At 73.0% G+C, this 56150-nt stretch carries 51 protein-coding genes (1 of these 51 cut by a window edge); 22 read left to right on the plus strand and 29 right to left on the minus strand.

Annotation, left to right across the window (positions count from 1 at the left end; all coding sequences use genetic code 11):
• The 4 genes in view from ACFV9T_RS07240 to ACFV9T_RS07255 are tightly spaced (each overlapping or abutting the next) and all read left to right on the plus strand, a layout consistent with a single transcriptional unit that may run on beyond the window.
• Positions 1–508, plus strand: the 3' portion of a protein-coding gene (locus tag ACFV9T_RS07240; RefSeq protein WP_385437297.1) for an ABC transporter permease. The gene continues 482 nt to the left of window position 1, outside the view; 508 of the gene's 990 nt are visible here — the last part of the coding sequence; its start codon lies beyond the left edge, outside the window; it ends in the stop codon at positions 506–508.
• The gene (locus ACFV9T_RS07245; protein WP_385437299.1) at positions 505–1320 is read left to right on the plus strand and encodes an ABC transporter ATP-binding protein; all 816 of its coding nucleotides are present in this window, start codon (positions 505–507) and stop codon (positions 1318–1320) included. The genes ACFV9T_RS07240 and ACFV9T_RS07245 overlap by 4 nt, the downstream gene beginning before the upstream one ends.
• Entirely contained in the window at positions 1317–2378 is a 1062-nt protein-coding gene (locus ACFV9T_RS07250; RefSeq protein ID WP_385437300.1) for an ATP-binding cassette domain-containing protein, read from the plus strand. The genes ACFV9T_RS07245 and ACFV9T_RS07250 overlap by 4 nt, the downstream gene beginning before the upstream one ends.
• Entirely contained in the window at positions 2371–3852 is a 1482-nt protein-coding gene (locus tag ACFV9T_RS07255) for an aminopeptidase P family protein (RefSeq protein WP_385437301.1), read from the plus strand. Before ACFV9T_RS07250 ends, ACFV9T_RS07255 begins: the two co-directional genes overlap by 8 nt.
• On the opposite strand, the gene ACFV9T_RS07260 is transcribed toward ACFV9T_RS07255, so the two are convergent.
• Positions 3849–4493, minus strand: coding sequence for a GntR family transcriptional regulator (locus tag ACFV9T_RS07260; RefSeq protein WP_385437422.1), 645 nt, complete (start codon positions 4491–4493; stop codon positions 3849–3851). The two genes, ACFV9T_RS07255 and ACFV9T_RS07260, sit on opposite strands and share 4 nt — an antisense overlap.
• A 124-nt stretch (positions 4494–4617) precedes the next feature.
• On the opposite strand from ACFV9T_RS07260, the gene ACFV9T_RS07265 reads away from it, so the two are divergent.
• The gene (locus ACFV9T_RS07265) at positions 4618–5442 is read left to right on the plus strand and encodes a hypothetical protein (protein WP_385437302.1); all 825 of its coding nucleotides are present in this window, start codon (positions 4618–4620) and stop codon (positions 5440–5442) included.
• 60 nt (positions 5443–5502) lie between these two features.
• Here the strand turns inward: ACFV9T_RS07265 and ACFV9T_RS07270 are convergent, their stop codons facing one another.
• Positions 5503–6075, minus strand: coding sequence for a DUF2165 domain-containing protein (locus tag ACFV9T_RS07270; protein ID WP_385437304.1), 573 nt, complete (start codon positions 6073–6075; stop codon positions 5503–5505).
• A 169-nt stretch (positions 6076–6244) separates the two neighbouring features.
• Between ACFV9T_RS07270 and ACFV9T_RS07275 the strand changes: the two genes are divergently transcribed.
• A complete protein-coding gene (locus tag ACFV9T_RS07275; protein ID WP_385437423.1) occupies positions 6245–7567 on the plus strand; it encodes a DHA2 family efflux MFS transporter permease subunit in 1323 nt (440 codons plus the stop codon).
• A gap of 156 nt (positions 7568–7723) precedes the next feature.
• On the opposite strand, the gene ACFV9T_RS07280 is transcribed toward ACFV9T_RS07275, so the two are convergent.
• Positions 7724–9274, minus strand: coding sequence for an MFS transporter (locus tag ACFV9T_RS07280; protein WP_385437305.1), 1551 nt, complete (start codon positions 9272–9274; stop codon positions 7724–7726).
• A 100-nt stretch (positions 9275–9374) separates the two neighbouring features.
• On the opposite strand from ACFV9T_RS07280, the gene ACFV9T_RS07285 reads away from it, so the two are divergent.
• Positions 9375–10106, plus strand: a complete 732-nt coding sequence (locus ACFV9T_RS07285) for a TetR/AcrR family transcriptional regulator (RefSeq protein WP_385437306.1) — start codon at positions 9375–9377, stop codon at positions 10104–10106.
• An 18-nt stretch (positions 10107–10124) separates the two neighbouring features.
• Here the strand turns inward: ACFV9T_RS07285 and ACFV9T_RS07290 are convergent, their stop codons facing one another.
• On the minus strand, positions 10125–10787 hold the full coding sequence (locus ACFV9T_RS07290) for a response regulator (protein ID WP_385437308.1): 663 nt from the start codon (positions 10785–10787) through the stop codon (positions 10125–10127).
• Positions 10788–10823: 36 nt separating this feature from the next.
• Positions 10824–12038, minus strand: a complete 1215-nt coding sequence (locus tag ACFV9T_RS07295) for a sensor histidine kinase (RefSeq protein ID WP_385437309.1) — start codon at positions 12036–12038, stop codon at positions 10824–10826.
• 107 nt (positions 12039–12145) lie between these two features.
• On the opposite strand from ACFV9T_RS07295, the gene ACFV9T_RS07300 reads away from it, so the two are divergent.
• The 10 genes from ACFV9T_RS07300 (at position 12146) to ACFV9T_RS07345 (ending at position 25518) form a co-directional block, all read left to right on the plus strand.
• Positions 12146–13075 (plus strand): ABC transporter ATP-binding protein, encoded by a 930-nt coding sequence (locus tag ACFV9T_RS07300; protein ID WP_385437311.1) that lies wholly within the window; start codon positions 12146–12148, stop codon positions 13073–13075.
• A 14-nt stretch (positions 13076–13089) separates the two neighbouring features.
• Positions 13090–13824, plus strand: a complete 735-nt coding sequence (locus ACFV9T_RS07305; RefSeq protein ID WP_385437312.1) for an ABC transporter permease — start codon at positions 13090–13092, stop codon at positions 13822–13824.
• Positions 13825–13979: 155 nt separating this feature from the next.
• Positions 13980–14513, plus strand: a complete 534-nt coding sequence (locus tag ACFV9T_RS07310; protein ID WP_385437313.1) for an EF-hand domain-containing protein — start codon at positions 13980–13982, stop codon at positions 14511–14513.
• Positions 14514–14558: 45 nt separating this feature from the next.
• Positions 14559–16388 carry an acyl-CoA dehydrogenase gene (locus tag ACFV9T_RS07315; RefSeq protein WP_385437315.1) on the plus strand — a complete coding sequence of 610 codons (1830 nt, stop codon included), beginning with the start codon at positions 14559–14561 and terminating at the stop codon, positions 16386–16388.
• The gene (locus ACFV9T_RS07320; RefSeq protein ID WP_385437316.1) at positions 16385–17755 is read left to right on the plus strand and encodes a cytochrome P450; all 1371 of its coding nucleotides are present in this window, start codon (positions 16385–16387) and stop codon (positions 17753–17755) included. The genes ACFV9T_RS07315 and ACFV9T_RS07320 overlap by 4 nt, the downstream gene beginning before the upstream one ends.
• A 56-nt stretch (positions 17756–17811) precedes the next feature.
• Positions 17812–18741 (plus strand): cyclase family protein, encoded by a 930-nt coding sequence (locus tag ACFV9T_RS07325; RefSeq protein ID WP_385437317.1) that lies wholly within the window; start codon positions 17812–17814, stop codon positions 18739–18741.
• A gap of 119 nt (positions 18742–18860) precedes the next feature.
• Positions 18861–21719, plus strand: a complete 2859-nt coding sequence (locus ACFV9T_RS07330; protein ID WP_385437319.1) for a SpoIIE family protein phosphatase — start codon at positions 18861–18863, stop codon at positions 21717–21719.
• A gap of 82 nt (positions 21720–21801) precedes the next feature.
• Positions 21802–23370: a sugar ABC transporter ATP-binding protein gene (locus ACFV9T_RS07335; protein ID WP_385437321.1), complete on the plus strand. Its 1569-nt coding sequence runs from the start codon at positions 21802–21804 to the stop codon at positions 23368–23370.
• Positions 23367–24377 (plus strand): ABC transporter permease, encoded by a 1011-nt coding sequence (locus ACFV9T_RS07340; RefSeq protein ID WP_385437322.1) that lies wholly within the window; start codon positions 23367–23369, stop codon positions 24375–24377. The genes ACFV9T_RS07335 and ACFV9T_RS07340 overlap by 4 nt, the downstream gene beginning before the upstream one ends.
• Positions 24361–25518: a substrate-binding domain-containing protein gene (locus tag ACFV9T_RS07345; RefSeq protein WP_385437324.1), complete on the plus strand. Its 1158-nt coding sequence runs from the start codon at positions 24361–24363 to the stop codon at positions 25516–25518. The genes ACFV9T_RS07340 and ACFV9T_RS07345 overlap by 17 nt, the downstream gene beginning before the upstream one ends.
• Here the strand turns inward: ACFV9T_RS07345 and ACFV9T_RS07350 are convergent.
• The 10 genes from ACFV9T_RS07350 to ACFV9T_RS07395 all read right to left on the minus strand — a co-directional run bounded on the left by ACFV9T_RS07350 (position 25508) and on the right by ACFV9T_RS07395 (position 36340).
• On the minus strand, positions 25508–26389 hold the full coding sequence (locus tag ACFV9T_RS07350; protein WP_385437325.1) for an HpcH/HpaI aldolase/citrate lyase family protein: 882 nt from the start codon (positions 26387–26389) through the stop codon (positions 25508–25510). The two genes, ACFV9T_RS07345 and ACFV9T_RS07350, sit on opposite strands and share 11 nt — an antisense overlap.
• The gene (locus tag ACFV9T_RS07355) at positions 26386–27339 is read right to left on the minus strand and encodes an alpha/beta hydrolase (RefSeq protein WP_385437326.1); all 954 of its coding nucleotides are present in this window, start codon (positions 27337–27339) and stop codon (positions 26386–26388) included. Before ACFV9T_RS07355 ends, ACFV9T_RS07350 begins: the two co-directional genes overlap by 4 nt.
• A gap of 11 nt (positions 27340–27350) precedes the next feature.
• A complete protein-coding gene (locus ACFV9T_RS07360; protein ID WP_385437327.1) occupies positions 27351–28568 on the minus strand; it encodes an NAD(P)/FAD-dependent oxidoreductase in 1218 nt (405 codons plus the stop codon).
• A gap of 12 nt (positions 28569–28580) precedes the next feature.
• Positions 28581–29387, minus strand: a complete 807-nt coding sequence (locus ACFV9T_RS07365; RefSeq protein WP_385437328.1) for an enoyl-CoA hydratase/isomerase family protein — start codon at positions 29385–29387, stop codon at positions 28581–28583.
• Positions 29384–30217 (minus strand): amidohydrolase family protein, encoded by an 834-nt coding sequence (locus tag ACFV9T_RS07370; protein WP_385437330.1) that lies wholly within the window; start codon positions 30215–30217, stop codon positions 29384–29386. The genes ACFV9T_RS07365 and ACFV9T_RS07370 overlap by 4 nt, the downstream gene beginning before the upstream one ends.
• 16 nt (positions 30218–30233) lie before the next feature.
• On the minus strand, positions 30234–30986 hold the full coding sequence (locus ACFV9T_RS07375) for an SDR family NAD(P)-dependent oxidoreductase (RefSeq protein WP_385437332.1): 753 nt from the start codon (positions 30984–30986) through the stop codon (positions 30234–30236).
• Positions 30983–32215 carry a CaiB/BaiF CoA transferase family protein gene (locus ACFV9T_RS07380; protein WP_385437333.1) on the minus strand — a complete coding sequence of 411 codons (1233 nt, stop codon included), beginning with the start codon at positions 32213–32215 and terminating at the stop codon, positions 30983–30985. The genes ACFV9T_RS07375 and ACFV9T_RS07380 overlap by 4 nt, the downstream gene beginning before the upstream one ends.
• Entirely contained in the window at positions 32212–33909 is a 1698-nt protein-coding gene (locus ACFV9T_RS07385) for an AMP-binding protein (RefSeq protein WP_385437335.1), read from the minus strand. Before ACFV9T_RS07385 ends, ACFV9T_RS07380 begins: the two co-directional genes overlap by 4 nt.
• A 76-nt stretch (positions 33910–33985) precedes the next feature.
• Entirely contained in the window at positions 33986–35113 is a 1128-nt protein-coding gene (locus tag ACFV9T_RS07390) for an acyl-CoA dehydrogenase family protein (RefSeq protein WP_385437337.1), read from the minus strand.
• 42 nt (positions 35114–35155) lie between these two features.
• Complete coding sequence (locus tag ACFV9T_RS07395) at positions 35156–36340, minus strand: acyl-CoA dehydrogenase family protein (protein WP_385437338.1); 1185 nt, start codon at positions 36338–36340, stop codon at positions 35156–35158.
• A gap of 65 nt (positions 36341–36405) precedes the next feature.
• Here ACFV9T_RS07395 and ACFV9T_RS07400 point away from each other — a divergent pair, with 65 nt between their 5' ends.
• The 3 genes from ACFV9T_RS07400 to ACFV9T_RS07410 are packed head-to-tail and all read left to right on the plus strand — an operon-like array spanning position 36406 to position 39167.
• Positions 36406–37593 (plus strand): thiolase family protein, encoded by a 1188-nt coding sequence (locus ACFV9T_RS07400; protein WP_385437339.1) that lies wholly within the window; start codon positions 36406–36408, stop codon positions 37591–37593.
• Positions 37594–37641: 48 nt separating this feature from the next.
• Entirely contained in the window at positions 37642–38406 is a 765-nt protein-coding gene (locus ACFV9T_RS07405) for an SDR family NAD(P)-dependent oxidoreductase (RefSeq protein WP_385437341.1), read from the plus strand.
• A complete protein-coding gene (locus tag ACFV9T_RS07410; protein ID WP_385437343.1) occupies positions 38403–39167 on the plus strand; it encodes a crotonase/enoyl-CoA hydratase family protein in 765 nt (254 codons plus the stop codon). Before ACFV9T_RS07405 ends, ACFV9T_RS07410 begins: the two co-directional genes overlap by 4 nt.
• Positions 39168–39190: 23 nt before the next feature.
• Here the strand turns inward: ACFV9T_RS07410 and ACFV9T_RS07415 are convergent, their stop codons facing one another.
• The 5 genes from ACFV9T_RS07415 to ACFV9T_RS07435 are packed head-to-tail and all read right to left on the minus strand — an operon-like array spanning position 39191 to position 45471.
• Positions 39191–39922 (minus strand): FadR/GntR family transcriptional regulator, encoded by a 732-nt coding sequence (locus ACFV9T_RS07415; protein ID WP_199848627.1) that lies wholly within the window; start codon positions 39920–39922, stop codon positions 39191–39193.
• A 55-nt stretch (positions 39923–39977) separates the two neighbouring features.
• On the minus strand, positions 39978–41024 hold the full coding sequence (locus ACFV9T_RS07420; protein WP_385437344.1) for an oligopeptide/dipeptide ABC transporter ATP-binding protein: 1047 nt from the start codon (positions 41022–41024) through the stop codon (positions 39978–39980).
• The gene (locus tag ACFV9T_RS07425) at positions 40999–42984 is read right to left on the minus strand and encodes a dipeptide/oligopeptide/nickel ABC transporter permease/ATP-binding protein (protein ID WP_385437345.1); all 1986 of its coding nucleotides are present in this window, start codon (positions 42982–42984) and stop codon (positions 40999–41001) included. Before ACFV9T_RS07425 ends, ACFV9T_RS07420 begins: the two co-directional genes overlap by 26 nt.
• Positions 42981–43922: an ABC transporter permease gene (locus ACFV9T_RS07430; protein WP_385437347.1), complete on the minus strand. Its 942-nt coding sequence runs from the start codon at positions 43920–43922 to the stop codon at positions 42981–42983. Before ACFV9T_RS07430 ends, ACFV9T_RS07425 begins: the two co-directional genes overlap by 4 nt.
• A 19-nt stretch (positions 43923–43941) precedes the next feature.
• Positions 43942–45471, minus strand: coding sequence for an ABC transporter substrate-binding protein (locus tag ACFV9T_RS07435; RefSeq protein WP_385437348.1), 1530 nt, complete (start codon positions 45469–45471; stop codon positions 43942–43944).
• Between the two features lie 255 nt (positions 45472–45726).
• Between ACFV9T_RS07435 and ACFV9T_RS07440 the strand changes: the two genes are divergently transcribed.
• On the plus strand, positions 45727–47184 hold the full coding sequence (locus ACFV9T_RS07440; RefSeq protein WP_385437349.1) for an aldehyde dehydrogenase: 1458 nt from the start codon (positions 45727–45729) through the stop codon (positions 47182–47184).
• On the opposite strand, the gene ACFV9T_RS07445 is transcribed toward ACFV9T_RS07440, so the two are convergent.
• From ACFV9T_RS07445 to ACFV9T_RS07485, 9 genes are all read right to left on the minus strand, one after another.
• Positions 47172–47570: a Zn-ribbon domain-containing OB-fold protein gene (locus tag ACFV9T_RS07445; protein ID WP_385437350.1), complete on the minus strand. Its 399-nt coding sequence runs from the start codon at positions 47568–47570 to the stop codon at positions 47172–47174. The two genes, ACFV9T_RS07440 and ACFV9T_RS07445, sit on opposite strands and share 13 nt — an antisense overlap.
• A 32-nt stretch (positions 47571–47602) precedes the next feature.
• Positions 47603–48781: a thiolase family protein gene (locus ACFV9T_RS07450; protein WP_385437352.1), complete on the minus strand. Its 1179-nt coding sequence runs from the start codon at positions 48779–48781 to the stop codon at positions 47603–47605.
• 9 nt (positions 48782–48790) lie between these two features.
• Positions 48791–49261, minus strand: coding sequence for an acyl dehydratase (locus ACFV9T_RS07455; RefSeq protein ID WP_385437353.1), 471 nt, complete (start codon positions 49259–49261; stop codon positions 48791–48793).
• Between the two features lie 13 nt (positions 49262–49274).
• Positions 49275–49868, minus strand: coding sequence for a MaoC family dehydratase N-terminal domain-containing protein (locus ACFV9T_RS07460; protein WP_385437355.1), 594 nt, complete (start codon positions 49866–49868; stop codon positions 49275–49277).
• Positions 49865–52354, minus strand: coding sequence for a CoA transferase (locus tag ACFV9T_RS07465; protein WP_385437356.1), 2490 nt, complete (start codon positions 52352–52354; stop codon positions 49865–49867). The genes ACFV9T_RS07460 and ACFV9T_RS07465 overlap by 4 nt, the downstream gene beginning before the upstream one ends.
• Positions 52351–53193 carry an SDR family oxidoreductase gene (locus tag ACFV9T_RS07470; RefSeq protein ID WP_385437357.1) on the minus strand — a complete coding sequence of 281 codons (843 nt, stop codon included), beginning with the start codon at positions 53191–53193 and terminating at the stop codon, positions 52351–52353. The genes ACFV9T_RS07465 and ACFV9T_RS07470 overlap by 4 nt, the downstream gene beginning before the upstream one ends.
• A complete protein-coding gene (locus tag ACFV9T_RS07475) occupies positions 53190–53429 on the minus strand; it encodes a ferredoxin (RefSeq protein WP_385437359.1) in 240 nt (79 codons plus the stop codon). The genes ACFV9T_RS07470 and ACFV9T_RS07475 overlap by 4 nt, the downstream gene beginning before the upstream one ends.
• On the minus strand, positions 53426–54631 hold the full coding sequence (locus tag ACFV9T_RS07480; RefSeq protein WP_385437361.1) for a cytochrome P450: 1206 nt from the start codon (positions 54629–54631) through the stop codon (positions 53426–53428). Before ACFV9T_RS07480 ends, ACFV9T_RS07475 begins: the two co-directional genes overlap by 4 nt.
• A gap of 112 nt (positions 54632–54743) precedes the next feature.
• Positions 54744–55529, minus strand: coding sequence for an SDR family NAD(P)-dependent oxidoreductase (locus tag ACFV9T_RS07485; protein WP_385437363.1), 786 nt, complete (start codon positions 55527–55529; stop codon positions 54744–54746).
• Between the two features lie 91 nt (positions 55530–55620).
• Here ACFV9T_RS07485 and ACFV9T_RS07490 point away from each other — a divergent pair, with 91 nt between their 5' ends.
• Positions 55621–56061, plus strand: a complete 441-nt coding sequence (locus ACFV9T_RS07490) for a nuclear transport factor 2 family protein (protein ID WP_385437365.1) — start codon at positions 55621–55623, stop codon at positions 56059–56061.
• Positions 56062–56150: the final 89 nt, after the last annotated feature.

A 56150-nucleotide genomic window follows, 5' to 3' on the forward strand; every position in this document is an offset into this window, starting at 1 on the left:
GCTGGCCCTGGTGCTTCAGTACGTGCTGGTCGTCAAGCTCGCATGGCTGCCGTTCCCCTCGGCCGTCGCCTTCTCGGACGATCCGGCGCGGTGGTTCCAGTCGTACCTGATGCCGTGGATGGTGCTCGCGGCCGGATACGCCTGTCTGTACGCGCGGCTCACCCGGACCCAGGTGATCGAGACGCTGTCCGAGAACTTCCTGCGCACCGCCCGCGCCAAGGGGCTGAGCAGGCCGCTTGTGCTGCGCCGCCACGCGCTCCGGCCCGCGCTCACTCCCGTCACCACCCTTTTCGGGATGGACTTCGCCGGGCTGCTCGGCGGCGCCCTCATCACCGAGACGGTCTTCGGCCTCGGCGGCATCGGGAAGCTGGCCGCCGACTCCATCGCCAAGAACGACCAGCCGGTGATCATGGCGGTCACGCTGCTGGCGGCCTTCTTCGTGGTGGTCGGCAACGTGGTCGTGGACCTCGTCTACACCGCCCTCGACCCGAGAGTGAGGATCCGATGAGCGCGCCACCGGGGCTCCTCGTAGTGGAAGACCTCACCGTCACCTTGCCCACCACCCGTGGCCCCGTCGACGTCGTCAAGGGCGTCTCCTTCACCGTCGGCAGGAACGACACCCTCGGCATCGTCGGGGAATCGGGCTCCGGCAAGTCCATGACCAGCCTCGCCATCATGGGGCTGCTGCCGCGCGGCGCGAGAACCACCGGCAGCGTCCGCCTCGACGGCGAGGAACTGCTCGGCCGCCCCGACCGCGAGCTGCGCCGGATCCGGGGCGACGGGATCTCCATGGTGTTCCAGGACCCGCTGTCCTCGCTCAACCCCTATTACCCGGTGGGCCTCCAGATCGAGGAGGCCTACCGGGCCCACCGCGGCGGCTCCCGGAAGGCCGCCCGCGCCGTGGCCGCCGAGGCGCTGACGCGGGTGGGCATCGCCGAGCCCGAGCGGCGGGCGGGCCACTACCCGCACCAGTTCTCCGGCGGGCAGCGCCAGCGCGTCATGATCGCCATGGCGCTCGTCTGCTCCCCGTCCCTGCTGATCGCGGACGAGCCGACGACCGCGCTCGACGTCACCGTCCAGGCCCAGATCCTGCGGCTGCTCGCCGGGCTCCAGGAGCGGACCGGCACCGGGATGGTCTTCATCACCCACGACCTGGCCGTCGTCAGCTCCCTCGCGCGGCGGATCCTGGTGATGCGCGAGGGCGACCCGGTCGAGTACGGGGAGGCGGAACGGGTCTTCTCCGACCCCCACCATCCGTATACGCGGGCGCTGCTGGAGAGCGTGCCGCGCATGGACGACGACACGGAGGCCCCGCGATGAACGCGCGACCGGGGGAGCCGCTGCTGCGAGCCCATGAGCTGACCAAGACCTTCACCGGCCGCGGGCCCGGCGGACAGCTCGGCGGTCTCCTCGGCGGGCGGCACGCGTTCACCGCCGTCGACCGGGTCAGCTTCGACATCCGCGCGGGGGAGACCCTCGCCGTCGTCGGCGAGTCCGGCAGCGGGAAGTCCACCACGGCCCGGATGGCGGCGAAGCTGATGGAACCGACGGGCGGCAGCCTGGAGTTCGCGGGCGAGGACGTCACCCGCGCCAAGGGGCCCGCCCTCGCCGCGTTCCGTAAGGACGTACAGGTCGTCTTCCAGGACCCGTACTCCTCGCTCAACCCGCGCCACACCGTGGAACGCATCCTGATGGCGCCGCTGGACTACCAGGGAATCGCCCCCAGGGGCGGCAGGCGCGCGCTCACCAAGGAGCTGATGGAACGGGTCGGCCTCGACCCCGACCACTCCCAGCGCTACCCCGCGCAGTTTTCCGGTGGCCAGGCCCAGCGCATCGGCATCGCCCGCGCGCTCGCCGTGGACCCGAGGCTCGTCATCTGCGACGAGGCCGTCTCCGCCCTGGACGTCTCGGTCCGGGCCCAGGTGCTCGACCTGCTGCGGCGGCTCCAGCGCGAGAGCGGCTACGCGTACCTCTTCATCGCCCACGACCTCGCCGTGGTGCGCCGCATCGCGCACCGGGTGGCGGTGATGAGCGAGGGCCGCATCGTGGAATCGGGCCCCTGCGCACAGGTCTTCGCCGCCCCGAAGGCCCCGTACACCCGCACCCTGCTCTCCGCGATCCCCCGCATCAACCCAGAGTGGGACCGAACCCGCCGCGCCCGGACAGCCGTGCAGCGCGCCCCAACGACGGCCCGGCCGGGCGATGACCGTGAGGCGGGCGGGCCCGGCGACGACCGAGCGGCCGACCGGCCGGGCGATGACCGCGTGGCGGATGGGCCCGGTGACAGCTGTGAGGCGGACCGGCGCCCCAACCACCGCGAGGCGGACCGGACCGGCGACCGCCGCGTGAGCGACCAAGGAGGCACCACCCATGGCTGACCGCGACCGTGACCGTGACCGTGACCGTGACCCGCACCGGACGACCGCCACACCCGGCCGGTCCGGGCCCGTTCCCGCCGAACCAGACCCCCGCCTGCCCCGGCTGGCCGAACTTCCCGGCTTCGCCGCGTACATGGGGCAGGGCTGGGCAACCCCCGACCGTACGCCGCGCACCACCCCCGGCGTGGCCACGGCCGCCGCCGCGCATCGCGAGCGGCTCGGGGCGCTGTTCCCCGGGCGGGCCGTCGTCGTCGCCTCGGGCAGTGCCCCTGTACGCAGCAACGACACCCGCTACGACTTCCGCCCGGACAGCAACTTCGTCTGGCTCACCGGCTGCGCGGCCGAGGACGCCGTCCTCGTCCTGCGGCCATCGGGCGCGGGCCACGACGCGACGCTGTACCTGCCGCCCCCGGCCCAGCCCGGTGAGCCGGGGTTCTTCTCCGACGCCGCCCACGGCGAGCTGTGGGTCGGCGGCGCGCCCGGCTCCGGCGACTGGGCGGACGCGCTGCGGCTGGAGGTGCGTCCGTCCGGCGAGCTGGAGGCCGCGCTGACCGGGCTCGCCGACCCGCTGATCACCAGTGCGCTCGGCACCGGACCCCTCACCGCCGACCGCCACAAGCCCTCGGCCGAACTAAACCGCGCCCTCGCCGAGTTGCGCATGATCAAGGACGACTGGGAGATCGCCCGGCTCCGCGAGGCCGTGGACCACACCGTCTCCGGATTCGCCGCCGTCGTACGGGAGTTCCCCACCGCCCTGGAAGGCCCCGGCGAGCGCTGGCTGCAGGGCACCTTCGAACGCCACGCCCGCACCTACGGCAACGGCCCCGGCTACGCCACGATCGTCGGCAGCGGAGCCCACGCCCCCACCCTGCACTGGGTGCGGTGCGACGGCCCGGTGCGCCCGGACGACGTGGTCCTGCTCGACATGGGCGTCGAGACCCGCGACCTCTACACCGCCGACGTCACCCGCACCCTTCCCGCCTCCGGCCGCTTCTCCGCCGCGCAGACCCAGGTCCACGACCTCGTCGAGAAGGCCCACCGCGCGGCGCTCGCCCAGGTGCGCCCCGGGGCGCGTTTCACCGACTTCCACCACGCCGCGATGGAGGTCATCGCGCACGGCCTCCACGACTGGGGGCTGCTCCCGGTCTCCGTGGACGAGGCGCTTTCGGACCGTGGCCAGCACCACCGCCGCTGGCTGGTCTGCGGCATCGGCCACCACCTCGGCCTCGATGTGCACGACTGCGCCCAGTCCTCGTACGAGGCGTACCAGGGCGCCGAGATGGCCCCCGGCATGGTGCTCACCGTGGAGCCCGGACTCTACTTCCACGCCCACGACCTGATGGCCCCGCCGGAGCTGCGCGGCATCGGGATACGTATCGAGGACGACATCCTGGTGACCCCGGACGGCTCCGAGGTGCTCTCGGCGGACCTGCCGCTGGACGCGGCGGGCCTGGAGCGCTGGATGAGCGGCTAGGGGGTGGGGGTGTCGGTCAGCGCGGCCGCGGTCAGGGTGAGGTGCTGGACGAGCAGCGCGGCCGCGGCGTCGGCGTCGCGGGCCAGCGCCGCCTCCTCCAGCCGCCGGTGGTCGTCGGCGCCGTCCCGGCCGGGGTCGCGGTGGGCCGACCAGCGGCGGGCCAGCTCGCTCGCCGTCCACATCCGGTCGAAGGTCTCCAGCAGCACGGGGTTGCCGCAGCCCTCCAGCAGCGTCCGGTGGAAGACCCGATGGGCCTCGGACCAGGCTTCGCAGTAGTACGTGCCCTGGTCCGGCCGGTACGCCGGGGTGCGGGCCAGCCGGTGGTGGGCGGCCCGTACCCGCGCCTCCCAGTCGACGTCGCCGCGCTCGACGGACAGGCGCAGGACGACCGGCTCGATCGTGCGCCGTGCCTCGGTGATCTCCTGCCAGCACTGATGGGTGAGGGCGGGCACGGCGAAGCCGCGGTTGTGCAGCCGGTCGGCGAGGCCGTCGCCGACCACCCGCACCAGCGCCTCACGCACAACGGCCAGGCTCACGCCTTGCTCCCTGGCCAGGTCCTGCGGCTTGAGGGCCTCGCCGGGGGCGTATTCCCCCCGCATGATCGCGTCCCGCAGGCAGGTGTAGACCTGCTCGGAAAGCATCTTCTCTGGCATGTCTTCCAGCATAGACGGTTCGCCGCGATAATCGATTATTATTGCTAGAGTCGATGACGGCTCGTCAGTATCCACTGACGACACCTCCTCAACTCTCCGGGAGAACAACCGCATGAGCGCCGTTCGCGAGGTCAGCCTCGCCATCAACCGGACCCACGGATTCATCTACTTCGTCCCCGAGGCCGCGGAGGAGGCCGCCACGTTCGGCGTCACCGAGCGCGGACCGGCGTACTTCGCGTTCCGCTCGGCGCCGATGGGCGCGGTTCCGTGGCAGGTCGCCCTCGCGACCTTCTACAACTTCAGCCCGCGGGCGGTCCGTTCCATGATCGGTGTGTGGGACGCGGCATCGCCCGAGCAGTGGCAGGCCGCCCGCTTCGCCAGCGCCGAACGTGCGCTGCGGCGCGTCGGGGCGAAGCTCACGGACGATGAGATCGCGGAGGCGCGGTCGCTGATCGACCCGGTCGTCGCCGGGGCCGACTACGCGGGCAAGACCCTGGCCGCCGCGAACGCGTCGGTCGCGCTCCCGTCCGATCCGCTCACCGCGCTGTGGCAGCAGCTCACGGTGGTGCGCGAATGGCGTGGCGACGCGCATCTCGTCGTGCTCGGCGCCCACCACCTCGGACCGGCCGACTGTACCGTCCTGCAGGCCGCGACGGGCCGCATGCCGACGGCGCTCGGGCGGGCGACCCGCCAGTGGGACGACGAGGAGTGGGACGCGGCGACGGCGCGTCTCGTCGCGCGCGGCTGGATCGGGACCGACGGTGCCGTGACCGACGAGGGCACCGCGGCGCGCGAGCGGATCGAGGTCGAGACCGACGAGCTGTGCGCCGCGCTCTGGGCGCCGATCGTCGACGAGGGCGCCCGCCGCCTCGCCTCGCTCATCACGCCGATCAACGACGCGTTCACCGCGGCCGGGACGTTCGACCAACTCCGCTGAATCCGCGGCACCCTGGGCGGCGGCGGGCGTTCTCCCGCCGCCGCGCCCCGGTCACTCCGGTCAGCCCTCGGAGCCCGGTTCCGGCCGCTCGGCGGCGGAGGGCAGGTGCGTGAGCACCAGGACCAGGCCGGAGAGCAGGAAGACGCGCGTGGCGGCGTCCAGCCCGTTCCACGACTTCGACTGCCACATGGAGAACCACTCACCGCCGATCGCGATGAACCCGGCACCGAACAGCAGCATCAGCATCAACAGCCCCACCGTGCCCGCGCGGCGGGCGCGGCGGACGACCTCTCCGCCCGCCCGCAGGCTCATGCACCACAGGGCCGTCGCGGCGATGAGGACGGCGGCGGCCAGGGTCTCCCACACGATGATGGCGATGTAGGCGGCGTCCTGAAGCGCGGTGGACTCGATCGCCCGCCACATCAGGTCCTCGTCCTTGAACGTCGTGTCCATCGCCAGGACATGCCGCACGAACTGCTGGTTGGTGCCGAAGTCGGTGATGTTGCCGAACGCCACGAGCGCGATGTACAGCGCCATCGTCCCCGTGAGCACCGCCGAGGCGACGGCGAGGGTGCGGGGCGAACGCACCCCGCCCGTTCGTTCGCTCACCACTCGTTCTCTGACCACGGCCATGTCCTCCCCCTGGATCCCCCTGGACCCTGCTTGATCCCGCTGATCGAGGTGGATCATCCACCATGTACGGGAAAAAGGTCCAGCGCCGGTACGTTTTTCCGGCTGCCGCTTCCGGCTACCACCCACCGGAACCCGCGCGAAGCCGCCCGCGGGCCAGCGCCTGGCCGACATCCGGGCCGGGCTGGGCTTCTCGGCGGCCGCGCTGCCGTGGGTGGTCAACGCGTACACCCTCGCGTTCGCAGGATTCCTGCTGCTCGGTGGCCGGTTGTCCGACGTCTTCGGGCAGCGGAGGGTCTTCGTGGCGGGCATGGGACTGTTCACGGCGGCGCGGCTGGCGGGCGGGTTCGCCGGGTCGGCCGAACTGCTGCTGGTGGCACGCGCGGTGCAGGGTTTCGGTGGTGCGCTGCTGCTGCCGGTGACGCTGTCGCTGCTGACCACGACGTTCACCCATCCGCAGCACCGCGCCCGCGCGCTGGGCACGTGGAGTGCCGTCGGCGCGGTGGGCGCGGCGGTCGGGCCGGTGATCGGCGGGGTGCTGACGCAGGGAGCGGGCTGGCGCTGGGTGTTCTTCGTCAGCGTGCCGATCGGAGTGGCGGCCATCGCCGGAGCCGTGGTCGTCCTGCCGCCGCGCACCCGCCCGGCCGTACGCGCCCGGCTGGACGTGGCGGGCGCCGGGATGTCCACTGCCGGGCTGGTCGGCGTCGTGTACGCGGTGATGCGCTCGTCCGCCGTCGGCTGGACCGGGCCGGAGGTGCTCGGGTCGCTGGGCGGCGGGCTCGCGCTGCTCGTGGTGTTCGTGCTGCACCAGGCGCGGTGGGCGGACGCGCCCCTGGTGGCGCTCGGCGTGCTGCGGCTGCGTACGGTCAGCAGCGGCAACGTCGTGATGCTGCTGCTCGGCCTGGGCTTCTACACCAGCTCGGTACTGCTGTCGCTGTACCTCCAGGACGTGCACGGCTATCCGCCGCTGCGTGCCGGGTTGGGGTATCTGCCGGTGGGGCTCGCGATGTTCGCCGGGGCGCAGGTGGCGGGGCCGCTGACGATACGGCTGGGCGCCCGCCGGGCGACGGTGCTGTGCTGTCCGGTGGGCGCGGCGGGCTGCGTCGCGATGGCGGCGCTGATCGGTGCGGACAGCCCGTATCTGGTGTCGGTGGTGCTGCCGGGGGCGGTGTTCGGGTTCGGTACGGCGGCCTCGTTCACCCCGATCACGGTCGTCGCGACGGGTGAAGTTTCCCGGGAGCAGGGCGGGTTGGCCGCCGGACTGCTCAACACGGCGCGCCAGACGAGCGGCGCGATCGGGCTCGCCCTCCTCACGACGGTGGCGGCCGCGGCGGCGACGATGCCACGGTCGCTGTCGGTCAGGACGCGGACGAGGCCTCCGGGGTGCGGCGGCCCGGGATGTCCGCTTGCGCACGGAAATACGGGCACCGCTCCAGGGCGGCGGGTTGTCGACAGTCCGTGTCCCTGGGGGACCAGGCGGTTACGGAAGCATTAACAAGGCTCCACAGGTATCGACGTCGTACCGTATGTTGATCGAGTGAGCTCACAAGACCCGGAACCCCGACATCCGTTCACCGCGGTCCGCAAGACGGACAGAGTACTGGCGATACTGATCATCATCGGTATCGCCTTCGGAGTGTTCTGGTTGGTCTCAAGCCTCGCCTCGTCCTACATAGGGTTCTTCACCTGAGCCCTCCGGCCCGGCCGCCGCCACCCTGGAGCCGCCACGATCGGTGCGGCCCGGCAGGGCGAAGAAGGCCACGGCCGCGGCCGTCAGAGCGGTCGCCATCCCGATGGTCATGGTGAGGGACAGGGCATCGGCGAAGGCCGAACGGGCCGACGCGGCCAGATCGCTTCCACCTGCGCGGCCACCGGCGTACGACAGCGTGGCCCCGAGCGAGGACATCGCGTGGTCGGGCAGGCCGCCGGGAAGCCCGGCCCGGTAGGCGGTGGCGAGCAGACTGCCCAGCCCGGCCACCCCCAGCGCGATGCCGAGTTGCTGGTGGGTGTCGTTGAGCGCGGAACCCATGCCGGCCCGCTCCGGGGGGACCGCGCCGAGCACGGTGCTGGTGGCCGAGGGGCCCGCGACACCGGATCCCATCCCGGTCAGTGCCAGCCCGCCGGACACCGCCACGTAGCCGCCGCCCTCGGACAGCGAGGCCAGCGCCGCGAAACCGGCCGCGGTGACGGCGAATCCCGCCACGACGCAGGCCCGCGCCCCGAACCTGGCCGGTGCCCGGCCGCCCACGGCCGAGCCCGCGACGACCCCCACCGCGAGCGGTACGGCCGCCAGCCCGGTCTCGAACGCGCTGTAGCCCAGCACCAGTTGCAGATGCTGGCTCAGGATGAACAGCGTGCTGCCCGTCGCGACCGTCATCATCGCCACCGCGAAGCTCGCCCCGGAAAACCTCCGGTCCCGGTACAGCCGCAGATCGACCATCGGCGCCGGGGAACGGGCCTGCCGTACGCCGAAGCCGGCGAGCGCCGCCACCGCCACCAGTGCCCCGGTCAGTGCGGCGGCGGAGGCGTACCCGTGCGCCGGGGCTTCGATCAGGGTCCACACCAGGCCGGTCATCCCCGCGGTGACCAGCACGGTGCCGGGCAGGTCCAGCCGCCGCCCGTCCCCGGCCCGCGTCTCGGGCACCAGCCGTACGATCCCCGCCAGGGCCACCGCCACGACGGGAACGTTGATCAGGAAAACCCCCGCCCAGCTCCACGCGTCGACCAGCGCCCCACCGAGCAGGGGCCCGGCGGCCATGCCCACGGACGCGACCGCGCTCCACACCGCGAAGGCCCGCGGGCGCTCCGCCGCGGGGAACACCGCGACGAGCACCGCGAGCGTCGCGGGCATCACCAGCGCCGCGCCGACGCCCATGAGGGCCCGCATCGCGATGAGCCACCCCACCGTGGGGGCCGCCGCCGCGAGCGCCGACGCCAGGCCGAAGACCAGCAGCCCCACGACGACGGTGCGCCCCCTGCCGTAGCGGTCGGAGAGCACCCCCGCGGTGATGAGGAGCCCGGCGAAGACCACGACATAGGCGTCGATCACCGCTTGTAACTGCCCCGTTGAGGCCCCGAAGGCGTCGCCGATGGCGGGCACCGCGACATGCAGAACCGTGTTGTCGACGACGATCACGAGAAGGGCGGCGCACAGCGCCACCAGGATCGCCCACCGGCGCGGATGGCCTTCTTCGTTGCTCATGTTCCTCCCTCGTCCCTGTTGTTCTCCTACAGTGTTGGATTGCGTCCATCACTGTAGGGGAGCGAGGAGGTGTGATGGCGGCGAGATAGGCTGCGGCCTCGTGAGCGCGAAGCCGAAGAACGGGAACAAGGGAAAGAAGACGCCGGAGAACGCACCGGGATCGGTCTGGTTCCGGGCGGAAAAGGCCTCCCGCACACGGCCTCAGCTGTCGCACGAGCGGATCATCGCCACCGCCGTGGAGCTACTGGACCGTGACGGCGTGCACAAACTGAGCATGCGTCGGCTCGCGGAGCGGCTCGGTGCCCATGCGACCAGCCTCTACTGGCACGTGGCCACCAAGGACGACGTCCTCGACCTGGCTCTCGACGCGGTCTTCGCCGAACTCGACCTCCCCGAGGAGCACGGCGCCTCCTGGCTGGCGGACGTCGAGGCGTTCATGACCGGGCTGCGTTCCGTCCTGCTGCGGCACCCCTGGGCCGCCGCCCTGGCCAGCTCCCGGCCTCTCATGGGCCCCCACGCCCTGCGCTGCTCGGAGTTCGCCTACACCGCGCTCGCCACCGGCGGCTTCGAGGGGGTGCACCTCTCGTCCGCCGCGGCCACGATCACCCACTATGTGATCGGCTCCGCCTCCTCCGAGGCGGTGTGGCGCGAGCGCACCGACGAGGCGGCCACCCGCTCGGCCGTGGACGCCCACCTCCGCGCCCGTATCGGCGCGTACCCCACCCTCGCAGGCCACTTCCCGCTCCTCGACAAGGACGACTGGGACGCCCACTTCCACCGCGGCAAGCGGCTGTTGCTGGCCGGTCTCACCTCGCCCGAGGCCCGCGGCTAGTCGGCCCCGGCCGCCGGGTCATCGGCCCGGGGAGACGAAGCCCGATTCGTACGCGGCGATGACCGCCTGGGTGCGGTCCCGCGCGCCGAGTTTCGCCAGGACGGAACTCATATGCGACTTGACCGTCTCGGTGCCCACCACCAGGCGCGCCGCGATCTCCGCGTTCGACAGGCCGCGGGCCACGAGGCGCAGCACGTCCCCCTCCCGGTCGGTCAGCGCGGCGCGCTCCAGGGTGGCCCGGGCCTCGGCGGTGCCGTGGGTTTCGCCGTACGCGGCGGCCAGCTGGCGCACCGCCGCCGGGAACAGCAGGGAGTCGCCCTCGGCCACCAGCCGTATGGCGTGCACGATCTCCGCCGGGCGGGCCCGCTTGAGCAGGAACCCGTCGGCGCCCGCGCGCAGCGCCCCGTACACGTACTCGTCGTTCTCGAAGGTCGTCACCACGACGATCTTCGGCGGGTCCGGGACCGTGCGCAGGACGGTGCGGGTGGCCTCGATGCCGTCCATCAGCGGCATGCGTACGTCCATGGCGATGACATCGGGGCGCAGTTGGCGTACCAAGGGGATCACGGCGGCTCCGTCGGCCGCCTCGCCCACCACCTCGATGTCCGGCTGCGCCTCCAGTACGGCGCGCAGGCCCGCCCTCACCAGAGGTTCGTCGTCGACCAGGAGAACGGTGAGCATCCGGTCAGCATAGGGGGTGCCCGGAGGGCGTCTTGATCACCGCACCGGCAGATCGACGTGGACCAGCCACTGGCCGCCGTCCCGCTCCGTGCGCGCCTCGCCGCCGAGCAGCGCCGCGCGCTCGCGGATGCCGCGCAGCCCGCTGCCACGGCCCGTGACGGCCGCCGCTGCCTCCGCGCTCAGCGGATTGCGCACCTCCAGCCGCAGCCGCGCCTCGTCCACGGCGATGCGGACGCGGACGGGTACGGGGCCCGCGTGCCGCAGGACGTTGGTCAGCGCCTCCTGCAGGATCCGGTAGCCCTCGCGGGACACCGGGCCCGGTACCCGCTCCAGCGGACCGGTCACCTCGGCGTCGATCCGCGCCCCCGAGGACCGGGCCGACTCCAGCAGACGGTCCGCATCGCCGAGTGCGGGCCGGGCGCCGGGCGGGGGCGCGGTTTCGCGCAGGACCATCAGGACGCGTTCCAGATCCTCCAGCGCGGCCCGGCCCGACTCCTCGATGGTCTCCAGCGCCCGGTCGGTGAACTCCGGGTCGCGGGCCGCCCGGGCGGCGCCCGCCTGGACCACGGCCAAGGTGAGGGCGTGGCCGAGGGAGTCGTGCAACTCCCGGGCGATGCGGTTGCGTTCGAGCAGCCGCTCGGTACGTTCCTCCAGCTCGGCCAGGCGCTCCCTGGCCGACGGGCCGAGCAGCCGTGGGGCGGCCGCCGCCATGAGGGCGCCCGCCCCGGCGGCCAGCGCGACCAGCACCAGCGGGGGCACCGGCACCAGCAGGGCGTACGCCCAGCCCGTACCCGACCCCAGCAACGCCGAGTCGCTCACCTCGGGATCCCCGGCCGCCGCCCCCACGAGCGACAGGGTCAGGGCCATCAACTGACCCGTCACCAGCGCCACGGCGAGGCCCGCCTCCAGCCGCAGCACCAGCCACACACCGGTTCTGGCCCGGTCGCTCCACGAGGCGGACGGAGCGGCGGAGACCCCCGGGTCCCCGTCGCCGCGCACCCGTGCGTGCGGCCCGGGAAACAGCATCATCCGCGCCTGCAGCCCCTCCGCGCGGCGCGTCACGGGCACCATCGCCGCCGCCAGGACCAGGGGGACCGGCAGGACCGCGATCAGCGCCCAGTCGGACGGCGACGGACGGACCAGCCCCGGATAGATCATGGCGCAGACGAACGGCACGATCGACCCCACCAGCAGGTGAAGCCAGCGGGTGTACGTGACCGCACACGTCAGCGGCAGCAGGAGGCCTGGCATGCCGTCATCGTGGCAGAGCGGGCGGCGCGGCGGCTCCCCCGCGCGGGGGAGCCGGTCTCCTCCGGCGGGGGATGCCCGCGCCCGGGCCGTACGGCCAGGCTGAAGCCATGACCAGCATCGACGTACATGACCTGACGAAGGAGTACGGCAGCACCCGGGCCGTCGACCGGCTCACGCTGAGCGTCGAACCGGGCCGGGTCACCGGGTTCCTCGGCCCCAACGGCGCGGGCAAGTCCAGCACCATGCGCCTCATCCTCGGCCTCGACCACCCCACCTCCGGCACCGCCGTCATCGGCGGCCGCCCGTACGCGACCCTGCGCGAACCGCTGCGCACGGCCGGGGCCCTGCTCGACGCACAGGCGGCCCACGGCTCCCGGACCGCCCGCGATCATCTGCGCTGCCTCGCCGTCAGCAACCGCCTCCCGGTCCGCCGCGTGGACGAGGTGCTGGAGGAGACCGGTCTCGCCACCGTGGCGGGCCGCCGTATCAAGACCTTCTCGCTGGGCATGCGCCAGCGCCTCGGCATCGCCACCGCGCTCCTCGGCGACCCGCCCGTACTCCTGCTGGACGAGCCCGCCAACGGCCTCGACCCGGAAGGGATCGTCTGGATCCGCCAGTTGCTGCGCCGACTCGCCGAGGAGGGCCGCACGGTCCTGGTCTCCAGCCATCTGATGAACGAGACCGCGACGTATGCCGATCACCTCGTCGTCCTCGCCCGGGGGCGGCTCCTGGCCGATGTGTCCATGCGCGACTTCATCGAGCAGCACAGCCATCCCCGCGTACGGGTGCGCACCAGCGACCCGATCCGGCTGAGAGCCACGCTGGTGGCGCGCGGACACACCATGCTGGAAGGCGAGGACGGCGGCTGGGTGGTCGACGGCGCCAAGGCCGAGGAGATCGGGGCCGTCGCCGCCCGCGAGGGCATCCCGGTGTTCCAACTCGCCGATGAGCGCGCCTCGTTGGAACAGGCCTATCTCGCCCTCACCGCCGACGAGGCGGAGTTCACCGCCGCCGTTCCCGCTTCCCCGACCACCTGACAGGAGACCCGACCATGTCCGTCACAGCGGTGCTGCACTCCGAGTGGATCAAGATCAGATCCATCCGGGCGAGCTTCGGCTCACTCATCGCGGTCTTCGCCGCCACACTGGCCATCACCGTCCTGGCCTTCGCCACCGTCGGCCGGGCAGAGCTGGACGACTCCGAGGACCGTGTCTTCGACGCGTTCTACGCGATCAACTTCGCGCAGATCGCCGCCATCGCCTTCGGCGCCACCGCCGTCTCCTCCGAATACGCGAACGGCGCCCTGCGGATCTCCCTGTGGGCCGTACCGCGCCGGGGCCTCTTCTACGCGGCCAGGACGGCGGCCGTGGCGGGCGCCGGGCTCGCCGTGGGGCTCGTCACCGCCTTCGCCAGCTTCTTCGCGGGCCAGGTGTTCCTGGGCGAGGACGCCATCGGCCTCGGTGAACCGGGAGCGCTGCGGGCCTGCGTCGGCGCGGGCGTGTATCTCGCCCTGATCGCCCTGTTCGCCGCGGGGCTGACCTTCCTGCTGCGCAGCGCCACCGCGGTGCTGAGCCTGCTCATCCCGTTCATCCTGATCGTGGGCTTCGTGGTCGGGGACATCGCCGGGGGAGTCGCCGACTATCTGCCGGACCGCGCCGGACAGCAGGTGCTGTACCAGGACCCGATGGGAGACCTCGGCCCCTGGGCGGGTCTCGCGGTGATGGCGCTGTGGGTGGCCGCCGCGCTCCTCGCGGGCTGGTGGGCGGTGCGCCGCCGCGACGCCTGACGCCACGTCGCGTTACGTCACGCCTGAGGCGCGCTTTTCACTCGAAAGAGAATACACAACGGTCTCATCCTCCTGGCCGTTCTCGGTAATCTTTCCTGCGCTTCGGAAAATATTCGAGGCACGGCGAAGTGTCGGCACTGGAGGGTGGGGACCTTATGGGCGCGCTACTGGACCAGAAGTACGAAAAGCTGTTCGCCTTGCTGGATGTCAATGGGGATGGCGTGATCGCCGAAGACGACTTCGAGCTGATGGGCGCCCGCGTGCTGGCCGCTGTCGGCGAGAAGCGCACGGCGCCCAAGGGCAAGGAATACGCCGACGCGCTGATGACGTACTGGCGGGCACTGCGCGAGACCGCCGACGCCGATGGTGACGGCCGTATCGACAAGGGCGAGTTCAGCCAGGCCCTGAGCCAGGTGAGCGACCACTTCGACATGTTGATCGCCCCGCTCTACCGGGCCGGTTTCCGCCTCGGCGACCGGGATGACGACGGTCTGGTCGGCAAGGGCGACTTCGTCGCGGTCATCGCCGCCATCGGCGTCCCCGAGGAGGAGGCCGGGGCGGCCTTCGACCGGCTGGCCGAGGGCGGTGGGCAGCTGACGCAGGACCAGCTGATGACCGCTGCCGCGCAGTTCTACCGTGACGAGGACCCGGTCAACTCGGCGAGCCATCTGCTCTTCGGCGCACTCTGAGCCGAGTTCACGGCGCGGCGGGGGGATACGGGGGAGAGGGCGGAGATGGGCACTGCCGTTCTGGCGGGCCGGGCACAGGTGTCGCAGCTGACCGAGGTGCTTTTCGACGGGCGATTCGACGATCTGCACAGACCCTGGACGGAGCATTTCCGGCGGGACATTTTCCGTTACCGCGACGGATTGTCGGTGTCGGAGCGTTCGGAACTGGCTTATGAGCGTTTGCGGATCGTCAATGAAGGAATCGAATCCGTCGAGGGCTTGGTCACGGCGACGGACCGGCTGGTGTCGCTGCACGAGTGGCTGGGAGCGGTCGACGGATCGCTGACCACGCTGGCGACCATCCACTACAACCTGTTTCTCGGCAGCCTCCTCCGCCTCGACCCCCGTCGCACCGTGGACCTTTCACCGTTCACCCGGCTCCACCGGTACGGCACCGTTCTGATCACCGAGCTGGGCTACGGGAACAACGCCGCCGAGCTGGAGACCACGGCGGTTCACCAGCCGGAGGCCGACACCTTCGTCCTGCACACTCCATCGGCCGGTGCCCAGAAGTTCATGCCCAACACCGGCCCCGCCGGGGGCCGCAAGAGCGGTCTGGTCGCGGCCAGGCTGATCGTCCGCGACCAGGACTGCGGCGTGTTCCTGTTCCTCGTGCCGCTGCGCGATGAGCACGGCCCGCTGCCCGGCATCCGGATACGGCCCCTATCGGAGACGCCCGGTTCGGCCGTCGACCACGCCATCACCTCGTTCGACCAGGTCGTCCTGGAGCGTACGGCGCTGCTGGCCGGGGACCACGCGGACCTGACCGCCGAAGGCGCCTTCCGCAGCGCGCTCGGCAGTCGGCGCCGCCGGTTCCTGCGGTCCATCCAGCGCGTCACCACCGGCAAGCTCTGCCTGGCCGCGGCGGCGCTGGGCGGGGCCAGGGCGGGCCTCACCGTCGCCATGCGGTACGCCCATCGGCGGCACACCTTCGCCCCGGCCAGCCGCACCGGTGTCCCGCTCTTCGCCTACCGCTGCCACCAGACCCGACTGCTCGGGGCGGCGGCCCGCGCCTACGCGGCGACGTTCCTGCTGCGCGAAGCCACCCGCGGCTGTACGGGCCCGGGCGACCCCGAGTCGGCCGAGGCGGAGGTGCTCGTCGCGGCGGCGAAGGGCTGGATCACTTGGCAGGCCAGGGAGATCGCGATCGAGTGCCGGGAGCGCTGCGGCGCCCAGGGGCTGTTGTCGGCCAACCGCATCGTCGACCTCATCACGCCGATCGAGTCCACCATCACGGCCGAAGGCGACAACCTGGTCATCTGGACGAAGGCCGCCGCCGACATGCTGACCGGGCGCGGCTACAGCCCGCCCCCGGCCCCCGCCGCCCCGTCCAGCCAGTTGACCAGCCCACTGACCGACCGCGCCGTGCTGCTGGACCTGCTCGTACGGCACGAGCTGCGCTGCCTCCAGCACGCCCGCAACCGGCTCACCCGGTCCAGCGACGGCCCGTTGGACCGCTGGAACCAGGCGGTGAACCCGGCCCTGGACCTCGTCGACGCCTACGCCGCCCGGCGCGCCGCCCAGGCGTTCCTGGCCGCCGTCGACCGCGTCGCCGACGACGCCACGCGGAGCCTGCTGGAGCGGCTCTTCCAGCTCTTCGCCCTGCAGCGCCTCGCCCCGCACACGGGGCTGCTGCTGGCGGACGGGCACCTCACCGCCGACGCGGTCCGCGACCTCGCCGACGACGCCGTCGACCGCGTCGCCGCCGGGCTGGCACCCCACGCGCCCGCCCTCGTGGAGGCGTTCGCCGTCCCGGACCACATCCTCCAGGCGCCCATCGCCACCGAGGGATACACCGCCGCCTACGACGACCCCACCGGGCCCTGGCAGCCATGAGCGACGCGTTCACCCGCGAGCCGCCGTGGGACCCCCGCCTCTTCCCACCGGCCGCCCGCGCGCCACGGCCCGTACAGACGGCGCGGATGCTCCGGGATCCGCAGGGCTACACCCGCACCCTGCGCCGGAAGTTCGGGCCGGTCTTCTCGCTCCGCGTCTTCCCGTACCGGGGTGCCCTGGTCTGCGCGGCCGACGCCGCGGCCAACCGGGCCGTGCTGACCGACCACCAGCGGTTCACCGGCGGAGACGCCGCCGCCCTGCTGGCGCCCGCGATCGGAGCCGGATCGCTGATCTGCACACCGCCACCCCTGCACCTCACCCACCGCAAGCTGCTGCTGCCCCCCTTCCACGGGGAGCGGATCACCGGCTGGGCGCAGCGGGTGCGGGAGTTGGTGCACACCGGGCTGCCCGAACTGCTGGGCGGCGACGGCGTGCCCGTGCGGCCATGGGCACAGCGGCTCACGCTCGATGTCATCCTGCGCGTCGTCTTCGGCCTGACGGACCCGGCCCGGATCGCCGCCTTCCGCCACGCGCTGAACGCGTTCGTCGACATGGGCAACCTCGCCGTCCTGTTCCTGCCGGGGCCGCTGCGGCGCGATCTCGGGCCGCTCTCGCCGGGCGGGCGCTTCCACCGGCTCCGCGCCGCCGTCCGGGACCTGACCCGCGAGGAGATCGCCGCGCGCCGGGCCGCGCCCGACCGCGCCGACCGCGACGACGTGCTGTCCATGCTGCTGGACGCCCGCGACGACCACGGGGCCGGGCTGGACGACGCCCAGCTCCTGGACGAGCTGACCGGCCTCGTCCTGGCCGGTTACGAGACCACGGCCACCACGATCGCCTGGACGCTGCATCTGCTCGCCCACCACCCCGCCGCCCGCGACGACCTGATCGCCGACCTCGACGCGGGCTCGGACCGACTGCTCAAGGCCACCGTCAAGGAGTCCGGCCGACTGCGCCCCGCCGTCTACAACGCCATGCGCACCGCGGCCCACGACACACAGCTCGGCGGCCACCCGGTGCCCCGGCACGCGTTCGTCGCGGCGCTGTTCCCGCTCACCCACCTCGACCCCGGGCTCTGGCCGCGACCGGACGCCTTCCGGCCGGAGCGCCACCTCGGCGCGGACCCGGCGCCGTACGCGCTGACGCCGTTCGGCGGCGGTCTGCGGCGCTGCATCGGGGTGTCGCTGGCCCAGCTGGAGATCGAGACCGTCCTGCGGGAGATCCTCGCGGCCGCCGTCCCCGAGCCCGCCGGGCCGCTGGAACCGGCGCGGCTCGTGGCGGTGACCATCGTCCCCGCCCGGGGCGGCCGGGTCCGTCTGCGCGCACGCCGGTCGCCCCGGGCCGCCGCACGCATCTGGAACTTCTAGACTTCTTACAGAGGCCGCACCCCATACCGTTCCGAACCCCATCGGGGTGAGCACGGATGACGAGCAGCAACGGACCCGCCGTCTCCCGCGAGGAGTTCGACGCGCTCTTCGAGGCGGTCCAGGCGTGGGGGCGCTGGACCCCAGCCGACCGGGGCGCCTGGAACCGGGTGACCCCGGAGCACATGCGGCGCGCCGCCGCCCGCGTACGGTCCGGGGCGGCCGTCCCGCTGGCCCGCCCCTGGGACACGGAGCCCGCGCCGGACAACCCCAGGCCCGCGCTGCACCACATGACGGACCTGGGCGACGTGGAGCCACCGGAGCCCGCCGTGCACAAGGACTTCCTCGCCGCCGACTACCACGGCAAGGGCCTCAGCCATCTCGACGCGCTGAGCCACGCCGCCTACCGGGGGCGGCTCTACGGCGGCCGGGCCGCGCACGAGGTGATCGACGCCGCGGGCGCCCACTACGGCGCGGTCGGCGCGCTCGGACCGCTCGTCACGACGGGTGTCCTGCTCGACCTCCCCGCCGTCCTGGGGACCGCCTGGCTGGAGCCGGGACAGGCGGTGCACGCCGAGGACATCGCTGCCGCCGAAGAGGCCCTGCGGGTGACGATCGGCGAGGGGGACGCGGTGCTGCTGCGCTCCGGGAGCCTTCGCCGCCGGGCGGAACGCGGCGCCTGGGACACCGGCGCGGCGAGCGCGGGGCTCCATGTGGACGCCGTCCCCTGGCTGGCCGAGCGCGGTATCGCGCTGCTCGGCGGGGACGGTGACAACGACGTACGGCCCTCGCCGGTCGACGGGGTGCACTCTCCGGTCCATGTGCTCGCCCTGACCGCGATGGGGGTGCCGCTGCTGGACAACCTCGATCTCGAAGCGCTCTCCGCCGCCACGGCCGAGGCGGGGCGTCACACGTTCCTGCTGGTCGTGGCGCCGTTGAACGTTCCAAGGGGGACGGGCTCACCCGTCACTCCGGTCGCGGTGCTGTGACGGCCGCTCGCGGCCGGTCACCGCATGTGACGCGTCGAACACATGCTCCCTTCCGCTCGCCGCGGTGGCGTATGTACCCGTTATGGTCGAAGAGTGGCCTTTGGGGCCAATGGCGGCGCATGGCTAGGAGAGGCGTGAATCGGGCCGGTGAGGCAGCGATCCTGGCGGGGCTCGTGACAGGCGGTATCGGGCCCGCGCGTTCGCGTGAGCAGTTCCTCCAGGGGGAGGCCGTGCAGGAGGACGTACGGACCCTGATCCTGAACTCGTGGCTGCGCTGCCGCTCCCTGGGCCTGCCGCTGGGCGGCTTCGACCTTCCGTACCGGCAGTTCGATCCCGAGGACCGGCTGGTCCGCGCCGCCGGTCCGGTGCTCGACCGGCTGCGGTCCCGGTTCCTGGGCAGCCCGATGAACATCGCGCTCGCCGACGGAAGCGGGACCGTGCTCCAGCGCCGCTTCGGCGACGATTCGTGGGCCAGGACCCTCCCGCCGATCCAGCAGGTGCCGGGGTTCGTCTTCGCCGAGCAGTTCGCCGGTACGAACGGCATCGGACTCGCCCTGGCGGAGCGGCGGCTGATCCAGGTCTACGGCGCCGAGCACTTCGCCGAGCGCGGCCTGTCGAACGGCTGCAGCGCGATCCCCGTCCGCGATCCGCTCAGCGGGCGCATCGACGGCATCCTGTGCCTGGCCTTTCCCCGTGGCTCCGGGCATCCGATGCTGGACGCCGTGCTGCGCAGGGCGACCCAGGCCATCGAACGGGGGCTGCTGGCGCAGAGTTCGACGCGGGAGCGCGGGCTGCTGCGCGCGTACCTGGACGCGGGCGGCGCGTCGCGGACCGGCGAGGGCGGCGAGCACGCCATGGGGGTGGACGCCTTCGTACAGGGGCTGCACCGCGGCGACCAGATGATGATCAAGGAGAGGGCGGCCGAGCTGCTCTCGCACGGGCAGCGGGCCGCCGTCGAGGTGTGCCTGTCCGACGGGCGCCGGGTCACCCTCGTGAGCCGTCCGATGACGAGTGCGGCCGGGGTGGAGGGCATGGTCGTCGAGGCCCTGTTCCCCGACCGCCCCTTCGCCGACCACGCGCCGCGGCCGCCCCTCTCCCTGCCGTCGCACCTCGCCCCGCGCCGCTCCGGCGGCGTGCCCGAACAGGGAACCCCGGCGCGCGAGACCCCGGCAGACAGGACCCCGGCCGACAAGACGCCAGCGGCCAAGACGCCAGCGGCCAAGACCCCGGAAAGCGAGACGCCGGACGCCACCACCGACGGACTGGCCGGGCTGGTGCTGGTCGGCGAGCCGGAGGTGGGGAAGTACGCCCTGGCGGCGCGGCGCCGCATGGAGCTGCTGTCCGAGGCCAGCGCGCGCATCGGCACCACCCTGGACGTGCGCCGCACCGCCGAGGAACTCGCCGAGACGGCCGTCCCGGGGCTGGCCGACTTCGTCACCATCGACCTGCCCGACGCCGTACTGCGCGGCGACGAACCCCTCGACCCCCGCTACGACCTGCGCCGCGCGGTGGTCCACGGCATCCACGACGACTGCCCCTTCTACCCGATCGGCAAGCGCGTCGACTTCCACCCGGCCACGCCCCAGGTGCGCTGTGTGAACACCGGGCAGGCGGTGCTGGAACCGGACCTGAAGACCGCCGCGGGCTGGCTCATCCAGGACCCCGAGCACACCGCTCGGGTGCTGTCCCACGTCCGCTCGCTCATCGCCGTCCCCCTGGTCGCACGCGGCACCGTGCTGGGCATCGTCAGCTTCTACCGCGCGCTCGACCCCGCGCCGTTCGGCGACGACGACCGTTCACTGGCCCAGGAACTGGCCACCCGCGCCGCCCTGTCCATGGACAACGCCCGGCGCTACACCCGCGAACACACCATGGTCCTGGCCCTGCAGCACAGCCTGCTCCCGCACGGCGTGCCCGGTCAGGACGCCGTCGAGGTCGCCCACCGCTATCTGCCCGCCGAGTCGCGGGTGGGCGGGGACTGGTACGACATCATCCCGCTGCCCGGTTCCCGCGTCGGTCTCGTCGTCGGCGACGTCGTCGGCCACGGCATGCACTCCGCCGCCACCATGGGACGGCTGCGCACCGCCGCGCGCAGCTACGCCGAACTCGACTTCCCCCCGGACGAGGTGCTGACCCACCTCGACAACCTGGTGCTGCGCCTGGACCGGGAGGAGAGCAGCGAGGGCTCCTCCGGCGGGGTCGGCATCATCGGCGCGACCTGTCTGTACGTCATCTACGACCCGACCTCGCAGCGCTGCGCCATGGCCCGCGCCGGTCACCCCCCGCCCGCGCTGGTCCGCCCCGACGGCGCCGTGTCGTTTCCCGAACTGCCCGCCGGGCCCCCGCTGGGCCTGGGCGGCCTGCCGTTCGAGACCGCCGACATCGACGTACCCGAGGGCAGTCGGCTGGTGCTCTACACCGATGGGCTCATCGAGGACCGGTACCGGGGCATCGACGTGGCCCTCAACCGGCTGCGCGAGGTGCTGGCCCACTCGGACCGCACCCCCGAGGACACCTGTCAGGCGGTCCTGGACGAGGTGGCCCCCGTCCACCCGTGCGACGACATCGCCGTGCTCGTCGCCCGCACCCACTCCCTCACCCCCGACCGCATCGCCACCTGGGAACTGCCCGCCGACCCGGCCGTCGTGCGCGAGATCCGGGCCGACGCCGTCCGGCAGCTGGCCGACTGGGGGCGGGAGGAGCTGTCGTTCGTGACGGAGCTGCTGCTCAGCGAGCTGGTCACCAACGCGCTGCGGCACGGCAGCGGGCCCATCCGGGTCCGGCTGCTGCACGGCCGCACCCTGATCTGCGAGGTCTCCGACACCAGCAGCACCTCCCCGCATCTGCGCCGGGCGGCCATCACCGACGAGGACGGCCGCGGGCTGTTCCTCGTCGCCCAGCTGGCCCTGGCCTGGGGCACCCGCCACACCCCGGACGGCAAGGTCATCTGGGCCGAATGCCCGCTCGACGCCCCGTGAGACTGGCCCGTTGGAGTAACGGAGCCCGTGAGAGCCGCCGCAATCGGTAAATGCCATGATCGGTCCCGCTAAGGTCTCGGATGTGAGGTGGGAAGGCGAACCGCTCGAACCGCTCGTCCGTATTCGGGGTCTCAGCAAGCGATTCGGCGGGACGCTCGCGCTGGACCGCGTCGACCTCGACATCCACCGGGGCAGTGTGCTCGCCCTGCTCGGCCCCAACGGCGCCGGGAAGTCCACCCTCATCAAGGTGCTCGCGGGATATCACCCCGCCGACGGCGGGACGGTGACGGTGGCCGGGCATCCGCTCGGGACCGAGGCCGCCGCCCGGAACATGGCCTTCACTCATCAGGACCTCGGCCTCGTGGAGTGGATGACGGCCGCCGAGAACATCGCCCTGACCACCGGGTATCCGCGCCGTGGCGGGCTGATCTCCTGGCGGCGGACCCGGGAGCGCGGTACGGAGGTCCTGCGGACCGTCGCCGGACACCTCCCGGCCCACGCCCGGATCGCCGACCTCGCCCCCGCCGAACGCTCCCTGGTCGCCATCGCCCGCGCCCTCGCCGTACGGGCGCGGCTCATCGTCCTCGACGAGCCGACCGCCAGCCTCCCCGCCGCCGACTGCGCCCGGCTCTTCGACGTCCTGCACACCCTGCGCGACCAGGGCCACGCCATCCTCTACGTCAGCCATCGCCTGGACGAGGTGTACGAGGTCGCCGACGCCTTCGCGGTGCTGCGCGACGGCCGCCTCGTCAGCCAGGGTTCGCTGGCGGAACACGGCGCCAGCCGCCTGGTGCGGGACATCGTGGGCGACGAACCGACCGGCTACCGGCCCGGTACGGCCCCCACCGGAGGCCCGGCCGTCCTGACCCTCGACGGCGTCCGGACCGCCGGGGCCGGGCCCGTCTCCCTCGAACTGCGGGCCGGGGAAGTCCTCGGCCTGGTGGGGCTCACCGGCGCCGGGCATAGGGAGCTGGGCCGGGCCCTCGCGGGCGCCCGGCCGGTCACCGCCGGGCGGGCGCTCCTGGACGGGCGGCCGTACCGCCCCCGTACGGTCGCCGCCGCCGTCGCCTCCGGGGTCGGCCTGGTGACCGGCAATCGGGTGGAGGAGGGCTGCGCCGCCGAACTGACCGTACGGGAGAACCTGCTGGCCAACCCGCGCGCGGGCGACCGGCCGACGCGGCGCTGGATCAGCCCGCGCCGGGAGCGGGCCGAAGCCCTCGCCCTGCTCGAACGGTTCTCGGTGCGCCCCCGCGACAGCGAGGTCCCCATCGCCACCCTGTCCGGCGGCAACCAGCAGAAGGTCATGCTCGGCCGGTGGCTCCGGGGCGGCCTACGCGTACTGATCCTGGAGGAGCCGACCGCGAGCGTGGACATCGGCGCCAAGGCCGCGCTCCACCGCCTGCTCGACGACGCGCTGGCGGACGGTCTCGCGGCCGTGCTCATCTCCAGCGACTTCGAGGAGGTCGCGGGGGTGTGCCGACGTGCCCTGGTGTTCGTCCGGGGCGCGGTGACGGCCGAGCTGAGCGGCGCGTCGCTCACCGTCGCGGGGCTCACCCGGGCGGCGTCGGCACTGCCCGACCCGGGAACGCCGCCCGGAACGACGCCGGGAACATCACCGGGAAGCCCGCCCGGAACGCCCCCCGGACCATGACGAACCGCGCCCGCCCGGGCGGGCACCTCATCGGCACGTACGGCCTGCTGGCCCTCACCGCCCTGCTGTTCCTGGTCTTCTCCGTGACCCTGCCGCGCACCTTTCCGACCCTGGACAACATCTCCTCGATCCTGGCCAACCAGTCGATCCCGGCCCTCCTCGCGCTCGGCGCGACGGTCCCCATCGTGACCGGCAACTTCGACCTCTCCATCGGATACGGCCTGGGCCTGGCGCATGTGCTGGTGATGCAGCTCATCGTCCACGCCGGGTGGCCCTGGCCGCTGGCCTGCCTGACCGTGATCGTCGGCGGGGCTGCGGTCGGCGTGCTCAACGGCGTCATCACCGAGTTCGGCCAGATCGACTCGTTCATCGCCACCCTCGGCACCGGCAGCATGCTCTACGCCATCACCGGCTGGATCACCGGCGGAGGCAGGATCGTCCCCGGCCCGGACGGACTGCCCGCCGCCTTCACCGACCTCTACGACTCCACCTTCCTCGGCCTCCCGGTCCCCGCCTTCTACGTACTCGCCCTGGCGGTCGCCCTCTGGGTGCTGCTGGAGCGGCTGCCGCTCGGCCGGTATCTGTACGTCGTCGGCTCCAACCGCCGCGCCGCCGACCTCGTCGGCATCCCCACCCGCCGGTACTCCGTCTGTGCCTTCGCCGTATCGGGCCTGGTCGTCGGCTGCGCCGGGGTGCTCCTCGCGGCGCAGCAGCAGCTCGGCAACCCGAGCGTCGGCCTCGACTATCTGCTGCCCGCCTTCGCCGGTGCCCTGCTCGGCTCCACCGCCATCAAGCCCGGCCGCGCCAACGCCATGGGCACCCTCGTCGCGGTGGCGGTCCTCGCCATCGGGCTCTCCGGCATCGGCCAGCTCGGCGCCCAGTTCTGGGTGACCCCGCTGTTCAACGGCGGCACCCTGCTCATCGTCGTCGGCCTGGCCGGCTACTCCGCGCGACGGCGGCTGCGGACCGGCATCACCGCGAGGAGTTCGCGTGTCCGCCGGTCGTAAGGCCGCCACCGCCGCGCTGCTGGTGGCGGCCGTCCTCGCCGGGTGCGAGCGCGGTTCGTCGGCCGGGGGAGGGGACGCCACCTCGGGGCCGCGCGGCTGCCCCGCCGTCCTCGCCCGGGCCAAAGCCGCCGTCGAGCGGGCCGAGCGGACGAACGTCCCCTGGAACGGTCCGACCCGCGGCCCCTCGGCGGTGTCCGGCAAGACCATCGTCTACGTCGCGCAGACCATGACCAACCCCGGTGTCGCGGGCACCGCGCAGGGCGTCCGGGACGCGGCGAAGGCCATCGGCTGGCGCGTGCGGGTGATCGACGGCGGCGGCACCCCCGCGGGCATCCAGGCCGCGCTGAGCGAGGCCGTCGCCCTGCGGCCCTCGGGCATCGTCATCGGCGGCTTCGACCCCCACTCGACCGCGCGGCAGGTCGCGCAGGCCCAGGCGGCGGGCATCCCGCTCGTCGGCTGGCACGCGGTCGCGTCGCCCGGCCCCAGCAGGAAGCCGAGGCTGTTCACCAACGTCACCACCAGGGTCGAGGAGACGGCCAGGATCAGCGCGGACTGGGTGATCGCGCGATCCAACGGGCGGGCGGGCGTCGTCGTCTTCACCGACGCCTCGATCCCGTTCGCCAGGAACAAGTCCGAGCTGATCCGGAAGGAGCTGACGGCCTGCCGGGACGTCAGGCTGCTGGCGTACCAGAACATCCCGATCCCGGACGCGGGCAGCCGCACCCCCCAGGAGGTCTCCTCCCTCGTCTCCCGCTTCCGCGACGAGTGGACCTACTCCGTCGCCATCAACGACCTGTACTTCGCGGACGCGGCCCCCGCCCTCCGGGCGGCCGGGAAGCGGGGCTCAGGACCGCCCTTCAACATCGGCGCGGGCGACGGCGACCCCTCCGCCTTCCAGCGCGTCAACCACCGGCAGTACCAGGCCGCCACCGTCCCCGAGCCGCTGACCCAGCAGGGCTGGCAGATCATCGACGAGTTCAACCGGGCGTTCTCCGGCCGGGGCCCCAGCCGCTACAGCGCCCCGGTCCACATCGCCACCGCCGCCAACAGCGCGGGGGCCACGAGCTGGAACCCCCGGGGCTACCGGCAGGCGTACCGGAAGATCTGGGGCGCATCCGGCCACGCCGCGCTCACCCCGTGAGCCGCCCCTGCCAGGTCGCCAGCCACTGGACGGCCTTGTCGTAGTGCGCCCTGTCGATGTGCAGGCCCCGGTAGCGCACCGCGCCGCTGCCGTCGGCGGCCGCCCGCTCGTAGGCGCGGACGAGTCCGGAGTAGAAGGCGGTCTCCTCCGGGGTGGCCGAGAACACCTCGTTGAGGACCGGCACATGGGACGGGTGGATCGCGACCATGCCCCGGAAGCCGAGCGCCCGGCCGCGCCGGGCGAAGGTACGGAGGCCGTCGAGGTCGTCGACGCGCTCCCACAGGCCGGTGAGGGCGTGCAGCCCCGCCTCGCGGCACGCGAGGAGCACCCGGCTGCGCAGGTACAGCGTCTCCTCGCCGCCCGGCGACCACTCGAAGCCGACCTCGCGTGCGATGTCGGCGTGCTCGGCGGTCGGGCCGATCATCGCGGCGACGCGCGGCGACGCGGCCGCCACGTCGCGGCAGTTGTGGATGGCCCGGACCGTCTCGACGGGGACGATGTACTCAAGTCCCGTCACACCGCCCCGCAGTTCGAAGTGGTCGAGCAGGGCGTCGTAGCGCAGCACGTCGGTGGCCTGCTCGATCTTCGGCGCGAAGATGCCGGAAAGACCCGGGACGACGACCGCTTCGAGGTCGGCGCCGGTGAGCCGGGTGGCGAGGCCGTTGACCCGCACCAGCAGGCCCACCGCCGGATCGAGGGCGCGCAGCCGGGTGACGGAGTCGGCGGCCTGGGCCCGGGCCGCCGCCTTCAGCTCGTCGGGCACCGAGTCCTCCAGATCGAGGACGATGGCGTCCGGCCCCGCCGCCAGCGCCTTCTCGGCCCAGGCCGGTTTGTGGGCGGGCACGAACAGGATCGACCGGTACGGGTTCACGGGTGGCTCCGAGGCAGGTCCAGGAGGTGGTCGAGCCGGTCGGCCACATAGCCGAGGGCATCGGCACTGGCGACCGGCAGCAGGTCCAGCAGGGTGACAAAGCCGTGGATCAGGCCCTCGAAGCGCCGGTGTTCCACCGGCACCCCCGCCGCGCGCAGCCGGTCCGCGTACGCCTCGCCCTCGTCGCGCAGCACATCGTGCCCGGCGGTGACGACGACGGCCGGTGGGAGCCCAGTGAGGTCGGCGGCGCGCAGCGGGGAGGCGCTGGGGCGGCGCCTGACGGAGACGTCGGGGGCGTAGTGGTCCCAGTACCAGAGCATGGTGGCGCGGGTGAGGAGGAGCTGGTTCGCCGGGTCGGTGTACGAGGCGGTGTCCGGGTCGCAGTCGGTCACCGGGCAGAGGAGCACCTGCGCCGCGACGGCCGGACCGCCCTCGGCCCGGGCCCGTTGGGCGACCACCGCCGCGAGGTTGCCGCCCGCGCTGTCCCCCGCGACGATCAGCGGCGCCGCCGGGCCAGCGACGCGGGCCCGGCACTCGTCCGCCCAGCGCAGCGCGGTCCAGGCGTCGGCCGCCGCGGCGGGGTAGCGGTGTTCCGGGGCGAGCCGGTAGCCGGGCAGGACCACGGCGCAGCCGGTCCGCAGCGCGAGCCTGCGGCCCAGAGTGTCGAACTCGTCCGGCGTCCCGACGACCCATCCGCCGCCATGCAAGTAGAGGATCACCCCACGCGGTGCGCCGTCCGGGACGAGCAGTCTGACCGGTACGGCGGCGCCGCCGTCGGCGGCGGGGGCGGTGGTCTCCTCCACGCTCGCCATGGCGGGCCCCGCGCCGAACTGGCGGCTCATCGCGGCGAAGCGGTCCCTGGCCTGTCGCGGCGTCAGTTCGTGCAGGGGCGGGGCCCCGCTGGCGGCCGCGCGGGCGAGGAATTCCGACGTCGCTCGGTCGAGTGTCATCGCCGTCCCCCTCACCCGCCCGCGCGCGCGGCGCGCCGCTCTTCGGCGAGCGCCAGCGCCTGGTGCCAGCCGCCCCCGGCCTCCAGCAGTTTCCGGAAGGGGGCGAGTTCACGCGCCATGCCGAACCCGACGACCGCCCGCAGTGTGCCCGCGCTGCCCGCGATCGCCGCGAAGTCGCCCTCGTCCGGATCCCCCGCGACGATCCGGACCTCGTCTCCCGCGCCGACCCGGCCGTGGATCCGCAACCGGCCGCCGAGCTGGTCGGACCACACGTACGGCACCGCGTCGCAGACCAGGGGCGCCCCGGTGAGGTTGGCGGCTACGACGGAGGCCTGGTCGACGGCGTTCGTCCAGTGCTCCACGCGCAGGTCCGCGCCGTAGCGGGGGTGGTGCCAGCGGGCGATGTCCCCGGCCGCGTACACGTCCGCCGCCCCCAGCGCGCCCAGGTGCCGATCGCATACGACGCCGTCCCGCAGGGCCAGCCCGGACCCTTCGAGCCACCGGGTGGCGGGCCGGGAACCGACGCCCAGCACCACCAGATCGGCCGGGACGAGCCCGCCGTCCCCGAGCGTGACGCCCCGGAGCCCGCCCCGGCCGTCGTCCTCGACGCCCGCCACCGTGGCCCCGAGCCGCACTTCGGTGCCGTGCCGGACGTGGCGTCCGGTGAGGGCCTTGCCGAGCACCGGCCCGAGACCGCGCGTCATCAGCGCGGGCTGCGGTTCGACGATGGTGACCGCGCAGCCCAGCGACCGGGCGGTGGATGCCACTTCGGCGCCGACGAAGCCTCCGCCGACGACCACCAGCCGGGCCCCCGCCCGGCATCCCGCCCGGATGGCCGCCGCGTCCTCCGCCGTACGCAGCACCCGCACACCGGGGCGCGGCCCAAGCCCCGGGAGGGTACGGGGTACGGAGCCGGTGGCGATCACCAGGGCGTCGTACGGCAGGGGCGGCGCGCCGCGCAGCGCGACGGTGCGGCCCGTGGGGTCCAGGCCGGTCGCCGTCGTGCCGAGGAGCGGTTCGACGCCGAGCGCGGCGAGTTCCGCCGCCGACAGCAGCGGCGGGGCCTCGGCGCCGGGGTCGGCGAGATAGCTCTTGGACAGCGGCGGCCGGTCGCACGCGACCGTGGGCTCGGCCCCGACGAGGGTGATCCGGGCGTCGCTGCCCCTGCGGCGCAGCAGCTGTACGGTGCGGACGCCCGCGAGGGAGGCGCCGACCACGACGATGTGCATGGCGTGCCTCCGTCAGGCGTCGGGTCCGGGGAAGCGGGGGCGGCGCTTGTCGAGGAACGCCTGCGCGCCCTCGGCCATGTCGGGGCTGCCGATCGACTGCACGAGCATGCCGAGGCCGCTGCTGAAGGAGTCGCGGGCCGCGTTCCACCACACATTGGAGCTGATCTTGGTGATTTCCAGGTAGCGCGGGCTGAGTCGGGCGAGTTCGGCGATCCACGACTCGACGGTCGGCTCCAGCTCGGCGTCGGGCACCACGGCGTTGACCAGCCCCAGTTCCAGCGCCTGCGCGGCGGAGTAGCGGCGGCAGAGCATGGCCATCTCCTTGGCGCGCTTCTCGCCGATCTGCACCCCCATCACATTGGTGGCGCCGGTGACGGGGGAGCTGCCGACCCGGGGGCCGGTCTGTCCGAAGGTCGCCGACTCGGCGGCGATGGCGAGGTCGCAGGCGACGACGAGTTCGTTGCCGCCCCCGGCCGCCGCGCCGCCCACGGCGGCGATGACCGGGCGCGGACAGTTCCGTACGGCGTCGAAGAGCCGCAGGGAGGCCCGGTAGAGGCCGCGCATCGCGGTCACATCGGGCTGGCTGAGGCCGGTGAGGGCGCCCCCGGCGCAGAAGCTGCCCGGCACGCCGGTGATGACGACCGCGCGGGAGCGGTTGGCCGCGTCGAGGGCGGCCGCCACCGCTTCGGCCATGGCCGGGTCGTAGGCGTTGCGGCGGTCGGGGCGGTTGAGGGTGATCCACGTGGCGTCGCCGCGCCGCTCCACGAGGACGTCGTCGCCGCCGCTCCCGGCCGACCCGTTTCCGGGCCGCCCGGTCACGGCTGACCTGCCCGGTCGTGGCGGCCCGGAGGCGCGCCCGCCGGGGGGCCGAGCCCCAGGAGGCGGGCGGCGTTGCCGCCGAGAATGCCCGCCGTGGCCTCCTCGGACAGGCCGAGGGCCCGGATGGCCGAGATCTCCGCGCCGGGGTCGGCCATCGGCCAGTCGGAGCCGAAGACCACCCGGTTCGCGCCGTGTCTGCCGATGATCGCGCGCACCCGCTCGGGCGCGAGCCGGGCCATGGTCGGCGGCCACGAGGTCTCCAGCAGGACGTCCTCGCCGAGCAGCTGCTCCTCCGCCTCCTCCAGCCGGTGGTAGCCGCCGAAATGACAGGCGATCAGCCGCAGGTCGGGGAAGCGCCGCACGATGGCGCGGATCATCGCGGGCGTGGCCCGCTCGTTGCTCTGCCGGTCGCCGCCCGCGCCGACGTGCGCGATGACGGCGATCCGCGAGCCGAACGCCTCCAGCAGGTCCCACACTCTCGGGTCGTCGTACGCGAATCCCTGGAAGAGGGAGTGGAGTTTGACCCCCGCGATGCCGTGCCGGCGCAGGCTCGCGAGGTTGTCCTCCAGCGGCAGGTCCGGGTGGACGGTGCCGAAGGGCACCAGGTCCGGCCCGCGTTGGGCGGCGACGAAGCGGTTGACCGCGTCGACGTGCCGGGCGGTGTCGGCGATGCCGAGGAGTACGCCCTTGTCGACGCCGGAGCGGGCCAGCACCCGGTGCAGGGTGGAGATCTTGCCGTCGCCGTGCCGTTCCAGCTGGGGCACCCGGCCGCCGAGGGCGCGCTCCGCGAGGGCGTCGGGCCAGGCGTGGCAGTGCACATCGATGATCACTTCGGACCCGCTCCCTTCACGGCTGACCGCCGTCTACGGCGATGACCGAGCCGGTGGTGTACGAGGACAGTTCGCCGGAGGCCAGATACAGCGCCGTGCCGACGATTTCGGCGGGCCGCCCGCCCCGGCGCAGCGCGAAGCCCGCCGCGCGGGCGGCGAAGGCGTCCATGTCCCAGGCGGCGGTCACGTCGGTGTGGAAGGTCCCGGGCATGATGGCGTTGACCCGTACGGTGGGGCCGAAGGCATGGGCGAGGCCCGCGGTGAGGGCGTTGAGCCCGGCCTTGGCGGCGGCGTAGGGGAGGACGTCGGCGCGGGGGCGTACGGCAGCGGTGCTGCTGATGTTGATGATGCTTCCGCCCCGATCGGCGGCCATCCGGGTGCCCGCGAGCGCCGCCAGCCGGAAGGGGCCCTTCAGGTTGACCCCGATCACCTTGTCGAAGAGGACCTCGCCGATGTCCGCGACCGTGTCGTAACGCGGCGACATGCCCGCGTTGTTGACGAGGACATCGAGCCGCCCGAACTCGGCGTACGCGGCGTCGACCAGGGCGTCGAGCCCGTCCCACCGCCCGACGTGGCAGGCGTACGGCAGGGCGCGCCGCCCGGTGGCCCGGCGCACCTCGGCGGCGACCTCGGCGCAGCGCTCCAGGGTGCGGCTGGCGATCACGACGTCGGCCCCGGCGGCGGCCAGGCCGAGCACGATCTCCCGGCCGAGGCCACGGCTGCCGCCGGTCACCAGCGCCACCCGGCCCGACAGATCGACGGCCGTCATGGCACGCGGGTCCGGTCCGGGGCCACGGCCGAGGACCCGGCCAGTTCGGCCAGTTCCCCGGGGGTGAGGCCGAGCAGTTCGGTGAGCGCGGGCACGGTGTGCTCGCCGATGCCGGGCACCCCCTCGTACAGCGGGCCCGGGTAGCTGTCCAGGTGGACGACCGGGCCCGGCACCAGCACCGGACCCAGGGCGGTACCGGCCAGTTCGACCAGGGTGCGCATCCGGAAGTGCGGGTCCTCGACGATGTCCCTGGCGTCGTTGACGGGCGCGGCGACCACCTCGTGCGCCTCCAGGTCGGCGAGCACCTCGGCGCGCGGCCGCTGGCCCACCCAGGCGCCGACCAGGCGCTGCAGTTCCTCGTTGTGCTCCATCCGCGCCGGGTTGGTGGCGAACCGGGGATCGTCGCCGAACTCGGGGCGGCCCATGGCGGTGAACAGGCGCAGCGCGATGGACTGCGAGGACGCGGCGATGGACAGCCAGTTGCCGTCCGCCGCCTGGTAGATGCCGCGCGGTGACGCGGAGCCGGAGCCGTTCCCGACCCGCTGCTGTATCTCACCGCTGCTGGTGTAACGCAGGATGCTGTCGCCGAGGATGAACATCAGCGGTTCGTAGAGGGCCACGTCAACGGCGTCGCCCCGGCCGGTGCGGGACCGGGCCAGCAGCGCCGTGACCGTGCCGAAGGCGGCCGAGAGCCCGGCGATGGAGTCGGCGAAGCCGAACGGCGGGGAGGTGGGCGGACTGTCGGGCCAGCCGTTGGTGAACGCGTAACCGCTCGCGGTCTCCGCCACCGTGCCGAATCCCGGGCGGCCCCGGTACGGCCCGGTCTGACCGAAGCCGGAGACGCGGGTGAGCACCAGGCCGGGGTTGTCGGCGGTCAGCACGTCGTAACCGAGCCCCCACTCCTCCAGCCTGCCGGGCCGGAAGGACTCCAGCACCACGTCCACCCGCGCGGCGAGCCTGCGCACCAGGTCGCGGCCCTCGGGTCGGCGCAGGTCGATGCCGATGGACTCCTTGCCCGCGTTGAGCCGGGCGAAGCCGAGTGCGAGGCCGTTGTGGCGCGGCAGCCATTGCCGGGCGAAGTCCCCGGTCGCCGGGTCCTCGACCTTGATGACGCGGGCGCCGAAGTCGCGCAGCATCCGTCCCGCGGTGGGGGCCGCGTACATGGTGCCGAGTTCGAGCACGGTGATCCCGGCGAGCGGCCCGGGGCAGCTGCCCCGCTCCCCGCTCACGCGGTGCGCTCCGGAACCGGGGCGGCGGTGCCGCGCGGGGTTCGCGCATCGCGCGGGGCGAGGCGGTCGTGGGTGCCGGGGGTGACGCCGTCGGCGCGCAGCTGGGTTTTGCGCACCCGCTCCGAGGGGGTCTTCGGGAGCCGGTCGACGAAGCGGACGAAGCGGGGCACGGCGAACGCGGGGACGCGTCCCTCGCACCACTCCCACAGCTCGGCGGGGTCGGTGTCCCGCGCGGCGACGACACAGGCCAGCACCTCGTCCTCGCCCGCCTCGACCCCGGCGGGGACGCCGATCACGGCGCACTCCAGGACGGCTTCGCAGGAGAGCAGGGCCTGCTCGATCTCGTACGAGCTGATGTTCTCGCCCCGGCGGCGCAGCGCGTCCTTGTAGCGGTCCACGAAGTAGTACCAGCCGTCCGCGTCCTGGCGCAGAGCGTCGCCGGTGTGGAACCAGAGGTTCCGCCAGGCTTCGGTGGTGCGCTCGGGCATGCCGTAGTAGCCCATGCTGCACGTCCAGGGGTGTTTCGGACGGACGACCAGCTCGCCGATCTCGCCGGTCGCCACCTCCACGTCGGTGTCGGGGTCGACCAGCCGGATGTCGAACCAGTCGGCGGCCTGCAGCCCGGCGGCACCCGCCGGGCGCTCCTCGCCGTAGGGGCTGAGGATCGGCGCGCTGGTCTCGGTGAGCCCGAAGACCTCGACGAACGAGCCGATGCCGTAGCGCTCGCGGAATCCCGCCAGGATGGATCCGGCGGTGGGCGCCGCGAAGACCGAGCGCAGCCGGTTGTCGGCGTCGTCGGGCCGGGGCTCCTGCTTCCAGATGAAGTCCATCATCACGCCGATGAGGTTGGTGACCGTGACGCCGGAGGCGCGCAGCTGGCCGACCCACCGGCTGGCGCTGAAGCGCGGCCGCACCACCAGCCGCGCCCCGGCGATGAGCGCCGGATACGCGGCCATGAACTGGGCGTTGCCGTGGAAGAGCGGAGTGCAGGTGAAGTACACGTCGTCGGCGGTCAGCCGCTGGAGGCTGACCACCTCCTCGCCGAAGAAATGCATCTGGGCGTGTGGCATCGCCACGCCCTTGGAGGGGCCCGTGGTGCCCGAGGTGAAGAAGATGGACGCGAGTGATGAGGGGGCGGGGGCGGGGGCCGGTGGGCGCGCCCCCGGCCGCGCGCCGCGCGCCAGCTCCTCCCAGGACTCCGCCCGCCACCCGGCGTCGCGCAGCGCGCGCAGGGCGCTGTCGCGGGAACCGGTGTCGATGACCCAGAAGCATTCGATGGCGCGGGCGTCGTCGGCGATGGCGAGGAACCGGGCAGCGAGTACGTCGTCCACCACCGCCCAGCGCGGCCCCGCGGTCACCAGCTGGTGGCTGAGGAACACGCCCTCGTACGCGGTGTTGACGGGCACCTCGACGTAGCCGCCGAGCGCCACCCCGAGCCAGGTGCGCACGAACTGCGAGGAGTTGGCCGCCATCACGAGCACCCGGTCGCCGGGGTCGGCACCGGCCAGGGCCAGCGCGTCGGCGACGGATTCGGCCTGCTCCAGGCTCTGCGCGTAGCTGAAGGTGCGGTGCTCCTCCGGTACGTCGAGGAAGACCGCCTCGGGGCGGACGTCCGCCTGGTGGCGCAGCACGGTCGCCAGGGTCCAGTCGCGCTGGTCCGGAAAGACCGGCACCAGGTCCGTGTAGGTCCTCATCTCACCCCTTGTCCGTGCGGCGGCGATGACTCGAACAGAACTGATATAACCATAGTCATGGTTTTGGAGCCAGGGTTCAGCCCCGGCCTCGCGTGAGCGTCTTGGCGAGCTGGCCGGTCAGCACCTCGTTGCCGCCCTCGTAGATGCGCATCGGCCGGGCGTTGCGGTAGAGCCGTTCGATGGTGGAACCCGTGACGAGGCCGAAGCGGCCCATCATCTGCACACAGCGGTCCACCACCCGGCCCGCGGTCTCGGTCGCCGCGACCTTCGCCATCGACGACCAGGGGAGCGCCGCCGCCGGGTCCTCGGCCGCCCTGGACGCCGCCGTGTAGGTCAGGGCGCGCGCGGACTCGATCTCCATCCACGAGGTGCCCAGCAGATGGGGGAGGGGGCCGAGCCGGGCGAGCGGCTCGCCGAACTGTTCGCGCGAGGTGGTGTGCCGTACGGCCTCGTCCAGCGCGGCCTGGGCGAGGCCGACGGCCGAACCCGCCACCGAGACGCGGAAGGTGGACAGGGTCCGCAGCACCAGCGGGAACGCGCCGCCCGGTTCGCCGATCCGATGGTCCGGGGGGACCCTCACGTCGTCCAGGAACACCGTGCCGAGGATGTGCGGGGCGATGATCTCCGGGCCGCTCTCCACCCGCACGCCGGGGGCGTCGGCGGGGACGAGCACCAGGCTGTGGCCGTCGCCCTCCCGGCACAGCACGGTGTAGAAGTCGGCCGCACCGGCGTTGGTGATCCAGGACTTGCGGCCGCTGACGACGAGCCCGCCGTCGCCCTCGGTCACGCGGGTGGCGACCGACCGCAAATCGGAGCCGATCTCGGGCTCGGTGAGCGCCAGCGCGGCGATCGCGTCCAGCGCGGCGACCCGGGGCAGCCAGGCGTCCCGTATCCGAGGGGCGGCCGCGGACAGCGCGAAGCCGCCGATGCCCTGCATGGCGAACAGCGAGTCCAGATGCGCGGAGACGGCCATCAGCGCCTCGCGCACCACCGTGACGGCGAGGGGGTCCACCCGCTCGTCCTCCCCGCCGTGCGCGGCGGGGACGGTGAGCCGGACCAGACCGCTTTCGCGCAGCGCGTCCCGCGTCGCCGGGTCGATGCCGGTGGCGGCGTCGGCGCGGTCGGCGCCGGGGCGCAGCCGCTCGGCGAGTTCGGTGGCGCGCTCGCGCAGATCCAGGTGGCGCGGGGGCAGTTCGAACGGCATGGGCGGTCTCCTTCGCGTTCGTGTCCCCACGGGTCCAGGGGGTCAGCGACGCTGGTCGAAGCTCCGGCCGAGCAGCTCGGAGACGATGCGCGTGCGCTGCATGGTGGGGGTGCCGCCCGCCAGCGCCCAGCCGTGGGCGTCGCGGTGCAGCCGCTCGATGCCGTATTCCTCGGTGTAGCCATTGCCGCCGTGCAGCTGGATGGCCAGATCGGTGACGCGCTTGGCGGTCTCGTTGGCCGCGCACTTGGCCAGCGAGACCTCCAGCGGTGAGGGCAGCCCCCGCCCGGCGCCCCGCGCCGCGCGGTAGACCAGCAGCCGCGCCGCCTCGACCTGCAGCACCATGTCGGCGAGGGTCAGCTGGGTGGCCTGGAACTCGATCAGGGGCTTGCCGAAGGCCGTACGGGCCCGCACATAGTCCACGGTGCGGTCCACGGCGGCCTGGGCGAGGGCCAGGCTCATGGTCGCGTTGCCGAGCCGCTCCAGGGAGAAGCCGGTGAACAGCTCGCGGAAGCGGCCGGCGTCCACCAGCAGGTTGGCGGCAGGGACCCGTACGTCGTCGAAGTGGATGTCGCAGGACGGGATGCCGCGGAAGCCCATCAGCTTCTCCTGCGCGCCGTACGAGATGCCCGGGGTGTCGGCGTCGACCACCAGCGCGCCGATTCCGCGTGCGCCGGGCACATCGGCGAGCCGCGCGTAGAGCAGGTACTGATCGGCGTGACCGCCGCCCGATATCCATCGCTTCGATCCGCTGACCCGGTAGAAGGCGCCGTCCCGGACCGCGCGGGTGGTCATGTCGGTGGCGGCGGAGCCCGCGTCGGGCTCGGAGATCGCCACCGCCATCGTCGCCTCGCCACGGATGATCGGGGGAAGGCAGCGGGCGCGCAGATCGTCGCTGCCGAGCAGATTGACGACGGTGGCCGGGCCGGTGTTGCACTCGAACACCTGGAACGCCGCGGGGCGGCACTCCTTCGCCAGCTCCTCGATCACTACGAGCGCGTCGAGCACCGGGGCACCGGAACCGCCGAACTCCTCGGGCAGCGTGATGCCGAGCAGCCCCAGGTCGCCGAGCCTGCGGCGCTCCTCGTGCGGAAGCGGTACGCGCTCCGCGTCCCATCGCGCGGCCAGCGGCGCGTAGTGCTCCCGGGCCAGTGCCCGCGCCATGCGGCGCACTTCGAGCTGCTGCTCGGAGAGGCCGTCCGCGGGTTCGTTCACCATGGTTCCGGACACGAATCCATGGTAAAGGTATGCATAGTTTTTGTGTCAAGGGAACGCCGAGGATCTGGGGGAACGCCATGCCCGCAGCCGTCATCGTCGATGCCGTGCGCTCTCCCATGGGCCGGGGAAAGCCCGGTGGCGCGCTCTCCGGCGTCCACCCGGTCGATCTGCTGGCGGCGGTCCTCCTCGCGCTCCTGGACCGCACCGGCATCGATCCCGGCACCGTCGACGACGTCCTGGTCGGCTGCGCCGGCCAGGCCGGTGAGCAGTCCGCGACCCCCGGGCGGCAGGCCTGGCTGGCCGCCGGACTCCCCGAGCACGTGCCCTCGGTGACCATCGAGCGCAAGTGCGGCTCCGGTCAGCAGGCGCTGGACTTCGCCGTGCAGGGAGTGGTCGCCGGGGCGTACGAGACCGTGATCGCGGCCGGAGTGGAGTCGATGAGCCGCGTGCCGATGGGGTCGGCCCGCATGGGCGCCGACCCCTTCGGCGCGGGAGTGGCCCGCCGGTACGCCCCCGGACTGCTGCCGCAGGGCATCGCGGCGGAACTCGTCGCCCAGAAGTGGCGGCTGAGCCGCGAAGCACTCGACGCCTACGCCGCGCGCAGCCACGAGCGCGCCGCCAAGGCCGTGGCCGACGGCGCGTTCGCCCGCGAGACCGCGCCCGTCGCCACCCCGGACGGCGTCGTCTCCGCCGACGAGACGATCCGCCCCGGTGCGACCCCCGAGAGGCTGGCCGAACTCCCGGCGGCCTTCGCCGCATCCGGCTACCACCGCCGCTTCCCGGACCTCGACTTCAAGATCACCGCGGGCAACGCCTCCCAGCTCACCGACGGCGCGGCGGCGCTCCTGGTGATGTCCGAGGAGCGCGCGGCCGCCCTCGGACTCACCCCACGGGGCCGGATCGTGGCCTCCGCCGTATGCGGCGACGATCCGCTGCTGATGCTCACCGGCCCCCTCCCCGCCACCCGGCGCGTGCTGCACCGCTCAGGGCTGGCCCTGGACGACATCGCCGCCGCCGAGGTCAACGAGGCGTTCGCGAGCGTGCCGCTCGCCTGGCAGGCCGAGTTCGGGTTCCCCGACGACCGGCTCAACCCCCGGGGCGGTGCCATCGCGCTGGGCCACCCGCTCGGCGCCTCCGGCGCCCGGCTGACCACCACGCTGCTCGGCCACCTGGAGGACACCGGTGGCCGCTATGGACTCCAGACCATGTGCGAGGCGGGCGGCATGGCCAACGCCCTCATCCTGGAGAACCTCGGCGCGCCCTGAACCCGCACCCGCACCACCTCACTCACCAAGCCAAGGAGGCGACCAGCCATGGACGTCACATCAGGGTCCGCCGTGGTGACCGGCGGGGCCTCCGGTCTGGGACTGGCCACCGCCCGGCGGCTGGTCGCCGCCGGAGTGCCGACCGTCCTGCTCGACCTGCCCGCCTCCGACGGCAAGGCCGTGGCCGCCGACCTCGGCGCAGGCGCCCACTTCGCGCCCGCCGACGTCACCGACCCCGACGCCGTCGCCGAAGCCGTCGCGGCCGCCGAAGCCCTCGGCCCGCTGCGCACGCTCGTGCACTGTGCGGGCCGGGGCGGGGCGATGCGCGTCGTGGAACGCGACGGCGAACCCGGCTCCCTCGACCTCTACGAGTCCGTCGTACGCGTCAACCTGATCGGCACCTTCAACGTGCTGCGCCTCGCCGCCGCCCGGATGGCCCGGAACGAACCGGTCGACGGCGAGCGCGGGGTCTGCGTGCTCACCGCCTCCGTCGCCGCCTGGGAAGGACAGATCGGCCAACTCCCGTACGCCTCGGCCAAGGCGGGCATCGTCGGACTCACCCTCGTGGCCGCCCGCGACCTGGCGGGCAAGCTGATACGGGTGTGCACCATCGCCCCCGGCCTCTTCGACACCCCCATCCTGGCCCGGCTGCCCCAGCGGGTGCGCGACTCGCTCTCCACCATGGCGCCCCACCCACGCCGCTTCGGCGTCCCCGACGAGTACGCCCGGCTGGCGCTGCACATCATCGACAACCCCATGCTCAACGGCGAGACGATCCGCCTCGACGGCGCGATCCGGATGCAGGCGCGATGAGCCCCGAGGCCACCGTCGAGACGCGGGGCGCCGTCCTCGTCGTCACCATCGACCGGCCGGAGGTCCGCAACGCGGTGAACACCGCCACCGCGCGGGCGATCGGCGCCGCGATGGAACGGCTCGACACCGACGACACGGTGCGCGTGGGCGTGCTGACCGGCGCCGGAGGCACGTTCAGCGCCGGAATGGACCTCAAGGCGTTCCTCGCGGGCGAACGCCCCTCGGTGCCGGGCCGTGGTTTCGCCGGTCTGGTGGAGGCGCCCCCGGCGAAGCCGCTCATAGCGGCCGTCGAAGGCTTCGCACTGGCCGGAGGCTTCGAGATCGCGCTCGCCTGCGATCTGATCGTGGCCGCCGAGAACGCCTGGTTCGGGCTCCCCGAGGTGCGCCGCGGACTGATGGCCGGGGGCGGCGGCCTGCTGCGGCTGCCGCGCCGGGTGCCGCTGGGCACGGCAGCCGAGTGGGCGCTGACGGGGGACCGTATCGACGCCGCGCGGGCGCACGCGGCGGGCCTGGTCAACCGGCTCACGCCGCCCGGCGGCGCCCTCGCCGTGGCCCTGTCACTGGCGAGCCGGATCGCGGAGAACGGCCCCCTGGCCGTACGGGCCACCAAGCGGGTCCTGGGCGAGGGCGGGCAGTGGCCCGCGGAGGAGGCCTTCGCCCGGCAGAACGCGATCTACGAGCCGGTCCGCTCCTCCGAGGACGCCCGCGAGGGAGCCTCGGCGTTCACCGAGAAACGCGACCCCGTCTGGCGCGGCCGCTGACCGTCTGGACAACGGCCCTGAGATCAGCGCCAGTTGACGACCTGGTCGACGAGGGAGGGGTGGCGCCTGCGCACATAGTCCGCGTACTCCTGCATGTGCTGCCGCATCAGCCGCTCCGCCGTCGCGGCCTGCCCCTTGGCGATGGCCCGCGCGATGGCCTTGTGCGTCGCCTGCACGTCCTCGCGCCGGTCGGGCGGGAAGAGGAAGCCGCTGACCTGGTCGTGGAAGATGTCCTCCAGCGACATGCTCACCAGGTTGAGAATCGGATTCCCCGACATGGACGACACCTTGCGGTGGAAGTCGTGGGTGGCGGCGAAGTACAGATCGTCGTCCTCCACCACGGACTTCTCGCACGACTCGGCCAGTTGCTCACCCAGCTCCGGCGCGTTGCGCTCGGCGGCGAGCCGGGCCATCGTCGCCTCCATCACCAGCCGCGCCTCCAGCAGTTCGCTGAACGTGACGCCGCCGAGGTGGTAGAAGAGCGTCGACATCCGGCCGTAGTCACGGGTGCGCACCTCGATGACCATCGGGCCGCCGTTGCGCCCCGGCTTCATCGTGATGAGCCCGTGGACTTCGAGGATCCGCAGCGCTTCGCGGAGCGAACCGCGCCCCACGCCGTAGTCCTCGATCATCTGCGCCTCGGACGGCAGCAGCGTGCCCGGCGGCAGCTTGCGCTTCACGATGTCGTGGACGATTTCCTGCGCCAGCGCCTCGGCGACCTTGGCTCCGCGTTTCAGTGTCTTCGTCGGCGCCATTTCCTCACCTGATAGCCAAGGTCCCTCCATGGGACGGAGTATACCGGAACCCTTATCAGGGTTGGCGCCCATGTCCGTTTTCCGTCAGGGAGAGGCCGGGAAGCGGCGCGCCCGCGTCGGGGTGGCCCGAGTCCGGATCGTACCGGTGGCAGCTCAACTCCACCTGGCCCACCGTGGTGCGGGCGGGCCTCGCCGACCAGCACACCTGAGCCGTGTGCGGGCAGCGGGGCGCGAAGGGGCACCCCGTCCCGTCCACGGCCCCGGCCGCCGCCGTCGAGGTCGACACCGAGGCCCGCCGCACCTGGCGGCGCTTGCGCTGCAGCGCCGGATCCGGCACCGGGGCCGCCGCCACCAGCGCGCGGGTGTACGGATGGCTCGGCCGCAGACACACCTCGCCGGTCGGCCCCGACTCCATGACCCGGCCCCGGTAGAGGACGACGACGCGGTGCGAGATGTGCCGTACGACCGCGATGTCATGGGCGATGAACAGATACGCCACCCCCAGCTCCGCCTGGAGCGCGGCCAGCAGATTGATCACCTGGGCCTGGGTGGACACGTCCAGCGCGCTGACCGGCTCGTCGCAGACGACGAGACGGGGCGAGACCGCCAGCGCCCGGGCGATGGCGACGCGCTGCCGCTGACCGCCCGAGAACCGCGCCGGATGCCGGTCCGCCGCGTCGTCGGGCAGCCCGACGGCCGACAGCAGCCGCCGGATCTCCGCACCCGCCTGCTCCCGGCCCGTCCCCTTCCGCCGCAGCAGCGGCTCGGCGAGCGTCTTGCCCACCGGATGGCTCGGGTTGAGGGAACTGTACGGATCCTGGAAGACGACCTGCAGATCGGACGCGAGCGCGCGGCGGGCGCGCGCGGACGCGTGCGTGATGTCCGCGCCGTCGAACGAGATCCGCCCCTCGGCGGCCCGGGTGAGGCCGAGGACGGCCCGGCCGATGGTCGACTTGCCCGAGCCGGACTCACCGACCAGGCCGACGGTTTCGCCCGGTTCGACGCGCAGGCTCACCCCGTCCACCGCGCGCAGCGGCGCGGAACGCCGTCCGGGCGCCGGGTAGGTGACCGCGAGATCAGACAGCTCCAGCAGCGCGCTCATGGTCCACCGCCTTCCAGGAGTCGGCACGGATACAACGGGCCGCGCGCGGGCCGCCGGACGCGGGGTCGCGCACCAGCATCGGCACGGGCGCCGCCGAACAGGCCTCGGTCGCGAACGCGCAGCGCGCGGCGAACCGGCACCCGGCCGGCCAGTCGCGCGGCTGCGGCACCGTCCCCTCGATGGCGGGCAGCGGGCCCGCCGTCTCCTCGCGCTCCGGCGTGGAGCGCAGCAGGGCACGGGTGTAGGGGTGCAGGGCGGCCGTGAAGATCTGATCGACGGTGCCCTCCTCGACCACCTGCCCGGCGTACATCACCACCGCCCGGTCGCAGATGTCGGCGACCACCCCGAGGTCGTGGGTCACCAGGATCATCGCCATGCCCAGCTCCGCCTGGAGCGAGCGCAGCAGATCGAGGATCTCGGCCTGCACGGTGACGTCGAGGGCGGTGGTCGGCTCGTCCGCGATCAGCAGATCGGGCTCGCCGGTCAGGGCGAGCGCGATCGCCGCGCGCTGCGCCATGCCGCCGGAGAGCTGGTGCGGATACGAACGGCAGATCTGCTCCGGGCGCGGGATGCCGACCAGGCTCAGCAGTTCGACGGCGCGTGCCCGGGCCTGGGCCTTGTCCAGCCCGCGGTGTCGCCGCAGCGGTTCGACGAGCTGGGATCCGATGGTGAAGCACGGGTCGAGCGCGGTCATCGGCTCCTGCGCGATGTAGCCGATCCGCTGTCCCCGGTACGCCGCGAGCCGCTTCTCCGGCATCCGGGCGAGGTCCGCCCCGTCGAACAGGATCTGCCCCTCCCCGAGGTGTCCCGCGCCCGGGACGAGGCCGAGGACGGACAGCGCGGTGACGGTCTTTCCGCAGCCCGACTCGCCCACCAGGCCGACGGTTTCGCCCGGCCGGACGTCGAAGCCGACACCGTCGACCACGGGTTGGTCGCCCCCGTCCGCTTCGGGGAAGGACACCACAAGATCCCGGACCCGGAGCAGCACGCCGTCGTCGGCGCGCTCCGTCGTACCGGAATCCCCGGGGAGGGGGCGGCGGCCGAAGAAGCGTCCGGTGGCCGCCGGTCCCCGGCCCGAGGGGGCCGCGTCACGCAGCGCGTCGCCGAGGAAGTTGAAGGCCAGGACGGTGAGGACCAGCACGCCCCCGGTCGGGACCATCAGCCAGGCGTCCTGGTTGATGGCGGTGGCGGCCTCGGCGATGCCCGCTCCCCAGTTGGGCGCGGGCGGCTGCGGGCCGAGGCCGAGGAAGCCCAGGCCGGACTGGATCAGCAGGGCGGTGCCCAGGGTCAGCGAACTCTGGATGAGCACCGGCGCGATGACGTTGGGCAGCACGTGCCGTACGACGATCCGGGGCGCCCGCAGCCCCGAGACGCGGGCGGCGTCGACGTACAGCTCGCCGCGCACGGCCGTCGTCGTCGCCCGCACCAGCCGGATGATGGCGGCGGAGAAGATGACCCCGAGGGCCCCCATGGACACCGCGAATCCGCGCCCGTACACCGCGACCACCGCGAGCAGGATGATGATCACGGGCAGGGCCATCAGCGCCTCGGCGATCCGGCTGATGACGGCGTCGGCCCAGCCACCCCGGTAGCCGGCCAGCAGCCCGAACGGGATGCCGATGAGGAGCGCGACCAGGACGGCTTCGCCGGAGCCCAGCAGGCTGAGGGCCCCGCCGTGCATCAGCCTGCTGAGCACGTCGCGGCCGAGGGAGTCGGTGCCGAGCCAGTACGTGCCGGACGGGCCCTGGTAGACGCGGCTCAGATCCTGGTCGAGCGGGTCGTGCGGGGCCAGCGCGGAGGCGAAGAGGCTGCCGAGGACGACCACGGTGATCCACCCCAGGCTCAGCCAGGTCCCGGGGCGGCGCAGCACGCCGCGCGCGCGGCCCGCGCCCTTCTCGCCCGCACGCCGGTGGCGCCCCGGCCCGGCCGCCACGGCCTCGGTGTTCACGCCGACGCTCATGCCCGCCTCGCCTTCGGGTTGAGCCAGGCGTTGGCGACGTCCACGAGGAGGTTCGCGGCCAGCACGATGCTGGTCGTGAACAGGACGACGGTGAGCACCACGGGGAAGTCCTTTCCGTTCACCGCCGAAAGGGTCAGTGCCCCGAGGCCGTTCAGCGCGAAGACCTGCTCGACGATGACGGTGCTGCCGAGCAGACCGATGAACTGGAAGCCGACGCTGGTCACGATGGGAATGGAGGCGTTGCGCAGCGCGTGCCGGAAGATCAGCGAACGGTTGGAGACGCCGGTGGCGCGCAGCGTCCGGATGTAGTCCTTGCTGAGAACGTCCAGCATCGCGCCCCGGGTCTGCCGGGCGACGGTGGCGATGCCCACCGCCGCCACGGACAGACACGGCAGGGTGATCGAGGCGAGCCAGCGGCCGGGGGACTGGGCGAAGGGCACATAGCCGGTGGCGGGCAGCCAGCCCAGCCGGATGGACAGCAGGAAGACCAGCAGCACGCCCAGCCAGAAGCTGGGGACGGCCATGAAGAAGCTGAGCACGCTCTGCCCCGCGCGGTCCAGCCGCCGCCCGCCGATCGCGCTCACCACGCCGACGGCCACCCCGACGACGACCGTCAGCAGCACGGCACCGGTGACGACGGAGAGTGTGATGGGCAGCCGGGCGCCCACATCGGCCGTCGTCGGCCTGCTGGTGAGCAGCGAAGTGCCGAAGTCGCCGCGCAGCACATGCGAGAGCCATGACCAGTACTGGGCGGCGAGCGGCCGGTCGTAGCCCATCTTCCGGTCCAGCGCGGCGACCTGCTCGGCGGTGGCGCCGTCGCCCAGGATGGTGCGCGCCGGGGATCCGGGGATCAGGTTGACCAGGCAGAACGCCACCGTGGCGATGCCCCATAGCATCGGGACGACGACCAGGAGCCGTCGGAGGACTGTCCTGAGCACAGCACTTGCTCCTCAAGGCTCAGGAGGCGGGCTCCAGGCCCCTGACGAACGGCAGCGACTCCAGCGGCACGTAGCTCATCTCCTTGACCTTCTTCGGGTTGTAGAAGTAGTAGGTCTTGCCGATGTTGGTGACGACGAAGAGCGCCTGGTCGACGACCTCTTTGGAGATCTCCTCGTACGTCGCCCGCTGCCGCGCCCCGGTCTCGGCCGCGGCCTTGTCGATCAGCTTGTCCAGCTTCGGGTTGTCGACTCGGTACGGGTTGTACTGGCCGTTCCGGCGCAGCAGCCGGTTGGCGTCGATGGGCGTGCCGATCCAGTTGTAGAACCAGGCGTAGAGCGGGTTCTTGTCGGAGAGGCGCAGCGCCTGGTACTCCGGCAGTGACACGTTGTGGATCTTGATGCGGATGCCCGACTTCTTCAACTGCTGGGCGAGCGCCTGCCCGTAGCGGTCGAAGAAGAGCACGGCGGTGTTGGTGACCGTGAGGTCGATGCCGTTCGGGTAGCCCGCCTCGGCGAGCAGCTTCTTCGCCTTCGCCGGGCTGTACGGATACGCCTTGTCCAGCGCCTTGACGTACCCGGGCTGGCCCGGCGGGAAGATCTGGGTGGTGGGCTGGCCCTCGCCCGCGGTCGCCTGGAGCGCCTTGCGGTCGACGGCGTAGTTCAGCGCCCTGCGGACCCGTACATCGCCGAGCGCCTTGACCTGGCGGCCGCTGCGGTCGTTGACGTTGAGCGCGGTGAAGTAGCTCAGTGAGGAGGAGACGGAGAGGCCCGCGGCCTTGGCGGCCGGGACGTCGTCGAGGGTGCCGATGGCGCCGTCGATCTGCCCCGAGCGCAGGGCGTTCAGGGACGCGGTGGAGTCCTGGATGATCGGGAACACCAGCTTGTCGAACTTCACCGACTTCGCGTCCCAGTACTTCGGGTTCTTGACGAAGGTGTACTTGTCGCCGGGTGTGGTGGCGGCCGTGTCCAGGGTGTACGGCCCGGCGCCGACCGGCTTCTTCTTCAGCAGCGCCGGGTCCTTGAGCGCCTTCGGGCTCGCCATCTGGCCGAGCACGGCGGAGAAGACGAGCGGCAGCGAGGGGTCCGGCCGGGACAGCTTGATCCGCACCTGGTCCGGCGCGGTGACCGTCACCTTGCTGATGGCGGCGATCTCGTCGGTCCGGGGGCCCTGGACGGTCTTGCCGTGGTCGAGGTTGGCCTTCACCGCGGCGGCGTCCAGCTTGGCGCCGTCGGAGAAGGTCACGCCGTGGCGGATCGTCATGTCGAAGGTCGAGGGGTCGGCGTAACTCCACTTCGTCGCGAGCCCCGGCGCGAACGACCCGTCCGGGTTGCGGTGGACCAGGCTGTCGTACGCGGCCTGCTGAGGCTGGAGGAAGGGGCCCCAGTCGTTCTTGAAGGGGTCCCACTGCGAGACGACGGTGGTCGTGCCGAGGGTGAGGGTGCGGTTTCCGCCCCCCGATGAGTCGCCGGAGGAGGAAGAGCCGCACGCGGTGAGGCCGCCCGCGGCCATCACCGTCACCAGCCCGACCGCCGTGAGTTGTACCCGCATAACGCCTCCTTGGGCCCGCTGGGCTGTCCACACGATTGCCCCAGGTGTTCTGACCCGTCAAGGCTTTCTATGCGATTCCTGCGCATAGATTCGGGGACATGGCTCACGGTAAGCCCGTCGCTGCCCGGATGGCCAGATCCGTGCACCGCCTGTTCAGAAGGGTGTGCGCGAGGGCTCCTCCCAAGGTGGGTGATCTCGACTACAGTGCAATCCATAGTCATGGTTTATGGAGACGCCCGGCTGAAGGAGACGCCCATGGTCGCCACCGCCCCCGTGGACCGGCAGCGGATGTATCTGGGCGGGGCCTGGACCGCGTCCCGGGGCGGCACCCCGCTCGACATCCGCAACCCCGCCAACCAGGATCTCGTCGGCCGTACCGTCCTCGCCGCCCCGGAGGACGTGGAGCGGGCCGTCGCCGCCGCGCGCGCCTCGTTCGACTCCGGTGTCTGGCGACAGACGCCGCGAGGGGACCGCGCCCAGGTGCTGGAGCGGGCGGCCGACCTCCTCCAGGAGCGGTCCGGGTACCTGGTCGACCTGCTCACCAGCGAACTGGGCTGCCCCCGCTGGTTCAGCGCCGCGGCCCATGTGCCCAACCCCATCCGGCACCTGCGCTACTACGCCGGTCTGGTGCGCTCCACCGACCCGGACGAGCAGCGCACCGACGACGCGGGCAACATCAGCCTCGTCACCCAGGAGCCGGTCGGCGTCGTCGCCGCGATCACCCCGTGGAACGGGCCGCTCAGCTCGCCCATGCTCAAGATCGCCCCGGCGCTCGCGGCGGGCTGCTCGGTGATCGCCAAGCCCGCCCCGGAGGCCCCGCTCACCCTCTTCGAGCTGGCCGAGGCGCTGGCCGAGGCCGGGCTTCCGCCGGGCGTCTTCAACCTCGTCCCCGGCGACCGGGACGCCGGGGCCCACCTCGTGGCCCACGAGGGCGTCGACAAGGTGGCGTTCACCGGATCGAGCGCCGCCGGGAAGCGGATCATGGCCGTCTGCGCCGAGCGCGTCGCCCGCGTCACGCTGGAGCTGGGCGGCAAGTCGGCGGCGATCGTGCTCCCCGACGCCGACCTGGAAGCGTTCGCCCGGAAGATCCTGCCCATGGCGCTGATGGTCAACGGCCAGGCGTGCATCGCCCAGACCCGGATCCTGGCCCCCGCCACCCGGCACGACGCCCTCGTCGAGGCGCTGGCCGCCGCCTTCCGCGAGGTCCCCGTGGGCGACCCGCTCGCGGCCGGGACCGTCGTCGGCCCGCTGATCAGCGAGCGCCAACGGGACCGCGTGGAGGGCTATCTGGCCACCGGCCGCACCGAGGGAGCCCGGGTCGTGGCCGGGGGAGGGCGCCCCGAGGGCCTCGACGCGGGCTGGTACGTCGAGCCGACGCTCTTCGACGGTGTGCACAACGGCATGCGGATCGCCCGCGAGGAGATCTTCGGCCCGGTCGTCGCGGTCATCCCGTACCGGGACACCGACGAGGCCGTGGCGATCGCCGACGACTCCCCGTACGGCCTCTCCGGCTCGGTGTGGACCGCCGACCCGGAGGCGGGACTCGCGGTGGCGCGGCGGCTGCGCACCGGCATGGTCAGCGTGAACGGCCACCCGCAGGCGTACGGGAGCCCGTTCGGCGGATTCAAGGAGTCCGGCATCGGGCGCGAGATGGGCCCCGAGGGCCTGCGGGCCTACCAGGAGACCAAGTCGATCGCGGTTCAGCCGGGCTGAACGGCGACCGGGACGGCATCGCCGCCCTCGGGGGTCTCGAAGCCGATGCGCACCGGGTGGCCCGCCCGCAGCGTGGCCGGGTCGATGCCCCGTACCCGCACGGTGATCCACGGCCCCTCCGCCAGCTCGACGTACGCCACCACCGTGGGCGGCACCGCCGCCGCGTCCGGGCCGCGCGCGGGGATGACCGTCCAGGTGACGACCTCGCCGAGGCCCGACGACTCCCGCCACTCCAGCGGCGCGAGCGGAGCACAAGGGCAGACCGTCGCGGCTGGCGGGAGGTAGCCGCCGCACTCCTTCGACCAGCGCAGCAGCAGGACGCCCCGGGCGGCGGCGTCGAAGAACTCCGCGGAGTGTTCGTCACGGGTGAGTGGGAAAACGCTCACTGGCCCAGTCCTTCCGGATTCCTCGCGGGTGATCAGGGGTGCGGATGCGGGCCGAGGATCAGCGTCGCGTGGTGGTCGAGCACCCCGCCGTTGCCGCTGACCAGGACCGCGTCGGCGCCCGCGACCTGCCGTGGGCCGCCGTCGCCCCGCGCCTGGATGACGCCTTCCGACAGCGGCGTCATGCCCCACATGTAGTACGAGGACAGCTGGCCGCCCCCGGTGTTCGTGGGATGGCTGCCGCCCGGCGCGAGGGCCCCCGAGGCCACGAACGCGCCGCCCTCGCCCTTGGCGCAGAATCCGTAGTCCTCCAGGGACACCAGCGTCGTGAAGGTGAAACAGTCGTAGATCTCGCGGACGCCGATGTCGGACAGCGAAAGACCGGCCATGGCGAGCGCGGCCGGACCGGACGTGGCGGCCCCCGTGACCAGCCCGAAGCCGCTGCCGCGCGCCATCGGGTGCCCGGGGTGGCCCTGGCCCCAGCCGAGCACGTACACCGGCGGCCGGGCCAGGCTCCGGGCCCGCTCGGCGCTCGTGACGACGACGGCGATCCCGCCGTTGCTCACCAGACAGCAGTCGAACAGCCGCAGCGGGTCGGCCACCACACGGGACGCCTGGTGGTCCTCCAGCGTCAGCTTCCGGTCCCTCATCTGCGCCCGCTCGTTGAGCGCCGCCCACTGCCGGGCCGCGACGGCCACCGCGCCCAGCTGCTCGCTCGTCGTCCCGTAGCGCTCCATGTGACGGCGGGCGGCGAGCGCGTACTTCGCGGCGGCGCTGTCAAGACCCGCGGCACGCACCAGCCCGTCCAGGGCGGACGCCTGCCGGGCGGCGCCGGTGTACGCCGCGCCGCTGCCCGCGCCCTGGCGCAGCGGCGCGTCCGCGTACACGCAGGCGACCGCCTCCGCCTGCCCCGCACTGATCGCGAGGGAGGCGTACTGCACCATGGCGCACGCGGAGGAGCCGAACCCCTGCACCGTGGAGAGCAGCCGCAGCTCCCCGATGCCCAGCGCCGCCTGGAGCGGCAGCCCGATGTCGCCGCCGACGCCCGGGTTGATGAGCAGCCCGTCGAGTTCGGCGAGCCCGATTCCGGCGTCCTCGGCGGCCAGGGCGACGGCGCGCACCGCGAAATCCGTCGCCGTACGCCCGTACACCTTGCCCATCTCGGTGATGCCGAGACCGGCGATGGCGGTCCTCCCGGACAGCTCGTGGGACATCCGGCCTCCTCAGCCCGTGCCGTACGCGCTGTCCGCGCGCAGCGGCAGCGTCGCCCGGACCGTGCCGGGGCCGACGGTGACGCCCGAGGCGTTCTCGCAGCGGACCTCGATGTCGACGGTCCCCGGCCCGTCCTCGGTGGTCACCGACACCACCCGGGCGTGCACCCAGGTGGTGTCGCCGACGACGTTGAACGCCCGCATCCGGAAGCCCCTGATGCCGCGGATGGTCCCGGCCGGACCGATCCAGTCGCGGACGATCCGCTCCCACATCCCCAGCAGCAGGGAGGTGTTGGCGTACATCTCGGCCGCGCCGGTGGCCCGCGCGTAGTCGGTGTTGTGGTGGATGGAGTTGAAGTCGCGGTTGGCACCGGCGGCCATGACGAGGCGGTAGACGGGCAGCGGATACGCGACGCTCGGCAGCTCCTCTCCCTCGCGCACGTCCTCGAATCGGCGCTGTCCCGCCGCGTGGCTCGCGGTCATCGTCCGGCTCCCTTCATCGTCCGGATCCCTTCGGGGTCGGCTCGTAGGCGTAGGTGCTGGTGCGGATCCGGGCGACGACCTCTCCGGCCTCTTCGGTGACGATGTCGCTCTCCCAGGTCAGGAACGCGCCACGGCCCACCGAGGTCTCCTTCGGCACGCAGTCGACCAGCCGTCTGCCGCTGCGCCCCACCCGTTCACCGGCCACCACCGGGCGCAGGAAGTCGAGTTCGATGCCGGTGGCGAAGAAGCCCGTGGTGGGCGGGCCGAGCGGCATGTCCTGGTTGTTGATCGGGCTGTTCACGGGCTGCGCGTCCCGCTCGGCGGAGTCGAACAGCGTCTGCCCCGGCTCCCACATCGGCGGAATCGTCCAGGTGATGACGCCCGTGTACGGCATGGTCACATCGGTGAAGCCGTGCGCGCGGGCCACCGCCGGGTCGGTGTGCAGGGCGCAGTCCAGCTCCAGCGGCTCCAGGAAGCGCCGGATCGCGCCGCGCTCGACGGGATCCGCGCCGAAGACGGTGGCGCCGTCGGAGAAGTCCCGCCCGACCGCGTCCACGACCGGCTTCCAGGCCGCCTGCCAGTCCGCGTTCTCACCAGCACCGTTCACACCAGCACCTTTTCTTCTTCGAGGGTGCGCAGCCGCTCCTCGGAGTAGCCGAGGAGTTCGCGCAGGACGTAGGCGGTGTGCTGGCCGAGGGTCGGCGCGGCGCGGCGGACCGAGCCCGGGGTCAGGGAGAGCGCCGCGCGGGGGCCTTCGACGACGGTCTCGCCGTGCACCGGGTGGGGCAGCCGGACGAGATGGCCTCGGTGGAGCAGCGCCGGGTCGGTGCACAGGTCGGCGCTGGACGCGGAGAGATGGGCCGGGACGCCCGCCGCCTGCAGCTGGGTCTCGGCCTCGCGCGCGGTGCGGGCGGCGGTCCACGCGGACAGGTGCGCGTCGAGTTCGGCCTCCCGGGCACGGCGCCCGGCCGCGGTCGCGAGGGCGGGGTCGGCGGCGAGGTCGGGGCGCCCGGTGACGTGCGCGAGCCGCCGCCACTCCGCGTTGTCGCGGGCGGTCAGGGCGACGTAGCGGAGTGTGCCGCGCTCCGGGCGGCAGGGGTAGACACCGTGCGGTACGAGCGCTTCGTCGGCGTTGCCGCGCCGCTGGACCACGGTGCCGTCGGCGGCGTAGTGCGCACAGTAGGGCGACAGGAAGAAGACGCCCGACTCGACCTGGGAGACGTCGATGTAGCACCCGCGTCCGGTCCGCTCGCGCTGTTCGAGCGCGGCGAGCAGGGCGACGAGGGCCAGCCGGGGCCCGACGTAGTCGGTGTACGGGCCGAAGGTGCCGATCGGCAGGTCGTCCGGCCAGCCGACGAGGTTCTGGAAGCCGCTGAGCGAAGCGCCGGTGCTGCCGTACCCGGCGAGCGCCGCGTGGGGACCTGTCTGCCCCATCAGGGACGAACTCACCACGATCAGACGGGGGTTGTGCGCCCGCAAGGTCTCCTGGCCCAGCCCCCAGCGGGCCATCCTGCCGGGGGAGAAGGACTCCACCACCACATCGGCCCAGGCGGCGAGGTCGGCGGCGACCGCGCGCCCGGCCCCCCTGCCGAGATCCAGGGCGAGGCCGTACTTGCCCGCGTTGGCGTTGCCGAAGAGGGCCGAGTTCTCCACCCCCGGCACACCCCCGTGGAACGGTGGCATCAGCCGCGAGGTCTCGATCCGCCTGCTGGACTCGACGCGTACCACCTCGGCGCCGTGGTCGGCGAGTGTCCGTCCGACGAGGGGACCGGCGACGACCCACGACAGGTCCAGCACCCGCAGGCCGTCCAGCGCGGGGGCCGGTGCCCGGTCGGACACCTCGGCGCGCACCTCGGCCCGTCGCGGGGTCGCGGTCCACTCGGCGCGCACCTCGTCGCTGTGCTCGCCCAAGCGCGGCGCGGGACGCCGTACGCACGGATACGGCGAGTCGCTGACCTGCGCGAACCGTCCCGGCAGCGTGACCTTGCGCGGCCCGTCGCCGACCGCCGTGAAGTAGCCCCGGTGGGCCAGTTGGGGGCTCGCGGCGACATCGGCCATGTCGGCGATGCCGATGCACAGCAGCCGGTGCTCGACGGCGGCGTCCATGATCTCCGCCTTGGTCTTCCCGGCGAACCAGGCGCGGATGTCGCGGCGCGCCGCCTGAAGGTCGTCCTGGGTGACCTCGCCGCTCTCCACCCCCTCCGGCAGCAGCCGCCAGTCCCATGCGGCGAAGCGCGGCTCGCAGGCGCCCTCGCCGTGCAGCAGCCGGAAGAAGGTGTTGGTGAAGCTCCCCGAGGCGGGGCCCATCGCGAGGTGGAACTCGACGACGCCGTCCCGGCACGCCCACTTCTTCATCGCGCTCGACGTGGCGGCGCCGCTTCCGCTCTGGTCCGTACGGGCGGCGGCCCGGGCGACCGGAGCGCGCTGCCACTCGGGGTTGTCGTCGCCGACGGCGTCGGCGAGCGCCCGGCCGAGGGTGGCGAGCGGCAGACACGCCTGGACGGAGACGTCGACGAGCTGACCGCGCCCGGTGGCGCGGCGGGCGAGGCAGGCGAGCAGCGCGCCGGACGCGGCGTCGGCCGACGCGTGCAGATACGCCTGCGGGACGCTGATGCGCACCGGCGGCCGGTCGCCCTCCCGGTGCGGGTCGAGCGGCCCTCCAGCCGCCCAGAGCACGAGGTCGCTGTCGGCGTAGTGGGCCTTGGGGCCGGTGAGCCCGAACGGCGTGATGGACGTGTAGATCAGGTGCGGGTGGGCGCGCAGCAGCCGCCGGTGGCCGAGGCCGCGTTCGGCGAGCCAGGCGGGGGAGAGCGAGGTCACCAGGATGTCGGCGGCGGCGATCAGGGCTTCCAGCGCGGCGATGCCCTTCGGCGCGTCCAGGTCGAGTGCGACGCCGCGCTTGTTCGCGGCGTACGTGTGCCAGTAGAGCGAGCCGCGCGGTGTGCCGCCGGTGAGTGGGGGGTGGCGGCGGGCGGGGGAGCCCCGGGTGGGCTCGACCTGGACGGTGTCGGCCCCGAGGTCGGCGAGGAGGCGGCCGCACAGCAGTCCGCGCGCGTCGGTGAGATCGAGGACCCGTACGTGTTCCAGCATCATCGGCGCGGGCTCCTGCGTCCGGCTTCGAAGATCGCCGAGGTGTCCGCGAAGCGCTCGGCGAGAAAGGGTGAGGACCCGGGCGCGCTGGTCATGCCCCCGTCCACGCACAGGGTCTCCCCGGTGATGAAGCGCGCGGCGTCCGAGGCCAGGAAGGTGACGGCTTCGGCGATGTCGTCGGCGTGGATGGGCCGTCCCATCCACGCGGTCTCCGCCATCTTCCGCTCCGCGCCCGCCAGGTCGGCCGCGTCCCCGGTGGTGACGTCGGCCATCATCGCGGTGACGGTCGCGCCGGGGACGACGGCGTTGACGCGGATCAGGTCGGCGCGCAGCTCGGCGGCCACGGACCGGGTGAGGCCGATCACCGCCGCCTTGGCCGCGCTGTAGGCGTGCGGCCCCTGGCCACCGGAGAGCCCGGCGGGGCTGGAGGTCGAGATGACGCACCCGGACCGCCGGGGGCGCATGACCCGGGCGGCGTGCTTCATGCCGAGGAACACCCCGCGCAGATTGACCGCGAAGGTACGGTCGACCTCGGCCATGTCGGCGGTGCCGATCGGCCCGATGGCCCCGAGGACCGCGGCGTTGTTGAACATGATGTCGAGCTGCCCGTAGCGCCGTACCGCCTCGTCGACCAGCGCCGCGACGTCGTCCTCGGCGGCGACGTCCGCGGTGAGCACCGTGAGGCGGCCGCCGTGGCCGGACGGAGCATCCGGGTCGGGGCCGCGCAGATCGCCCGCGACGACGACGGCGCCCTCGGACAGGAAGCGGCGCACGGTCGCGGCGCCGATCCCGGACAGGCCTCCGGTGACGACGGCGACGCGGCCTTCGAGGCGGCCGGTCACGGCTCGCCGCCGGTCGTGGCGGGCGCCGGTGCCCCGCCGAGCAGGGTGATCGCCATCTCGGGGCAGGCGCTCTCGGCGTCGGCCGCCTGGCCCAGCAGCGGGGCGGGTACGGGGAGTTCGGTGCCGCGCTGCTCGACGAACCCCTCTTCGTCGTCGCTCAGCAGATCGGGTGCCACGGTGTAGCAGCGCCCGTGGCCGGTGCAGCGGGCCGCGTCGAGGCGGAGCCGGGCGGTCATGCGTCCCACTCCAGCGGCAGGCTCATCAGCGTCAGCTGGCTGCCCCGCTCCACGAGCGGCGCGTCGGACGCGATGCGGTAGTGGGGGATGCGTTGGTGCCATTCGCGCAGCACGATGGCCAGCTCGACCCGGGCCAGGTGCATACCGAGGCAGCGGTGCGGCCCCGCGCCGAATCCGAGGTGCTGGTTGACGCCCTTGCGGCCCAGCCGGAACGTTTCCGGCTCGGGAAACTTGCGCGGGTCGCGGTTGGCCGACCCGATGCCGAGCCACACCACCTCGCCCGCGTCCAGCCGCAGCCCGTCGAGTTCGACGGGGCGGGACACCTCGCGCCCGGCCTGGATGACGAGTGGATACAGCCGTATGAACTCCTCGACGGCGGCGGGCACGGTGTCCGGGTCCTCGATGAGGGTCGCGCGGTCGTCGTCGTGCCGCGCGAGGTGCCAGAACATGTAGCCGAGCGCGCTGCGGGTGGTGTCGAGCCCCGCCATCGTGAGCGTCAGGCACACGGTGAGGATCTCGTCGTGGGTGAGCGGCTCCTCGTCGGCCCCGCGACGGGCCTGGACCAGGCGGGACACCAGGTCCACGGCCGGGTCGAGCGGGTTACGGCGGCGCTCCCGCACCCGCGCGTCGAAGTAGTCGGTGATCTCGGCCGAGGCGGAACGGGCGCGCTCCGCGTCGCCGGTGAAGATGCCGCCGAAGACGTCCTCGACCCAGGGCACGAAGAACGCGCCGTCCGAGGTGGGCAGGCCCAGCAGGTCGAGGAAGACGTCGGTGGGGTAGCGGATGGCGAACTCGGCGACGAAGTCGCACCTCCCGTGGGGGCGCAGCTCCTCGATCAGCTCGACGCAGCGGGCGGTGGCGAAGGGCTCCATCCGGCGGACCGCGGCCGGGGAGAAATACGGATTGACCACGCGCCTCAGCCGGGCGTGCTCCTCCCCGCCGAGCTGCTGGGGAAGCAGGTCGATGCCGCGCTCGGGGTTGAGCGCGCTGGTGACCTCGTTGGTGAAGGTGTCGGGGTTCTGGAAGCCCTTGAGCACGTCGTCGTACCGGGTCAGCATCCAGAAGCCGCGCTCCGTGGTGTCGCTGAAGTGGTAGCGGCTCGCCTCACGCTCGTGGTCGAGAAGGTCGTAATGTCCGGCGGGCGCGGTGGTGGTCCGGTAGTCGGTGTGACTCACGGGGCACTGCTGGATCTGCTCAGACATCGCCACGGCTCCTCGTTCGCTCGTGCGGCCCGTTTGTCGCCCCAACATGACCTGAGGGTTCAGCCCAAGTCAATAACCATGCGCATAGTTCCGGGGTGTGCTCGGCGGCAGGTCAGTCGCGCATGCCGCGCCACGCCGTCGTGCCGCCGTCCACGGTGTAGACGGCGCCGGTGATGAACGACGCGTCGTCGGAGGCCAGGAAGCAGACCAGCTTGGCCACTTCCCCCGGCCGCCCCATGCGCGGGATCAGATGGGTGCCCGACATCCGGCGCTCCTGCGCCGCGCGGTCCTCGGCGACGCCCAGCCGGGCGCGGCTCATGGGGGTGTCCACGGAGCCGGGGCAGTAGCAGTTGCACCGCACCTCGGGCGCCAGATCGATGGCGCAGGCGCGGGTCAGCTGGATCACCCCGCCCTTGCTGGCGGCGTACGCGGCCGCCGGGTATCCGGTCAGCCCCGCCACCGACGAGGCGTTCACCACGGAGGGGCCCCGGTCCGAGGCGCGCAGATGTGGCGCGGCGTACTTCGTGGCCAGCCACATCGCCTTGAGGTTGATCCCGAGCACCGCGTCCCAGGCGTCCTCGGGCAGTGTCTCGAACGTCGCGCCGGGAGCGAAGGCCGAGTCGAGGACGCCCGCGTTGTTCACCAGGACGTCGATGCCACCCATGGTGGCCGCGGCGGTGGCGACCATCTCCTCGACCTGTGGCGGGCGGCGCAGGTCGACGGTGATCGCGACCGCCTTCGCGCCCAGCGCGCGCACCTCGGCGGCGGCCGACTCGGCGGCCTCCGGGGCGATGTCGGCCAGCGCCACGTGCTCGGCGCCACGGGCCGCGGCTTCGAGGGCGATGGCGCGGCCCATGCCCTGGGCGGCCCCCGTCACGAGATAGCGCTTGCCCGGCACTCGTACACCCCCCAGCGGAAGTAGTGTGCATATCATGCGCCTGGTTTTGAGGTAGGGTCAAGACGCGGCACACCCGGGAGAGGACGTGGCCATGGACCTTGAGCGACGACTGCGGGACGTGGAGGCCCGGCTCGCCATCCAGGAGTTGGCCGCCCGCTACTGTCTCGCGATCGACGACCGCGACTGGGAGGCGCTCGCCGCGCTCTTCGACGCCGACGCCACCATGCCCATACGCGGCGCGGAGGTGCGCGGCCGGACCGAGGTGGTCGCGGCCCTGCGCGAACGGCTCGCCTCGGTCGCCCGGTCCGTCCACTCGCCGCACTCCTGCGTGCTCGACGAGCTGGACGAGGAGTACGCGTCGGGCACGGTGCTGGGCCACGTCGAGCTGGGCCTGACCGATACCACCCACGTCGGCGCCCTCCGCTACGCCGACCGCTACGTGCGGCGCGGGGACCGCTGGGTCTTCGCCCGGCGCGAGATGACCTATGTCCACATGGGCCCCTGGTCCGAGGTCGGGCGCTCGCTGCTCTGAGGCCCGGCCGCTTCGGGGTCCGGCCCCTTAAACCAGTCGCATGTTTTGTGCTTCACTCGTTTTCGTCGCGTCACCTCACCCGCTCACGG

This window comes from Streptomyces sp. NPDC059850, from assembly GCF_042731515.1.
Classification (GTDB): Bacteria; Actinomycetota; Actinomycetes; order Streptomycetales; family Streptomycetaceae; genus Streptomyces.

Excerpts from the sequence above, each read along its gene's own strand:
- ACFV9T_RS07245 (WP_385437299.1), top strand. The coding sequence starts at position 505 with ATGAGCGCGCCACCGGGGCTCCTCGTAGTGGAAGACCTCACCGTCACC.
- ACFV9T_RS07250 (WP_385437300.1), top strand. The coding sequence starts at position 1,317 with ATGAACGCGCGACCGGGGGAGCCGCTGCTGCGAGCCCATGAGCTGACC.
- ACFV9T_RS07255 (WP_385437301.1), top strand. The coding sequence starts at position 2,371 with ATGGCTGACCGCGACCGTGACCGTGACCGTGACCGTGACCCGCACCGG.
- ACFV9T_RS07260 (WP_385437422.1), bottom strand. The coding sequence starts at position 4,493 with ATGCTTTCCGAGCAGGTCTACACCTGCCTGCGGGACGCGATCATGCGG.
- ACFV9T_RS07265 (WP_385437302.1), top strand. The coding sequence starts at position 4,618 with ATGAGCGCCGTTCGCGAGGTCAGCCTCGCCATCAACCGGACCCACGGA.
- ACFV9T_RS07270 (WP_385437304.1), bottom strand. The coding sequence starts at position 6,075 with ATGGCCGTGGTCAGAGAACGAGTGGTGAGCGAACGAACGGGCGGGGTG.
- ACFV9T_RS07280 (WP_385437305.1), bottom strand. The coding sequence starts at position 9,274 with ATGAGCAACGAAGAAGGCCATCCGCGCCGGTGGGCGATCCTGGTGGCG.
- ACFV9T_RS07290 (WP_385437308.1), bottom strand. The coding sequence starts at position 10,787 with ATGCTCACCGTTCTCCTGGTCGACGACGAACCTCTGGTGAGGGCGGGC.
- ACFV9T_RS07295 (WP_385437309.1), bottom strand. The coding sequence starts at position 12,038 with ATGCCAGGCCTCCTGCTGCCGCTGACGTGTGCGGTCACGTACACCCGC.
- ACFV9T_RS07300 (WP_385437311.1), top strand. The coding sequence starts at position 12,146 with ATGACCAGCATCGACGTACATGACCTGACGAAGGAGTACGGCAGCACC.
- ACFV9T_RS07305 (WP_385437312.1), top strand. The coding sequence starts at position 13,090 with ATGTCCGTCACAGCGGTGCTGCACTCCGAGTGGATCAAGATCAGATCC.
- ACFV9T_RS07310 (WP_385437313.1), top strand. The coding sequence starts at position 13,980 with ATGGGCGCGCTACTGGACCAGAAGTACGAAAAGCTGTTCGCCTTGCTG.
- ACFV9T_RS07315 (WP_385437315.1), top strand. The coding sequence starts at position 14,559 with ATGGGCACTGCCGTTCTGGCGGGCCGGGCACAGGTGTCGCAGCTGACC.
- ACFV9T_RS07320 (WP_385437316.1), top strand. The coding sequence starts at position 16,385 with ATGAGCGACGCGTTCACCCGCGAGCCGCCGTGGGACCCCCGCCTCTTC.
- ACFV9T_RS07325 (WP_385437317.1), top strand. The coding sequence starts at position 17,812 with ATGACGAGCAGCAACGGACCCGCCGTCTCCCGCGAGGAGTTCGACGCG.
- ACFV9T_RS07330 (WP_385437319.1), top strand. The coding sequence starts at position 18,861 with ATGGCTAGGAGAGGCGTGAATCGGGCCGGTGAGGCAGCGATCCTGGCG.
- ACFV9T_RS07340 (WP_385437322.1), top strand. The coding sequence starts at position 23,367 with ATGACGAACCGCGCCCGCCCGGGCGGGCACCTCATCGGCACGTACGGC.
- ACFV9T_RS07355 (WP_385437326.1), bottom strand. The coding sequence starts at position 27,339 with ATGACACTCGACCGAGCGACGTCGGAATTCCTCGCCCGCGCGGCCGCC.
- ACFV9T_RS07360 (WP_385437327.1), bottom strand. The coding sequence starts at position 28,568 with ATGCACATCGTCGTGGTCGGCGCCTCCCTCGCGGGCGTCCGCACCGTA.
- ACFV9T_RS07375 (WP_385437332.1), bottom strand. The coding sequence starts at position 30,986 with ATGACGGCCGTCGATCTGTCGGGCCGGGTGGCGCTGGTGACCGGCGGC.
- ACFV9T_RS07385 (WP_385437335.1), bottom strand. The coding sequence starts at position 33,909 with ATGAGGACCTACACGGACCTGGTGCCGGTCTTTCCGGACCAGCGCGAC.
- ACFV9T_RS07390 (WP_385437337.1), bottom strand. The coding sequence starts at position 35,113 with ATGCCGTTCGAACTGCCCCCGCGCCACCTGGATCTGCGCGAGCGCGCC.
- ACFV9T_RS07400 (WP_385437339.1), top strand. The coding sequence starts at position 36,406 with ATGCCCGCAGCCGTCATCGTCGATGCCGTGCGCTCTCCCATGGGCCGG.
- ACFV9T_RS07405 (WP_385437341.1), top strand. The coding sequence starts at position 37,642 with ATGGACGTCACATCAGGGTCCGCCGTGGTGACCGGCGGGGCCTCCGGT.
- ACFV9T_RS07410 (WP_385437343.1), top strand. The coding sequence starts at position 38,403 with ATGAGCCCCGAGGCCACCGTCGAGACGCGGGGCGCCGTCCTCGTCGTC.
- ACFV9T_RS07415 (WP_199848627.1), bottom strand. The coding sequence starts at position 39,922 with ATGGCGCCGACGAAGACACTGAAACGCGGAGCCAAGGTCGCCGAGGCG.
- ACFV9T_RS07420 (WP_385437344.1), bottom strand. The coding sequence starts at position 41,024 with ATGAGCGCGCTGCTGGAGCTGTCTGATCTCGCGGTCACCTACCCGGCG.
- ACFV9T_RS07425 (WP_385437345.1), bottom strand. The coding sequence starts at position 42,984 with ATGAGCGTCGGCGTGAACACCGAGGCCGTGGCGGCCGGGCCGGGGCGC.
- ACFV9T_RS07435 (WP_385437348.1), bottom strand. The coding sequence starts at position 45,471 with ATGCGGGTACAACTCACGGCGGTCGGGCTGGTGACGGTGATGGCCGCG.
- ACFV9T_RS07440 (WP_385437349.1), top strand. The coding sequence starts at position 45,727 with ATGGTCGCCACCGCCCCCGTGGACCGGCAGCGGATGTATCTGGGCGGG.
- ACFV9T_RS07450 (WP_385437352.1), bottom strand. The coding sequence starts at position 48,781 with ATGTCCCACGAGCTGTCCGGGAGGACCGCCATCGCCGGTCTCGGCATC.
- ACFV9T_RS07455 (WP_385437353.1), bottom strand. The coding sequence starts at position 49,261 with ATGACCGCGAGCCACGCGGCGGGACAGCGCCGATTCGAGGACGTGCGC.
- ACFV9T_RS07465 (WP_385437356.1), bottom strand. The coding sequence starts at position 52,354 with ATGATGCTGGAACACGTACGGGTCCTCGATCTCACCGACGCGCGCGGA.
- ACFV9T_RS07475 (WP_385437359.1), bottom strand. The coding sequence starts at position 53,429 with ATGACCGCCCGGCTCCGCCTCGACGCGGCCCGCTGCACCGGCCACGGG.
- ACFV9T_RS07480 (WP_385437361.1), bottom strand. The coding sequence starts at position 54,631 with ATGTCTGAGCAGATCCAGCAGTGCCCCGTGAGTCACACCGACTACCGG.
- ACFV9T_RS07490 (WP_385437365.1), top strand. The coding sequence starts at position 55,621 with ATGGACCTTGAGCGACGACTGCGGGACGTGGAGGCCCGGCTCGCCATC.